Below are 56,788 nucleotides of genomic sequence, written 5' to 3' on the forward strand. Positions count from 1 at the left end.
AAAATTAGTTTAATTCTTTCGTAACGAATGATATGCTCTAACTGTTTATATGTTATCTTTATGTATATGTAGACCTATGAGATTAATAGTTTTCGTACGAAGTTTTGTTGTTGTTGATTACATTTGAGGTGAATATTCTTGAATACCAATAAAAAAATATTAATCTTGACCGCAAATTATGGAAATGGACATATGCAGGTAGCAAAAACACTGTATGATGAATGCAAATCCCAAGGGTTTGAACATGTTGTAGTTTCTAATTTGTATCAAGAATCGAATCCCATTGTGTCAGAAGTGACTCAATATTTATACTTGAAGAGCTTTTCCATTGGGAAACAATTTTATCGCTTGTTTTATTACGGTGTAGATAAAATTTACAATAAACGCAAATTTAACATTTATTTAAAGATGGGAAATAAGCGTCTCGATGAATTAATTCAGTTACACAATCCGGACATCATCATTATTACATTCCCGATGATTGTTGTACCAGAATACCGAAACAAAACAGGTAAAGTGATTCCGACTTTTAATGTCATGACAGATTTTTGTCTCCATAAGATTTGGGTACATGAAAACATCGACCGATACTATGTTGCAACCGATTATGTGAAACAAAAATTAGTGGAAATCGGCACACATCCAAGCGATGTCAAGGTGACAGGTATTCCTATTAGACCACAGTTTGAAGCAGACGTGCCACAATCGATGATCTATAAGAAATATGGATTATCATCAGATAAAAAAGTTCTTCTCATCATGGCCGGTGCTCACGGTGTACTAAAAAATGTGAAGGAATTATGTGAGGCGCTGCTTCTCGACAGTGAAGTACAAATTGTTGTTGTATGCGGAAAGAACGCCGCGCTGAAACAATCGCTTAGCGTTCTTGAACAAGCACACCCAGATCAATTGAAGGCGCTTGGATATGTGGAACAAATTGATGAATTGTTCAGAGTAACAGATTGTATGATTACAAAACCAGGCGGCATTACTTTAACAGAAGCAACTGCAATCGGTGTCCCGGTCATTCTTTATAAGCCTGTCCCTGGACAAGAAAAGGAAAATGCTCTTTTCTTTGAGGATTATGGCGCTGCCATTGTCATTAACCGACATGAAGACATTTTAGAATCTGTGACCAACTTGCTGCAGGACGAAGAAAAATTAGAAACAATGAAACAAAACATGAAAAAACTGCACTTAAAACAATCTTCTCAAACCATTTTGGAAGATATCGTTGAGCAGTCAGATCTCATCATGAATAAGAAAACATATGCTCGCGCATTATCATAAAAAGGTGTCCGTCATTGACGGACACCTTTTTCCTCACCCTTGATTTCCATTTGTTGTGTATACTTCTTCAAACGGCTGAACGACAACAAAGCCGCTTCCGGTAAACTTCATTTGAATGGACTCTCCGCTTCCCCTGCCAATAAACGTTTTAAAGGAAACATCTGTCACAAATTCAGTTTTTAAATCCCCTGACCACGCAACAGTCGCATTCGGATCTGTATAAACAGAATCACCCGGCTGAACAATGAGTGTCAGCGGCTCATAATGACTTGTGATTGCAACTAAGCCTGCCCCTTCTAATTTGACATTAAATAATCCGCCTGCAAGCATACCAGACACTTTTTTCATCAATTTGATATCCCAGCGGACAGATGGTTCAAACGCAAGCAGGTCGTTTCCATTCACAAAAATGGATTCTCCTTGAGCCAAACGAAGAATCGAGATTTTTTTACCTTGATCTGCCACATATAATTTCCCATCACCTGTCGCCTTCATTAGTGAGGTGCCTTCTCCTGAAAGCATTTTTTTGAACATCTTGGAGACGCCGTGCTCAAAAACACCTTCACGTTCAAATTTGATTTTCCCTCGATAGGAAACCATGGAACCCGTTTTTGCCCAAATCGTGTCAGTCAAATTAATTTCTAAAAGTCTTGGTGTTTCAAGTTCGAAGACCCCTTCTCCTTTATCTTCTTGCTGCGTATTCTGAACAAATTCTTCAAGTGTATAACGATTCATGATTGCACCTCTTTCTGTATTTTTTTTATATACGGACAAGCTATACGTGAGGTTCCGAAAACGTTTTATATTTCATTGTTATTCACCAAAAAAACAAAAAAATCAAACATTCTGCTCAAAATTTGGCTCGCCTGCTTGACGCTTTACTTTTGATGGTGTATAGTGGAACCATCATTTAACAACTGCAAAGTCGTTAGGTGATGAAAATTTTTTTTAGTATGCCAAAAGGTGTGCTACAGTACTAGGAGGAAAAAGCAATATGCAAAACGGTAAAGTAAAATGGTTCAATAATGAAAAAGGTTTCGGCTTCATTGAAGTTGAAGGCGGAGACGATGTATTCGTTCACTTCACAGCTATCGAAGGTGACGGCTACAAGTCTTTAGAAGAAGGACAAGAAGTTTCTTTTGAAATCGTTGAAGGTAATCGTGGACCTCAAGCTGCAAACGTAACAAAAATCTAATCAACTAAATCAATGATGAAACGACAAAATAAAGAGAGGCATATGCCTCTCTTATTTGATTTTCAGCTGAATTTCAATTGCTAAAATATTTTGCTTCAGTCGTTGTTCAATTTCAGAAATATCTTTTTCGAGAAAAGGTCTTCCCTTCTTTGCTACATCTACTAGCTGCTCTAGATCGCTGTATACCTCTTGAAATGTTCGATGTAATACCGTTTCGAAATCCTTATTATCCATGCCGGCCTTCCCCTTTTCCTCTATTATCCGTCACTTAGTCAAAAAGTAACTCAACCAAAACTTTCTATAGTTATATCGGCTCATTTTTCAGAATATGTTCTCTTTTTACACATTCTATCCGTTTTTTTTCATGAGCGGATGTTTGAGCAGGGAAAAACGGGGCGGCAGCCGCTTACTTTTTAAGCAGCGTCTGTCCGTATTCTTTTATTTTCTCTCCTACTGTGCATTGCTGAATACAAAAGGAGTGGGCGTATTTTTTTCCATATTCTTTTCGAAAGTGCTTCTTAATCAAACAATCTGAACAATACGTGTCTTGGAGATCCGTCAATTCTTGTACTGCTGTTTTTTTATCCACATTATTCAGCTCCGTCTGCTTCTAATTTCAATTTACTTTCAATTGGAACGTCTGCAAGCATCTGCCTTGCAAGCTGATCCGCTTCTGCATTTTGTTTACGATCGATGACTTCATATGTTGGCGTAAGCCTCAGCTCCTTTAAAGCCGCTTCAATCCGGTCGAGCCATTTGTTATGTATATCATCATAACAAGGCCATTCTCCTTTTAATTGATTCATGACAACAAGTGAATCGCCTCTAACCGTGACAGAATTTCTGCTTGCTCCAAGATCTTTTAAAGCTTTGACAGCCTCAAATAAAGCCGCATATTCTGCTTCATTATTGGTGATTCCTTGGAAGGGCTGATTTTTTCTCAAACGATAAGCATCTTCTCCGAGCTTATAGTAAACGACAACCCCAAGACCAGAGTCGCCTGTTTCTTTGTGAAAACTTGCATCAAAATAGACCTGAAGCTGATCAGGTTCAAGCTTTAGTTCTTCATTTAGTTTTTCAAGTTCTTTAATAGACCACATCGCCCCTTTTTCATCTTCAAATGATAGGAGTGACTGTGGTTCTTTTTTGTCGATATGTTTTGCTAAAATCAAGGCCTCTTTTAGCTCCATCCAATCTTCTTGGAAAAAAGCAATGGACCCAATCGATTTCACTTTCATTGTATAGTGTGCTCTTAATTTCATTGATCACATCGCCTTCCCGTACTTTTAAGGTAAACGTTCGTTATGCTATAATCAAAAAGTTACATTTCACAATGAGAAAGGAAGTTCATGTCACTTGTTTAATGAAGGTATTTGGATCTTATTTGCGATCATTAATTTTATCATTGTTCTTCTATTTTATAAAGGATTTGGCAAGATGGGCCTTTTCGTCTGGATTGGCTTTGCGACGGTTGCTGCAAATTTACAAGTGGTCAAAACCGTTGAATTGTTTGGCTTAACGGCAACACTTGGAAACATTTTATACGGCAGTGTATTCTTTGCAACGGACGTATTGAATGAAAAATACGGACAAAATGAAGCGAGAAAAGCTGTCTGGATTGGTTTTGCCACTCTTTTAACACTAACCGTTGTCATGCAGGAGGCTTTACTTTTCCATCCCGCTCCATCCGACATTTCTCAAACATCCCTGGAAACCATTTTTGGCTTTATGCCAAGGGTCGCACTTGGCAGTCTTGCTGCTTATATCATCAGTCAAATGTTAGATGTTTATGTATATTCGTTTATTCGCCGGATATTTCCTTCCGATGGTGCGCTCTGGGTGCGCAACGCTGGAAGTACGATGATCAGCCAGCTGCTTGATACACTGATCTTCACAACAATTGCCTTTCTTGGCACCTATCCATTTCATGTATGGATCGAAATCTTCATCACGACTTATGTGATTAAATTTATCGTCGCCGCGATTGCGACACCATACGCGTATGCAGCGAAAAAAATGGTTCCGCTTGATGAAAGGGTGAAATAAATTGCCAGCTGAAATATACATTGATGGTGCTAGCGCAGGCAATCCGGGTCCTTCTGGCATCGGCATTTTCATTAAATATGATGGAAAGGCAGAATCTTTCTCGATTCCTCTTGGATCAATGAGCAATCACGAAGCAGAATTTTCCGCTCTCATTGAAGGGATGAAAATCTGCGTAGAAAAAGGACTGCGATCCGTTTCGTTTCGAACAGATTCACAGGTAGTTGACCGTGCAGCCAATGCAGGATTTGCTAAAAATCCAGCCTTTCAGCATTTTATAAAAGAGATGATCGAGCTTCAAAGCCAGTTTGATTTATTTTTCATTAAGTGGATTCCAAGCAAGGAAAATCAAGTAGCTGATCAGCTCGCTAGAAAAGCGATTCACCTTTCTAAAGGATGAATCGCTTTTTTTCGGTTATGCTAATGTATGAGGTGATACTGATTGGATAAAGAAAATAAAGGTCGTGTCACAAATGGGACAACGCCTCAAGGTGATGCGCAAACAAAAGATAAGCAGCCACTATCTCAGCTCGAAAATAGAGCGAAGAAAAGCAATACAAAAAGATGAATTTAGGGATCAGCTTAGCTGATCTCTATTTTACTTAAACGATTCACCATCGGTTCAATTCCTTTGATTTGATGGTATCGCAGCATGGCAGCAGCCCGTTCTTGATTGATGTTCACCTTCGTCTCATCAATTGGACAGCTCAGCGGGACATCACATTTGATCTCTGCCAATAAACGGGAAAGCTTCAAATCTTCTAATCCTGCTTGCATTTTCTTTTGCTGGGCAGCCGTTAGTTCATGAACATTTTCTAATAATCCGTCAATGGTTTGATATGTTTGAATAAATTTTAATGCTGTTTTTTCTCCGATTCCTTTGACGCCTGGGTAATTATCACTTGAATCCCCCATAAGTGCTTTCATATCGATCAGCGCCTTTGGAGAGATGCCCATTTCCTCTTCAAATAAAGCTTTAGTATAATGTTTATAGTTCCCGATTCCTTTTTGCATTAGAGCAACCGTCACTTGTTCATTCAATATTTGCAGCAAATCTCTGTCCCCAGTTAGGACAGTCACACGTGCTTCATTCTGATAGACTGCCGCCAGCGTGCCGATACAATCATCTGCCTCAAAGCCCTTTATACCAACGTTTACAATTCCTAGTTCTTCTGTCGCTTCCTTTGCTAAATCGAATTGCGGAATGAGCTCGACAGGTGCCTCTCCTCGATTTGCTTTATAATCTTGAAACAATTCATTTCGGTATGTTTGGCTTCCCATATCCCAGCAGCAAACAATATGGGTTGGCTCAAATGTTTGAACAGCGGTTAATAAATGCTTCAAATAGCCATTTACTCCATTCGTCGGGACACCGTGATCATTTATCATAAAATTTCGATGGACAGCCGTTGCATAAAACGATCTGAATAGAAGCGCCATGCCATCAACAAGCAATACGTGTTTATTCATTCTTATAAACTCCCTTTTTCAAAACAATACTCCTATTCTATCATAGAACATAGAATTCGACATAAAAAAGGCGCCTTCTTCTTTTGGAAAAGAAGTGGCACCTGGGGATTACTTTTGACCGTATTGCATTTTTTTCGATTCTGCTTCTGCGTAGGACGGCATCTCTTTTTGTTTAGGGTGACGCTCATCCTGCTTTTTTGCATGCTGTTTTTTTTCCATCATCATTCCCCTTTCTCGGTTCACTTGTTAAGATGACCAAAAAAGAGAAAGTTACTCTTTACTTCTGTTTTCGTTCGACATACTCCCTGACCATATCAATCGTGACATGCTTACGCAGCGGAACAATTCCGCCTCGTGCAAGCTCATTCATCTTCGAAGTAATTTCATTGATCTCGTCAGTTGTAAATGGTTCGTTTTGCTCACACTTCAAAACAGCAGTCTCTATTGCCTGCTCTCTTTTCTGCTCAAGCGCAAGAAACGATTTGATATGAGCATTCTGTTTTTGTGAATGTGCGGAAATTTCTTCGTGTACACTTGTCATTTTTTATCAACTGCTTTCTTTTTTATTTAGTCTATCATGAATCAAATGGTTTTCAACTGGTTCTTCCATTCATTTGTTTGCTTGTATACTTGTTCTATCATCGCCTGCTCTTTCGCATCTGTCGTCAAGCTCATGATAAATGTTTGTTTTTGTTCACTCAGCTGCTTAAGCGCTTCTGTTTCATATCTTTCAGTAAAGGTCTTCACCATCATATCGTATCTGCTCTGTAGTTCTTCTTTTTCTTTATCTGCCCATTTCGTCGTTAATTGGAAAAGGACATCTCGAATCGCTTCAATAAACGCTGCCTTCCCGTTCTGTTCAAAGAAAGCTTTCGCTGATTTTTGCTTCTTTAAGAGCGGCTCAAACGGCGTCAGGTCCGCTTCCACTTCAATTTGTTTCAGCTCGGCATTTTTCTCATCTGGCGGCGACAGCCGGAGAGAAAAGTAAGGATCTTCTGCACACGCGGCCTGCAATCCTTTCTCCCACTCCTCTTTGAAATATTGAGTGATAAACGATTCCATTCGAATATCAAGTGCCTTTAGCTCTTGTACAAATTCAAATTCATAATCCTTTAGCGCCTGTTCAAGCGCTTTTTTCAACTCCTGTCTGAAGTCCCCTTGAGATATTCCAGGATAAAAGGCTGTCTTTAACAGATCATTTGCATAAAGTGACAAGCGCTGAACAATGTGGTAAAGCTGTTCCTGCAAGTCCTTTTTCACACTTTCTGTCACTAGCTTAGATCGTTTAATATGACTCATATGATCAACGATCGCTTCATAGGATGAGTCTATCCTTTTCTTTTCTGCTTGCTTTTCATCTTCCGACTGATGCAGCGTCTCATGCAGCTTGTCAACTGTTCTACATAATGTACTGGCTTCAAAATACAGAAGCTCAATCGCATCTTTCGTTAATTCTTCCTCAATAAAATAGTCGAGCTGTGTTCTAAGCTGTGCATACTGGTTATAAGGCGACTGTCCCTTTCCTTCGATCTCTTCCTTACTCGATACGTGATGAAGGTTTGGATGCCGGATGCCTTCTTTTGTGAGCTCATTTTTCACATAGTCAAAGACGGTTTCAAGCTCTGTTTGATCCTTTGCGAGGTCAGCTGCATTGATAATAAAAAACATTTTATCCATGCTAAATGAATCTTTTACAAGCCCGAGTTTACGTAAAAATGACCGGTCTGCTTTTGAGAAAGAATGCTGGTAGTAAGTTAAATAAAGAAGGGCATCAGCATCCTTCATATATTGAAAGGCAATCTCTGTGTGACGTTTATTCATACTGCTGGCGCCTGGTGTATCAACAATCGTCAGTCCTTTATCTGTTAAAGGTGTACTTAAATAGACCGTCACTTCCTTCACCACACAAGAAACAGCCTCTTCAGCCACATATGGCTTTAATTCTTGCAGGGTGACATTGAGCGGCGTTTGTTTTTGAATCGAATCACGGAACGTTTCATGAGCGTTTAAAAAATGGTCAACAATGATGCGGTGATCCTGTTCAAGCTCTCTTTTTTTCAGCGTCCGCTCGAGTTTCGCTTGAAACGTATCTCCCTTTTCTTCTGTTATAGAAAACCCGAGAATTTGATCGAGCTCCTCTAATATTTCCTGCTCGGTTTTGAACACCACTTTCACACTTTCATGAGGATGGTCTTCTGTCGGCCGCGTCAGCTTATTGATCGTGGCCGTCGTTGGTGTAGGAGATGATGGCAGCACCTTTCTCCCAACAAGGGCATTGGCAAACGAAGATTTCCCCGAACTAAAAGCACCGAATAAGGCGAGTGTAAATTCCTTCGCTTGCAGCCGCTTTGTTCGTTTTTCAAAGGACTTTCTTTGAGACCCAAGCGCGTTTAATGGCATTAAAATTTGAGAAAGCTGCTCAAACTGGTCAATCGACTGCGCTGTCGGGATATGCTGTGATTGTCGCATTTGATCAAGCTCTGTCTGCTGCTGATTTTCTTTTTCGCTTTCTTCGGTATGAGTTGATGTTTGATTCTGATTTAGCTCGTCATGCTGCATCCGGTGTTTTTTCACATAAAACCAATCTTCTTCGATCTGCTCATTTGTTCCGTTTTGCCATATATCCCATACATGCTCAATATCTTTTCTGATGTGATCATTTTTTTCCATGCATTGCTCCAGCGCTTGGAGCTCCTGTGCTGCCTGGACCCATTTTTCTTGGTGCTTTCCCTCTTCATTCATGAGCTGGGTTTTCAGCATCTCGGTCATTTGTTCAATCAATGGTATTGCTTTCTGTTTCGTCTGTCTTTTCAGTGCTTCACCCGCATCTTTTGCATATTGCAAAACGTATTCATTTGAAAATGTCGCACCGTGATGGATCACGTTTTCAAGCAGTGATTCTTCTACAGGTGTTTCAAATGCCATCACTTGATTTAATAGCTCTTCACCAAGCTGATGTTTCTTGACTTCTTTTTTGAGCAGCTCAGCAATATGCCAGTCTACTTCTGCTTTCATTCTTGCTTTGACATCTGCTAAGAACTCGTTCGCCCGCTTTTCTTTTTCCTGCTCGGTTTTATTTTTAGCGAACAGCAGACCTACCTTAAAGCCAGGTGCTTTCGATTCAATATAATCACTTGCGAGCTCCCTCATTTTAAATGGGGTTAGATTTGCATTTTTTAAAATGTTCTCGACTTCAGAAGACACTTCATCTTCTAACTGTTTTGCTCCATTTTCAATGAAGCTGCTTCTCGCTTCAAGTTCCTTCACTTCTTTTCTTTTTTCTTGAAGCTGTAAATCCAGATCCTCTTCCTGCAGCTCTTCTTTAAATGAGTCAATATGTTCTTTTAAAACATGCTCTATTTTCTGCTCGGTATAGGCGCGAAGCGATGCTTTCGGCAATGTTTGTAATTCTTGCAGTTTCTCGATTAAACGAATCATTTCGTTTCTTGGATGCGACTCATCGGTTACAGATGTAAAGTATAGATGTTCTTCTTCAATGCCTTCTTTTTGAAGCATATCAACTACTTGATTTTTGTAGTCTTCAAATGCTGTCTCATGCTCATCATGTCGATCGACTTGATTGACGATGAAATAAAGATTTGGCACTTTCTCTTTAATGGAGCGAATGAAACGAATGTTTTCCTCAGAATGAACATGGTTGTAATGAACGACATAAAAAAGAGCATCTGCTTGATGAAGAATAGACGCAGCAGATAAAAAGTGAGCATGATCCGTTGAATCAATTCCGGGCGTATCAATCACTGCTACCTTTTCTTCCAGTCCTCTATAGTCCCCGCTAATTTCCACCATTTCAATCTGTTCTCCATCCTTACAAAAACGCTGAACTGCTTCTTTATCATAAGAACCGCTCATTTTTGCAAAGCGGCCATCTGAGGTGTGAAGCTTTACTTCACTCTTCCCTTTCCTCACGACGACCAAGTTGGCACTTGTTGGAATTGGACTCGTTGGCAGGATGTGATCATGAAGCAGATGATTCACAAGAGATGACTTTCCAGCTGAATAGTGGCCGGTAAATGCGATATACACTTCTTCTTCTGCTTCCTTTTTGATAATCGATGCAAGTTTGGCTGCGCGTTCATGATCATCCCTTTTAAGAAGGCTTTGATATAAAGCACCTGTAGTTTGAACGAGCGAATCTCGAATAGACAAGTCTTCCATGACGATAAACCCCTTTGTTTTTAGAAAAGTCAGTTATGTATGTGATACCATTTTACACAAAATGAAGAGATTTTTCTTCTGATCTGAGGAAATAAAAAAAATCTGCTTCCCGATCAGTCGCAATTGACTGGGATCAGGAAGCAGATTTTTTAGAAACACCTTTTAATACGAAGCCAATTAATAGGCTGTATACACAGACCGTACCGAGTAAGAAAACCATTGTCATGTGATCACCGTCCATCCTTCGTGATTGAGAATGCTTATCATTAATGAAAGTGTATCACAATTGATAATGATTTTCAATATTAATTTAACAAATACTGATTGAGCGCTTTCTCTTCTGTTTGAATTCTCACAGCCATCATCCATGCATTTAAACATGTGAACAAAATGGCGGTAAAATAAGCATTAAACAAAAGCGGGATCAGCAAAAGCTCAATCGCCACCACGACATAGTTAGGATGCTTTAACCAGCGATAAGGTCCTTTTTTCACCATCATCGCATTTGGTACAACTAAAATCTTTGTATTCCAATACGTCCCAAGAGAACATAATGCCCAGTATCGAATCAACTGTGCGGCCAGCAGAAAAATGAGCACCACAAGAAAATAGGGCGACGGCGGCCTGTTTAACCCCCATACCTCAACCATAAGTGAGACAAAAAAGCCCGCATGCATAGCGACCATATAAGGATAATGACTTGCACCAAATTCAATGGCACCGATCGCTTTTACTTTCTTTTCATTTCTTTTAGCCACAAGCATTTCAATAAGCCGCTGACAAACGAAGAAACCAATGACGAGCCAAATGATCATGATAAGACCTCCTCCCATTTCATGAGCAGCAGCTCTGAGGAAAAGCCCGGACCAAGCGCTCCGCAAAGACCCATATCTCCCGCTTCAGCGGATTGATGTTCAAGATAATGTTTGATCACATACAAAACTGTGGCAGAGGACATATTCCCGTGTTGTTTAAGTACCTCTTTTGATGAAAAAAGTTGATCCTCTTGTAAGGATAGACTTTCAATATAGGCGTCAATCACTTTTTTTCCTCCAGGATGGGCAAGAAAAACTGATAGATCTTCTGCCGAATACCCTTGCTGCTCTAAAAATTGATCAACCTGCTCTTTTAACCAGCCGGAAATAATGGAAGGAATGTCACGGGAGAAAATAACCCGAAAGCCGTCACTTGTAAATTCCCATCCCATCACATCCTCAGACTCTTTCATTGTGACGGATTGTGTACCAATCACTCTAGGAACTGTTTTTAGATCGGCGTATTCAGATACACCTTTTTCTCCAGTTAAGAGTACCGCTGCTGTCCCGTCTCCGAACAAAGATGTCCCGATTAAATTGCTTTTTGATTGATCTTGCGGCTGGAAAGTTAAACTGCAAAGTTCACAGGCGACAACCAGCACCTTTGCTTCTGGAAATGCCCTTATGTATTCGTAAGCCCGGGACAACCCTGCCGCTCCGCCCCCGCACCCTAATCCCCAGATCGGCACTCGTTTCGTATAAGGCGAAAAAGGAAGAACATTCATCAGTTTTGCATCAAGACTTGGTGTCGAAAGTCCGGTGCTTGAAATAAAAAACAATGCATCGATCTCTTCAAACGGAATCGGTTTTTTCAGGAACGCCTTCTCATGAAGACAGTGTATGACCGCTTCTTTTGCATGAGCCAATGCTTTTTCCAAATAGAGATTGTTTTTCTCCTCAAAAGAGTGGTGCGTCTGATACCATTCAATTGGCTGCACAAACTGTCTGCTCTCGATTTCTCCGTTTTGAAAAGCTCTCAGCAGCCGGTCGATATCTTTAAACGATCGTTTAAATTGGGATCTAGCAAAATCAGCCGCCTTTTTCTGATCCACATGATGTTTTGGCAGACTCGTTCCAACAGAAAGAATGTACGCCATCGGCTTCACCTCTTTTTTCGATTAATATCCCCTATCGAAAAAAGGATATACATGCCAAAACGTCACAATTCAGTCAAAATATTTTCCTCCGGCTAACTTTTTGTCTTGACGACAATTGATAAATATTGGATAATATAGGTGAAAACATGATGTAGTTTTCCTCCTTCACAGGTTCGTTCTAAGCCAAGCGAACCTGCTTTTTTTATGCAAAAAAACACTTCTAAAAGAGAAGTGTTCAGAACGTAGACAACCCCCCTTTACTTATACAACACTTTCATACAAAATCTCCCTTTCGCTTCGAATTAATGGTCAAATCCGCTGCTATCTTAGCGTATAAATATTAACGTTTCGATCATTATTCAGAATGATTTCATTTAAACATGAATGGATCACTTTTTTTTGCTGATCAACACAAAGTAACAACCATAAATTTCTAATTCATTTGAATTTTCTATATAAAAAGGATTTTTTCCACTATATATTTAATCAATATGAGTACCAGGAAAAACAGTGAAAAAAGAAAGAATCTACAACATGGTTCGGCTCAAAATTTAATTGACTGGAGTGATTGTAATGAAAAAGGTTTCCAAAAAAAAGACACCCTACAACACGATACTTCTCTCAAAGGTAATTGGTTTAGTGCTTCTTACACTGTTTCTCTTTTTTATCTGGGATATGTCTAAACCCCATTTGCAGGCGACAAATGGGCAAGCAAAAAATGCTGCCAGCAGTGACTTCCGTGACACAAGCATCAGTCTGAAAGCAAAAGATCAGTCTACAAGAACATTGGATACACATTTTAAGACCAATCCAAACCAAGAGGCAACGAATAAAACGGTCTTTTTAACATTTGATGATGGTCCTTCTGCTACATCAAATCAGCTGTTAAATGTATTAAAAGCACATCACGTGAAGGCGACGTTCTTCATGCTTGGACCGCAAATCCAAGCACACCAATCAGCTGTGAAAAGACTTTATCAAGAAGGACATCAATTAGGTCTTCATGGCATGACGCATGATATAAACCTCTTTTATCAGAACAGCGAGTCTCCCGCATATGAAATGATAGAAGCTCAGCGTATTCTCGCCTCTGTTACAGGCGTCTACAGCCGTCTTGTAAGAACCCCCTTTGGCAGTGTTCCAAATTTAACATATCATCAAAAAGTACGTTTAAACCAAAATGGCTTTATTTACTGGGACTGGACGATTGATAGCCTTGACTGGAGATATAAAAACGCACAATATGTTCCAGAGGTATTGAATCAATTGCAAATGTTTGAGAAAAATAAACCATGGGAACCAAAAGTTATTTTAATGCATGATCAACCCTCTACCACAAACTATTTAGATAGCCTGATTATACAGCTAAAAGCAAGGGGCTATACATTTGCAGTCATTAACGAAACAATGCCGCCGGTACAACATTAATAGTGCTAATCACAAAAAGCCCGTATCCAAAAGATGCGGGCTTTCAGCTTGTAGACAAACCCTCACACGCTCCTTCCTAGGATCCTAGGACTTCAAAGGTTTTTTATCAAGCTAAAAAGAAGACAAAGAGCTAAAATAAAAGGTCATTTTAGCTCTTTGTCCATCATCTGAACCGCCTCTCCAAGAGAGGGGTTTACATAACAGATTGCTTAGGTTCTTCTACCAGGTCATGCCCGGCTTCTTTTTTAAAAGGAATCATGTGATAAATAATATGAAGCAAAATAGCGGTAAAGCTTCCGGCCACAATGCCGTTACTTGTTAATAATTTAATCGAATCTGGCAGATGCTCAAACATTTGCGGTACGACAGTAACTCCTAAGCCGATTCCCACGGAGCAAGCGACGATCAGCAAGTTCTCCTGCTTTGCAAAGTCCACGCGCGAGAGCATTTTAATACCGTATGCAATGACCATGCCAAACATGGCAACCATTGCACCGCCAAGGACTGACTTTGGAATAATCGTCGTAAAGGCAGCGATCTTAGGAAAAAGACCAAATAACATGAGCAATGCTCCTGTTACAAAAATGACTTGGTTTTTCTTGACTCCTGTTAACTGGATCAATCCAACGTTTTGCGAGTAGGCTGTGTATGGAAAAGCATTAAAGATTCCGCCTAATAACACAGCAATCCCCTCTGCCCGATAGCCTTTAGCCAAATCCTTCTCTTTTAATGGCCGGTTTGTTAAATCACCTAATGCGAAATAAACGCCTGTTGATTCAACTAATGACACAATCGCAACTAACGTCATGGTCATGATCGGTGCAAATTCAAAGGTCGGCATGCCAAAATAAAATGGCTCAATCATGCGGAAAACTTGGGCTTTTGCCACCTCAGCTGTCTCCACTTTCCCCATAAACGCAGCAACTGCTGTCCCAAGAAGAATACCGATTAAAATGGCGATCGCCTTCATAAACCCTTTCGTGAACCGATAGAGCAGTACAATGATAAACAGCACAAGGAAAGCGAGCCCTAGATTTTCAAAAGAACCATAGTCTGCACTTCCTTCTCCTCCTGCCATATTGTTCATCGCTACAGGAATGAGGGTGATACCAATAATGGTGACGACAGAACCTGTGACAACAGGCGGGAAAAATTTCACAAGCTTCCCAAAGAAAAAAGAAAGAAGAATGACAATACATCCAGAAGCGATAATACTTCCATAGATAGACGAAATGCCATACTTAGAGCCAATCGCAATCATCGGCGAAACTGCAGTAAATGTACAACCTAATACAACAGGCAGACCGATCCCAAAGAAGCGGTTTTTCCATACTTGAAGCAATGTGGCAGCCCCGCACATGAAAATATCCGCAGAGATTAAGTAAGTCAGCTGTGCAGGCGTGAGCCCGAGCGCATCTCCAACAATGAGCGGTACAAGAACAGCACCTGCATACATTGCCAGTACATGCTGAATACCCAGTGAGAGCGTTTTGACTTTTTTAACGGCACTCATGATTGTACCTCCCGTACAAACGTGACTTTCCCTTCCTCAAGTGATTCAATACGTGCGAGGGACTCAACGCGGTAGCCCATTTGCACAAGCGCATTTCTTCCAGGCTGGAATGATTTTTCGATGACAATGCCAAATCCGGCTACTTTTGCCTTCGCCTGCTTTGCAATTGCAGCAAGTCCTTTCGCAGCTTCACCATTCGCTAAAAAGTCATCGATGATTAACACACAATCATTTTCACTAAGATGCGTATTTGAGACAGCAATCGTGCTTTCTACTTTTTTCGTAAAAGAGTACACACTGGCCGTTAACAGGTTATCCGTTAATGTGAGTGATTGACGTTTTCTTGCAAACACAACAGGTACTTGAAGAGCAAGCCCAGCCATCACAGCAGGTGCGATGCCAGAAGATTCGATTGTGATGATTTTTGTAATGCCATCGTGCTTAAATAATCTAGCAAACTCTTGCCCGATCTCATGCATTAACACAGGATCAATTTGGTGATTTAAAAAAGCATCTACTTTTAACACTTGATTTGACAGAACGATTCCCTCGTTCTCAATTTTTTGACGTAACAATTCCATCATTCTTCCCCCTAGCATAATTGGCAAACATTCAATTTTTGGCATAAAAAAAGCATTGCTGTCCATGAGGAGCAAGCAATGCGAAAACGATCAACGGATCTTCAGCTCAAACAAGAGCTGTTTCATTTTGCTCACTCATAGTCGGACCTTATCGGTGTCCGGTAGAAACTTGCGTGCCATCATCACGCGATTATATGAGTGTTATAGTGTTCAAATTATAACAAGATTTCAGACGCTTGGAAAGCACTTTTCTAGAAAAATACCGAACTTAAATAATAGATCAGAACAAAATGTTCGTTTTTAGAATATTCAAGCATCAAAAAAGCACCCCTCTCATGAAAGGGTGCCCTTCTTTTATGATAAATACAGTTTTGTATATTTATCTGTTAAGTAGTCGATTAAATATTGAACATTTAATTCTTCGCCTGTTGCATCTTGAATGATTTCAGATGGCTTTTTCCGTTTTCCATGCTGGTGAACATGTTCCGTCAGCCATTCTTTTATCGGTGCAAAAGAACCATTTTGAATAAGCTCATCAAAATTTGGTAAATCTTTGATCATTTGCTGCTTTAATTGCGCTGCATACATATAACCAAGGGCATATGAAGGGAAATAGCCAAAGCTTCCATCAGACCAGTGAACATCCTGCAAGATACCGAGTGCATCATTAGGAGGCGTAATGCCAAGATACGCTTGATATTTTTCATTCCAAAGTGCAGGCAGATCTTCAACTGCTACTTCTTCATTGAAAATCGCTTTCTCAATTTCATAGCGGATGATAATGTGAAGCGGATACGTCAGTTCATCGGCTTCAATTCGAATGTAAGTCGGCTTCGATTCATTCACTGCATGCACAAAGTCTTCTAAAGAAACATCTTTAAATTGCTCAGGAGAAGCTTCTTGCAGCTTTTGATAATACGTTTTCCAGAAATCTTCGTGTCTGCCGATAAAGTTCTCAAAGAAAAGAGACTGTGATTCATGGATTCCCATCGAAGTCCCATCACATAAAAGTGTTCCGCTCAGTGCTTCATCAATGTTTTGCTCATAGATCGCATGACCACATTCATGAATCGTTCCAAAGATCGCCATTCGAAAATCATGCTCATCATAACGGGTCGTCACACGTACATCGCCTCTGCTTAACGTTACAGCAAATGGATGAACTGTTGTATCCAGGCGGCCTGCGTCAAAGTCATATCCTAATTCTTTTAAGAAAAAGAGACTCAATTCCTTTTGTTTATCGATTGGGAAGCTTTTCGATAAAAATGAAGTATCCGGCTTATTAGGTGAGGCTTCGATTTTTTTCACAAGAGGAACAATAGCGTCACGAAGTGCACCAAACTTTTGATCAAGCTGTTCAACCGTCATATCTGGCTCATAGTTATTGAGCAGCACATCATAAGGCGTTTTTTCCACGCCCCAATATTGGATGAAACGCTTGTTAAAGTCAATAAGCTGTTTTAAGTATGGTGCAAAGAGTGAAAAGTCTGATTTCTCCCTTGCTTCTACCCAAACATGCTCCGCTTTTGATTGTAAAATCGAGTATTCTTTAAATTCTTCTTTCGGAATTTTACTGTTTTCATCATACTCTTTTTGTGATAATTCGAGCGCCTTCTGTGTATCTTTTGACAGCTCATCTCGATGTTTGTTTAATGCGTGAAGAAGATCTCTCATTTCGTCAGAAGTCTTCATATTAAAAATATCACTTGATAATTGACCGATCGTTTCAGCTCTAAAATCCGCACTTTTTTTAGGTGCTTGTGTTCTAGAGTCCCAATAAAGTAAATGGAGCGCCTCTGTATAATGGGCGATTTTCCCTAGTAATTGATAAAACGCTTTCTCAGTTGCTTCAAGACTCATGCGTTTGTTCCCCCAATCAATAAAATATGTATGTACGTTTCAAGGCTACTTCAATGAATGTTCTTTTGTCAATGAAAAAGGAGGATACACCGTGGTATCCTCCTCATTTGCAAGTTTTCAGCTATTTAAGATGTGATGATGGGCTTCACTGGCAGGACGGATTCAATTTTACTTTGAAGCTTAGTATCTTCTTTACGATCAAAGTAAATATGAATGCTTCCTGCGTCTTGGCTTGTCCGGATCAGTCTTCCGATCCCTTGGCGTAAGCGAAGCAGCATATACGGAAGGTCAACTTCAGCATGTGCATCCTTTGCTTCATTCCGTTTCGCTTCAAATACCGGATCATGCGGCGGATAAGGAAGTCCCCAGATGATCACATTCGTTAATGATTGACCTGGAATATCAAGCCCTTCCCACAGATGAACAGAGCATAACACGGATGTTTCATCTGCTTGGAACTTTTGAACAATCGTGCTGATTTCCTCGTCTCCCTCAAAATATACGTCAAACGGCAGTGATTCATTTGATGCTTCAAGCTGTTTTCTAAAGAAATGAAGTTCATCAAATGAAGGGAAGAGAATCAGAGATCGTCCTCCATTTTCTTTCAGCTGAGTGATCACTTGCTGTGCTTTTGCCTCTTGCTCAGCGAGCTGCTGAATTCCATGGAAATAAATCTTCATTTGTTCATCGTAATCATACGGCGAAGCGACACTCATTGATAAGTAATCTTTAATCCCAAGACTTTCAGCTAAATAATCAAAGGATTGATTCTCAGACAATGTAGCGGAAGAGAAAATATATGGTCTTTTTTGCGAGAATACTTTTTCGCCAAGCACCTCTGCAACCGTCTTTGGCATCACAACAAATGTTGTATCTAATTCCTGTTTTTCCAGCCAGCTAATGGCATTTTTTTGATAAAGCGATAAAGAATACGCCATTTGTTCAATGTATTCTTCCACAACAGATAATTCGTATTGATCGATCGTATACATCTCAGATTCAAACACGAGCGCTTCTCCGATTTTTTCAAGCAAGTCACACAATTCACTTGCAGAACGCTTCACCTCATCGACACGCCCAATTTCAAGCCGGTGCGAGCCTTTGACTTCTTTGGCATGTGTTTTTAAGAGATAAAAGAACTCATCGTTTGTTGCAAGTGCATCTTCAACAAGCTCTGCAAATTCTTCGCGTATGTCGTTTTGCAAAAGACGTTCCAAAAATGTTTCGAGCGTTGATTGCTTCACTCGGTACGTTAACGCTTTTTGTGCGGCAAACTCGAGAAGATGTCCCTCATCAAATACGACGGAGCTATGCTCAGGAAGCAGCGGAAGCTGGCCCTCACGTTTCCGGGATTCCTTCGTCCACACATGCTCCATGTAAAAATCATGTGAACAGATGATGAGGTCTGTCGCTTTCCGGTAATGATCTCTTGATAAATTCAAACCACAGCGATGACGCATATCGCACGTCAGGCAGTCCTGAAACGAATCATAGCCAATTCGTGACCATTCATCATTTGATAACTCTGGATACTCTTTTCGATCGCCATACGGATAAAAGGTTTGCATGCCATGTGATTCATGGACAAATGAAGGCAGTGATTCATAAATATCGAGCCACTTTTCATCATCTTCACGCTGCATCGTTTTCTCCAGCTTCTTTAAGCATAAATATTGATCATGCGATTTACTTAATCTCGCATCTATTTGAATATCAAGGTGATTGGCAATTTTATAGATATCACCTTCTTGTTTAACGAGCTGTTCAATTAACGTTTCGTCTGCACATGCAATAATCGCAGGCTTCCCTGTATACCTTGCATATGTGACGGCAAATAATAGATAGACGATAGTTTTGCCTGTGCCTACCCCAGCTTCGGCAAACATCACACTTTTTTCTTTAAAGGCTCTTTCTAGTTGAAAAGCCATAAATATTTGTTCATCTCGAAGATCAAAGCCCTTTTCTGGCAAAATGTCATAAAACACATCACCAATCCAGTTGCCCAGTTCTTCGTAAAAATTGTGTTCTTTTGATAATGAAAAAGGCAAACGAGATGCTGTCACCTGCTTCAACCCCCAACTTTTGAATCATTCAGACATTCAATAGTACCATTTACGCTGGGGAAAAACAATCTTTTTTTATGAGCGCAGGCGATGTTGATAGCTTTCCTTCATTAAAAATGCATGCTCAGAACGTTCTATGTATGCCTGAGCCAGCGCCAAATCTTCGATGGCTGCCGTAAGCTGAGCAGATTGTCCACCTTCATGCCCTTCTATTTCTTGAGCAGTCGAATTGAGTGCTTTTTGGATTAACTGAATTTGATCATAATGAATCATGAAGACACCTCTTTTTTTAAAATCAAGTTCAGTTTATTCCGTCTTGCTGAGAGTTATACCTTTTCAGCATAAAAAAGCCGCACCTTTTTTCGGTGCGGCCATTTCTTACGATTCGGTTGGTTGCTTTCTAGGCGGGCGTTTTCCCCAATATTGATAATAGTCTGTTTTAATAAATCCATTAAACAGCTTTCTCTTTTTCGTCGCTTTTCTTCCGAAGCACTCTTCGAATTTTTCGTGTGACGTTAAGATGTAAATGGACCATGTATCTAGGTTCTTAAACGCTTCACCCATTCCTTGATACATTTTTTCAACAGCTGGTTTATCACTCAGTCGTTCACCATAAGGAGGATTTCCAACAATCACACCGTACTCTTCTTTTGTTTGAAAGTCTTTTACTTGCATTTGTTTGAACTCAATCAGTTCACTCAGTCCTGCTTCTTCTGCATTCATTTTTGCGATGTCTACCATACGATGGTCGATGTCACTTGCAATAATGCGGAGCGGCTGATCATAGTTTGCTTTTTCTTCGACTTCCACACGCGCTTTGTTCCATACGTCTTCACCGATCCATTCCCATGATTCAGACGCAAAATCTCGGTTAAATCCTGGAGCAATGTTTTGTCCTATCATCGCCGCTTCTATGGCGATTGTTCCTGATCCGCAGAAAGGATCAACAAACGGACGGTCAGGTGTCCAGTTCGTTAATAAGACGAGCGCAGCAGCAAGCGTTTCTTTAATAGGTGCTCCGCCTTGATCCATGCGGTATCCGCGTTTATGAAGACCTACACCAGATGTATCAAGCGTAAGAACCGCTTTATCTTTTAAAAGAGCGATCTCGATTTTATATTCAGGTCCCGTCTCTTCAAGCCATTCAGACTGAATGTTGTAGGAGGATTTAAGCTTTTGAGCGATGGCTTTTTTGACGATGCGCTGGCAGTCAGGCACACTGGCAAGCTGAGATTTCACAGATTTCCCGATGACAGGAAACGTACTGTTTTTTGGTAAAAAAGCGGCCCAGTCAATCGCTTTCGTTTGTTCAAAAAGCTCATCAAATGTTTTTGCCGAAAATTCAGCAACTTGTACCTTGATCCGGTCTGCTGTACGCAGCCAAAGGTTTGCACGGCAAATCGCAAGAGCATCCCCCTTGAAAATCACTTTTCCGTTGTCGACTGTGCACTCATAGCCAAGGTCTCTTACTTCTTTTGCAACAATTGCTTCAATTCCCATTGGAGCTGTTGCGATGAGTGTATAGGTTTTCATTGATTTATCACCTGTTTTCTCGTCCTTTTATGTATTCAAGATAAAAGCTCTCCATATGTTGAAATAGGAGAGCTTTGTTTCATCATGTTTATGATAACGGATTTAACGTTCTGTAAGCCATGTTTTGTTCCATCGTACTGCAAACGGCAAATGCCTCGTACTCAGGTGGTAATCATCTATCTACAGAATTCTCTGTCCTTCTCTCCGTTTGGTTCCTTTGAGAAAGTTCCCCTACCAAGTTTGGGTTTCTCGCTCGAGGGGTTTACCGCGTTCCACTCTCACCATTTCTAATGAGACTTCGTCACTGTGGCACTTTCAAGGATACTTTGCCATATCCTAAAAAGGACGTAGGCATTTTTCCTGCCGTCAGCCTTTCCCAGGCTGCCCTGGCTTATTTTTTCGCCAGGCACGAACACTACGGGCATCTCAGCACCGTGCGAGCATGGACTTTCCTCTGCAATGCCCTAAATAGCATTACAGCGATTACCCGAACGTTAATCAATAAGCGTTATTATAAACGACAATGACATCTGACACAAGCTTTTTCAGCAAGACTCAATCATAAAGTTTGCTGCCGAAAACGTGTTTCTCAAGGTTCGATAGTCTTTTTAAAATATCAAAGTTTGTTGTATTAGACTGTGCAGGCTGTCTTTTCCCTTGTTCAACAGCTTCTTCAAGCTGTTTTGACAAGTGGAGGTTTTCTTGTTGAAGTTTTTCGATTTCTTGGTTGAATGTCTCATAGTCTTTAATGACCATATCTAAAAATTTATCGACTTCTTCTTGTTTGTACCCTCTGACACCTGTTTTAAATTCTTTTTCTAAAATTTCTTTCGCAGAAAGCTTTACTTTATCAGCAAGCATCTTTTTCACCTCATATCGTGAATTCATAGTATATTTTTTCAGAAATACGTGACGTTGTCAAATTTTCTCTTGCTTTTAATCAAAAAACGGATCTTCCGCCTCAACCTGCGCTCTTAGATCATCCATCGTGATGTACATAATGGGGTAATCGGTATAGGCTTCCGCCTCCCTGATCATATACTTCGGCGATCCCTCATGCTCGGGATCATATAAGACGAGAAGACCATCTGTTTTTTCAATAAAAAAGCGATTCTTTTGTTTAAATTGTGCCGGACTTTCGTACGGTCTATGCGTGACACTTTCTACAAAATCGGCCTGTGCAAGAATTCCTTCATACAACTCTTTGTTTTGTTCATTCCAGCGCTCTTCCTGTTCATAAAATGGCGTAATGACTGCAAGTTTTAACGCTGGATATTCCTCCTGAAGCTCAAACACCACTTCGGCTGTCCAAATTTCTGCCCCAAGCTGTCCCGATATGAGCACCCATTCCAGACCTTCTTCGATAAGGGCTGTCAGCCTTTTTTGAAGCTCCGCTTTTATGTATTGAAGTGCAGGCTCGTCTTGTTTGAATATCCCAAGCTCAAACGGCTTGTACCCTGTGACAGCAATAATTTTCATTTTTTCACCTGCTTTTAAAAAATGGGACTTATAAAAGTCCCATTCACTTTATCTGTTACAGCAAGGTCCACCGCAGTTAAAGTGTTGATGTGTTGTCGGGTCCACCTGAGAAAACGTATGCGGGAAGTAGTGAACATGTTTGAAATTATGGTGGTGAACATTTGTCACATGCTGCGGGTGGATATGCGGCACAATTGTTGTTGACTCGCTGTGTGTACAGCAATGATTCGTCGGATGAACAATTGGCTGTGTAACATTCGGATGGCAATGATGATGATGGTACATGTAGCATTCCCCTCTCCTTTATTTTCTTACATTAACAATGTATGAATTAAGAGGTGTACATGTACTAATGCATTAACCTATTTTAAAAGTTGGCAAGAAAAATATCTTTATAGTTTGAAAACACAAAAGCGACCAAAATGACCACAAGAAAAAACAAGTAGAAAAGACCCTTATACATGCTATACGCTCCTCATTCAATATCTAACGTTATTTTACAGGATTCGCGGACTTTCTACAATAAAAGTGCTAAACAATTTTTATTTTCGGCCGAGAGCCGAACGTTGTCATTTTTTGCGCTTTCCCGGGTAATAATATTTCATTGCCCAGCTTTTCTCAATAGCCGTTTTTTTCGCTTCTCAAGCTCTTTTGTGTCTCGCTCGCTTAACGATGAGAAAGATAATAAAGATTCTGTGATGGAAAGAGCTGACTTTGCATCTTTTTGGCGATGCTCTTTACACTTCGCAAGCTCTATACCTGCTTTTAATGCCAAATGGACATCACTTGATTCAAATAATGTTTCCCAAATTCGAACTGCTTCATCCCACTCGTTTAGCCGTTTATATTGTAATGAGAGATCAAATGCCGCCTGATTGGCATGTTCAAAATCAGCACCTGTTAATTCCCGCAAATGCTTCGTAGCTTCCTGTACATCACGATGCGCAAGATGCCACCTAGCCAGCGCGTATTTCTCATCATGCTCCTTTACCGCATCCATAGATAGAATTTTTTTGGATAGATGGATGTAAAGGCTGATTAACGAAAGGACGTCTAATTCATTATGAGTCAAAATTCCTTCGATGAGCTTCGGTTTTTGTTCCTTTAAAAAGTGAAAATAGATCATCGGTGCTAAAAAACCCGGTGTGTCGCCTTCCCGGTGGACGTGCAGCTCTTCTTTTTCAACCACAGACAGCGCCATTCGTTCATATTTATGCTTCCACAATCGTCTTGATCCATGCAGAAGATCAAAGTGGCCAAACTCTGGAAGCGCAGGGATTTGATCTCGCAACAAAGTATGTCTCGTTTTCACTTGCGGCCAATCGAATGATTTTCCATTATATGTAACGAGTGATTCTACGTTCACTTCATCGAGAAAGCTTTTATAAAGAGCCGCTTCATTTCCCGGATTTGTGAGCAGGTGCTGTTTCACCACTACTTTGTCAGCAAAAACCCGCGCATGTCCTAGCAAGAAAATCATATTTCCCGTTCCGCCAGATAATCCAGTTGTTTCTGTATCAAAGAAAAACAGTTCATGCGGCTTGTAACCTTTAGCCGATAGAGAATGCTGGATGCTGCTTTTGTTCCATGCCTCGATAATCTTTGGCAGTTCCGCAAACGAGTAGAGTCCATGCTTATCATCTAATGAATAGGTGACTTCTCGAATGAGACAAAAGGAATTCTCAAAGTGATAAGGAGCTGCACCCAATTGCTCCCATTCCTTTAAAAATGGAATGTTTTCGGCCGTCACAGGCTGAGGCTGCCCTTCCACTGTTTTTTGACGTTTTTCGTTTGGCTGGTTGTGCGATAGGTGCTTCTTCATTCGATTTAATTTCCCTTTTAAAGACATGAGTAGGTATCTTCCTCCTTCCTCTTAAAATGCAGACATCAATTCAACAATGCTGCTTTTTCCGCTCACCTCTTTCATTTCCATGCCAATGCAGGATGGACAGCCGTTCTCACAGCGGCACCGCTCTATCAGCTGAATGGCTGCACCTGCTATTTCATCGAAACGAGCTTGGACTTCTTTGCTTAAGCCGATTCCGCCAGGGTAGTGGTCATATAAAAAGACTGTCGGTTTACCGGTATGTGCCGCTTTAATTTGTGAAACAACATGAATATCTGATCGGTCACACATCACAAAAGCAGGTACAATGTGCTGAAGAACATTTGCGATGCCAAGCAGGAGCTGTTCAAGTGTCTTCTCTTCAAATCTCCGCTCTGCCTCGTGTAATTCAAACCAAGCCGCACTCGTATGAATTTCTTCTTCCGGTAAGTGAATTGGACCAGAGCCGATATTTTCACCGGTACTGAGCCGGATTTTTTTGAAAATTGTTGGCATTGCGTTGACAGTCACATCACCGTAGTGAACAGATACCGCTTCTTTCTCTGTTGTTTGATCGATTTCCAGCACCTTGAGCTGAACAGCTAAATTAGCATCTGTATAGTATTCTACATCCACTTGTTTCACATAAGCCTTCAAATGCTCGTAATCTAGCTTTTCTACTTGATATTGAACCCCTTCATGTAAATAAATTGCTTCATCATGCAGCAGTGTCATTGCACTGAATCGATCCATCTCTCCAATAATCCGGACATTCGCTACGTCGGATTGATCCACAATCACCACATTTTCCTGACTTGCAGATCTCAGGCTGATCCCATGCGCTGGGAACGATTGATCTGACCAATAATACCGGTTCCCGCTAAAATGAAGAACCCCTTCCTCATGTAAGTATTGCAAAATGTCTTCTACTTCCATGCCGCCAAACTGTTCATCCGTCCGAAATGGCAGCTCGTAGGAAGCACATTTTAGATGATCCACTAAAATAATGAGATTTTCAGGATTGATTCTGGCTGCTTCAGGCGGTCTATTAAAGAAATATTCAGGGTGTCTGACAATATATTGATCAAGGGGTGAGGAACTTGCTACCATGATAATGAGCGCCTCCTCATGACGCCTTCCAGCACGTCCTGCCTGCTGCCATGTACTCGCTACACTGCCAGGATACCCCGTCATAATGCATACCTTTAGCTGACCTATATCTACCCCTAATTCTAGTGCGTTCGTGCTGACGACACCTAGAATGTCTCCTTCTCTTAACCCCTTTTCAATCACGCGGCGCTCTTTTGGCAAATAGCCTCCGCGATACCCGCGAATCGATTTTGGACCGATTTCTTTTTTCACAAGCTCTTGAATATGACTTAAAATCACTTCTACTCGTACCCTGCTTCTAGCAAAAACGATCGTTTGAATTTTTTCTTTTAAAAATGTTTTAGCCAATTGGTTGACGACAGTGGCAGCGCTTTGTCTAATATTTAATGGTTTATTCACCACTGGCGGGTTATAAAACACAAAATTCTTTTTACCGCTGGGCGCTCCGTTTCGTTCAATAAGATGCACTTTGCTCCCTGTTAGCTGCTGCGCCAGCTCTTTTGGATTCGCAATCGTTGCGGAAGTACAAATGAAAATCGGATCACTTCCATAAAATGCACAAATTCGCTTTAATCTTCGAATCACATTGGCCACATGACTGCCAAACACACCTCGATATGTATGAAGTTCATCAATGACAATATACTTCAAATTCTCAAACAAGCTGACCCATTTCGTATGATGAGGCAAAATAGCTGAATGCAGCATATCTGGGTTTGTGATGACAATATGCCCTGCTTGTCTGACTCGCTGCCGAATGGCCGGGGAGGTGTCCCCGTCATATGTTTCACTATGAATCGGAACATCCATCTCGCGGATGATCTCGTTAAGTTCACTCTTTTGATCCTGTGCGAGCGCTTTTGTTGGGAATAAATAAAGAGAGCGGTTTGTCTGGTCTTCTGCGATCGACTGAAGAACAGGCAGATTGTAGCAAAGCGTTTTACCTGAAGCTGTTGGTGTAACCGTTACTACATGCTCACCATCCATTACTCGTTCAAAGGCTTCCTTTTGATGAATATACAGCTCTTTCACGCCTCGTTTTTCAAGCGCCTTTTTTAGCCTATCGTCCACTCTTTCAGGAACGGGAGAGGTCTGTGCAGGCTTTGCTTCAATTTCATGCCAATGCTCTACCTGTTCGTCTTTCTTTAATTCTTCTATCAGTTCGTTCATTGTTTTCTTTTTCATATTGCGTCCACCTCTCATTCTAGTGTACCGAATATTCGTTTGCATGACTAGGCGGCAATTTTTTGATGCAGAATTATGAGCAAATACTTTGAACTGTTGTAACAATATCTATTACACTTCTAAAGTGAAATGATTTTATCAAGGAAGAAGATGATCAGATTGAAAAACGAATTTAAGCCTTTATTTGAACCATTTACGTTTCCAGGAGGCGCCTCTATTGATGGCCGGTTAGTGGTTGCTCCAATGACACACTTCGGTTCTCATGACGACGGCACCATTTCAAAAGACGAAATTGACTTCATTACAGCTAGATCAAGTGAAATGGGCATGGTGATTACTGCATGTGCGAATGTGACTCCAGATGGGAAGGCATTTGAAGGACAGCCTTCTATCGCAAGAGATGAAGATATCCCTGGCCTGAAAAAACTGGCTTCAGCTATCCAGGCAAAAGGAACAAAAGCCATCATTCAAATTCATCACGGCGGCTCTCAGGCTCTCCCTCATTTAGTTCCAAACGGTGATGTGGTTGCGCCAAGTGATGTGTTTAAAGATGGAAAACAAATTGCACGCGCTTTAAAAGAAGAGGAAATTACGCATATTATCGACTCCTTTAAAGAAGCGGCAAGACGAGCGGTTCAAGCAGGGTTTGACGGCGTGGAAATTCACGGAGCAAACGGTTATTTATTACAACAATTTTACTCACCGCATAGCAATCAGCGTACAGATCAATGGGGAGGAAATGAAGAAAAACGTCTAGCTTTCCCTATTGCTGTTGTAGATGCAGTTAAAGAGGCCATCAAAGAACATGCGGCTAAACCGTTTATCTTTGGATACCGGTTATCTCCTGAAGAACCAGAAACACCTGGTTTAACAATGACAGAGACGTTTACATTAGTGGATGTTCTCAAAACAAAAAGCCTCGATTATTTGCATATCTCTCTAATGGAGATTGGCTCTAAAGCAAGACGAGGCGCAGATTCTAATAAAACTCGTATGGAACTGCTAAAAGAACGCTGCGGCGATGCTCTTCCGCTTATTGGAGTAGGCAGTGTCATTACAGCTGAAGATGCACTCCATGCTTACAATCAAGGGATTCCTCTCATCGCTGTCGCACGAGAGCTGATCGTCGACCCAGATTGGGCTAAGAAGATTAAAGAAGGCAGAGAACAAGAGATTGAAACCGTCATTAAACGCAGCCAAAAAGACAAGTATCTCATTCCAGAAGGATTGTGGTCTGTCATGGAAGCAAGTCAAGGCTGGGTTCCGATGGAGGATTAATGTCCTCAGCACAATAAAAAACTACCCTATCAGTGGGTAGTTTTTTCTATTCATGGATTATTTCATTTTCACTGTAAAGAGCTTGGACATCTGCTTTTCTACAGAGCCTTTTGGTTCTTTATCAAGTCGTTCGATAAGGTCACCATTCATAATCACAATCGGTGTCACTGTACTTGATGCTTTCTCTTCAATCAGTTCTAAATCACATGTAATAAGAGGATCACCGATTTTCACTTTATCCCCTTCTTTCATGTGGGCTTCAAATCCTTCACCATTTAACCCAACTGTTTCAAGTCCGATATGAATCAGAAGCTCAAGCCCCGAGAGTGTTCGAATGCCAATTGCATGTTTTGTATGGAAGAGCTGAATGATTTCACCCTCTACTGGTGACACAATCGTCCCACTTTTTGGTTTTACTGCTACGCCGTCTCCCATCATCTTTTGAGAAAAGACGGGATCTGGTACATCAGTCATATCCATTAACTCTCCATCAACTGGAGAATAAATGACTTCTTCCTTTACATCATCTTGGTTTTTTCCGAAACCGAATAATTTTTTCAGCAATGTCAATTTGCTCCCTTCAAGCTTTGCTTCCTAAATCTATTTCGTGTATGAAACTTTACGCCCATACACCTTGCTTCATTCAACACTATTTAATCATAATTTTTTCCTCTCATCAATTGATAACCGCCTGAGCCCCTCTGCATAGGCTGTAGATGAGAGGTGATTCAGATGAAACATGAAGGCGAAAAAAAACATGAAATGCTGGCAAATGAAGATATGCTATATGAAGCGATTGAACAATTTTTTGCATCCTCCCCGTTTCACGAAATATTAAATAGTGCAGAGGCACTCATGACCACATCGCATTCACTTGCATCCATTACGACCGGTGTGACAGAGGATGAACAGAATGTGTATATCGAGATTCAATTTCCAGACCATTTTGTCGAAGGAGACATTGCGCTAGAAGTAAAAGCCCAATATTTACACTTATCAGTACAGGAAAAAATCAAAACAGATACGACTTCTTCGTATTCAAGCTTTACCAAAACCATTTTAATGCCGGCAAAAATAGATGAAACGAAAATGAAGAGTGTGTGGAAAGATCAATCGCTTCATGTGTCTGCGCCAAAGCAAACAACCCAATAGATCAATCTATTGGGTTTTAGCTATGCTTTAAAAATGCTTGTAAATCCTTTCGCCAATGAGCCTACTTGATTCATTGTACTCATCATTTGGCCAGCTGTATCAAACATTTTGTTAAAATCGTATTGCCCATTCGTCTTTTTGAATTGTGACAGCACACTTTTAAATTGAGATGGCTGCTGTTTTTGCGGCCTTGGCAATGGATAAGGGTTCATAGGCGGCTGCATGGGCATCATGCCTGGAGGCTGCTGCATTTGGGGTGGATTCATCGCTTCAGGCGGCTGTAAAGGCGGCACGTTTTCTTGGTATCCATAAGGCGGCTGATAAACAGTAGATGGTGCCTGATTCATTCCCCCTCCACCTTGATACGGCGGCATGAAATAGTCTGGAGGCTGCGGAGGCTGCTGCTGCATCTCTGGATACGGAAAAGGCCTTTGCTTGAATTGATTGAATTCATAAGGCGGCTGGTTTGAATAAGGGAACATCTATCTCGCTCCTCTCGCTCTCAACACATATTGATGACACTCATATATTATGACCAAGAGCAGAAGATGTGCCTAAAGAAGCCATAAGAAAAACGCAGCATCATGTCTTTAGCTGCGCTTTTTGATTTCTTCTATTAAAAGGTTCAGAGTGTAAACCACTGACTCAACTAAATTTTTTACACGGGGTGCGTGCTGTTTACCAAAATAAGATTGCAGGACAACCTCTTTTCCATTTTCTTTTACGGCTTCAAGCTGTTCTTGGTGTAAATATCTAGGTTTGGCCTGCTCAATAAACGAGATCGCAGCAGTGAGCCACTCCTCCATTTTCTGATCAAATGTAACAACGGCCGGCTGAATATCCGTATAAAAATCATACGATGGGTACTCCTCTTCAGCCTTTCCCTTTTGGTACTGCTCATACGCTTCTTCGATCCATATTCTCAAGTTTTGTGTATGTTCAAGTAATGTTTGATTATCCAAAGTGTTCACCTCTATGAACCATCCTATCAAACGTTTACCTATTGCTCAAATAGAAAAGCTATCCGGCGTGATATGCCGGTCTTGCTGCCAGTTTATACTCGGCTGCATGAAGCTTCACTTCACAGTCCTTTACTTCTGATTCAAGCCGGTCAATCATTTGTTCTTGCTCTTCTATCGCTGCACGTTTCGTCTGCTTCACAGCAAGAGACAGCTCTTCCTCCACCGCATCAATTTTTCGTTCGATTTCCTCTAACAACTGCATAATGGATTCTTTTGATACAAATTCGCTCATCATCAGATTCCTCCTTTATCGTCTTTCGTTACATTCTCTTTTCTTTCTCACCCTCCTTCACACATGACAAAACTAGAAGCAAATCGCCAATCTAAGTGTAGATAAGCGTTATTTCTTCCTTTTCGACAGATGCTTGTCCTTCTTTGTATGATTGCGTCCGATTGTGTAAATTCTAAAGACAAAAGGAGGTAGATTTCATGAAAAAGCAGCCAGCACCAAAAGAGCAAAAGCCAAAAGGGAAAGAAAACAGTCCAGATCAGCTGGATAAAAAGCTCGGCGGTCCTAATCGTCCATCTACGTAAAAAAAGCAGGCACCCCCTGCTTTTTATTTATGCAAAAAATAGTGCTCTAATGAGAAAAGAAAACGAAGCTGTCTTTTTTTATGAAAATACCAGTCGGTCAGCTCAATCTGCTTTGGCAGCGGCTCTGCCTCAAATAAAGATGGACTCAATTTCTTTTGAAACCAATCTTCCCTTTGATCGTCTAATGAATGTGTCATCACCGGATAAACCGTCCTAAGAAAAGGTGTTGACCTTCTAGCGATCCCTAAAAACGGTTCAAAATCAAACCGAGACCCCGTATGCGGAACGGTATGCAAAAAATGATAAAAATCCGAAAACAAATCGGCTCGAAATAATAGTTTCGCTAGTTTTTTACCTAATGTAATGCGATCCTTTACATTGGAAAACTTCCGTATGGTTAAGCCGTACAAATGCCCGTCCACCGTTGGAAAAACAACGGTTTGGAAATGTCCCCACTCGCTGAAAAGATATTGAATCGAGTGAAAAACATTCTTTTTCAGAAGAGGATTTTGTATAATAGGAGATTGTATAGTATATTGTTCATTTATGATGAGTGCATAAAGCAGACGCTCTGTGTCACGCTTTAGCCAGAAGCGTTCCCACTCAGCGCTCATAAAACGAGACACGGAGAAATAAGGAAGCAGATGAAACAAAGGTTTACTGCATCGCTTAGACCATTCGTACAAAAGAAGCTGAGGGTAAGCATCCGAAAAGATCAGCCAATTCGCTCTTTCATATGCTGTGAAAAAAAGGTGCCCCTGCTGATCCGTTAAACCTGGATGGAAGAGCTCGCCTTTTAAATCCGTCATGGACCACCCAGCATTTCTCGAGACAAAGGAAGCGAGCAGCGACCATTTCATCTCTGGATGCCGGTCATAAAAGCGCTTGTAGGCATTTGTCCTCGTCAGGTTGTCTTTATTTTTTGCTTTCGTATCACGCAAAATTTGCTGAGTGATGATATGCTCTTCTTGGGACAACATGGTGATCTCTCCAATACAAAATGCATTAAAAGGAGGCTGAAACTTGATGATTCGGTATCCAAACGGAAAATCGTATCAGCCCATACAACAAATTGGGACAAAAAAAAGAATCAGCGGCGAATCCTCTTATAGTAACCGCGGGATGACGCTTGAGGCTGATTTAAATGAAACAAACCAATACTATTTGGTCAACGGGATCGCAGTCATTCATAAAAAGCCTACCCCAGTTCAAATTGTGAATGTGGATTATCCAAAAAGAAGTGCTGCTGTCATTAAAGAAGCCTATTTTAAACAATCATCCACAACAGACTATAACGGGGTTTACAAAGGCCGCTATATCGATTTTGAAGCAAAGGAAACCAAAAGCACTACCTCGTTTCCGCTCAAAAATTTCCACGACCATCAAATTGAGCATATGAAACAGGTTGAAAAGCAAGGCGGTATTTGTTTCGTTATTATATCCGCTTTTGGCTCCGTTTATTATTTGCCCGCTTCAGATCTCTTTTTCTTCTGGGAGCGGCAGAAAAAAAACGGCCGTAAATCCATTAGCAAAGACGAATTAATGGAAGCTGGCCACATAATGACACTTGGATATTCGCCAAGAATTGATTATATTAAAGTAGTGGAGACACTTCATTTTTCGGATGAAAGCAAGCAGCAATTACGTTCGAAAAAGGTTTAACACGAAAGGTTGAGATGTGATGTCTGATCAATTTACAAGTCGTGAACAGCGACGTAAAGCAAGTCAAGAAAACAATAAGAAGCAAAAGAACAAAAAAGGCAAAAAGAAAGCAGGTCTATTTAAAAAAATATTTTTATCTTTACTCGTGATCGGTCTACTTTGTTTAGTTGCCGGAATCACAACTTTTGCCGTTTTTGCATCAAGCGCTCCTTCTATTGATGATAGTAAGCTTAAAACACCATACTCTTCAAAGCTTTATGATAAAGACAAGAAAGTGTTTGCAGAAGTTGGTGCAGAAAAAAGAACGTATGTCTCGATAAAAGATATACCCGATGTAGTAAAAGACGCGTTTATTGCGACTGAAGATGCACGTTTTTATAAGCACCACGGGATTGATCCAATCCGTATCGGCGGTGCACTTGTCGCAAACGTTGAGGACGGCTTTGGTGCTGAAGGCGGAAGTACAATTACACAACAGGTCGTGAAAAACACCCTTTTAAGCAAGCAAAAGACGCTAAAACGGAAAGTACAGGAAATATGGCTCTCGATTCAGCTTGAGCAAAAATACTCTAAAGATGAAATTTTAGAAATGTATTTAAACCGTATTTTCTTCTCTCCTTATGCTTATGGTGTGGGGAAAGCAGCTGAACAATTTTTTGGAGTGACAGATTTAAATAAACTAACCGTTGCACAGGCAGCCACACTTGCAGGGATGCCGCAGAGTCCTACTGTCTATAATCCAGTTAAAAATCCCGAGGCAGCGGAAAAACGCCGTAATATTGTTTTAAGCCTTATGAAAAAACAAGGCTACATTTCAGAAAAAGACTATGACGTTGCGAAAGCAACCCCTATCAGTAAGACCGTCGTTCCTGCTGATAAATATAAGAGCCAAAACTCTAGTAAGTATTCTGCCTACATTGAAGAAGTGATGGAAGAAGTTCAGAAAAAAGCCAAAGTTGATCCGTCAACTGATGGATTAAAAATCTATACATCACTTGATCGAAAAGCACAGGATCACTTAGATGATATCATCAATGGAGATTCAGTTGGATTTACGAAAGGGATGCAGGCGGGTGTGACTCTGCTTGATACGAAAAATGGTGAAATTCGCGCCATTGGCGGTGGACGTGATGTACCAGCAGGCGGCTTTAACTATGCGACGGATGCAAAACGACAGCCAGGGTCCACAATTAAACCGATCTTAGATTACGGCCCAGTCATTGAAAACAAAAAATGGTCAACATATCAGCAAATTGATGATGCACCGTATACGTACTCAGATGGTACACCGATTAATAACTTTGACAGAAGACATTTAGGTAAAATGTCGATGAGAAGTGCTTTGGCACAATCGCGTAACATCCCTGCACTTAAAGCATTCCAAGAAGCTGGTTCAGCCAATGCCGCTCAATTTGCTAATAATTTAGGCATGGACTTACCTTCTGATATTCCAGAATCTTATTCCATTGGTGGATTTGAAGATGGTGTGTCTTCATTAAAAATGGCAGGTGCATTTAGTGCATTCGGTAATAACGGATACTATAATGAACCGCACGCTGTTACATCTGTTGAATTTAATGACGGGACAAAGCTTGACCTTACGCCGGACTCAAAAGCAGCAATGAGTGATTACACAGCATTTATGATTACAGATATGCTGAAAACTGCTGTCCAATCTGGTACTGGTACACTTGCACAAGTACCGAACGTTCAAGTAGCTGGTAAAACAGGTACAACGAACTTCACACAAGATGTTATTAATAAACACAATATCCCTTCTGGCGGTGCAAAAGATTCATGGTTTGTCGGTTATACGCCGCAATATACAGCGGCCGTTTGGACTGGAATCGGTAATTCAAAAGATGCAGACGGAAAGATATGGCTGAATGATTACGAGCAGCGTGTTGCCAAAATCGTCTTCCAGCGATTGATTTCTCAAATTGATGATGGAAGCGGCTCATTTGAAAAACCAGACAGTGTCGTTGAAGCTACGGTTGAAAAAGGATCCGATCCAGCAAAATTAGCCGGACCAAATACACCAAGTGACAAGAAGACAACAGAATACTTTGTTAAAGGAACGGTACCAACAAAAGTCTCTGACACATACGAGAAAAAAGAAGCCGATAAGCCTTCTGATTTAAAAGCGGTGTATGATGAAGAGAAAAAATCCATCACACTAACTTGGGGCTATTCTGACGACGCTGATGCTACATTTAATGTCAAGCAAGCAGTTGATAATGGCGGCTATAAAGAGATTCAAAACAGCTCTGCTAAAGAAGCGGTCATCTCTGATGTGAAGCCTGGCTCCACATATAAATTCCAAGTGACAGCCACTGTAGATGATGTCACGAGTAAAGCGGCATCTACCTTCCTCACCATTAAGGATGACGCAGATGAGGAAGAAAAAGCGGATGATGAGAATAAAGAAGAAGAAGAACCGCAGCAGCCTGACGACGAGCAGACAGACCAAACAGACGATAACAAAAATCAGCCCCCTGGCACTGATGAGCAAAAGCCTGATGACAGAAAAGATCAAGATAAGGATAAGGATCAGGACCAAGGTGGAAATACAGAAAACGGAAATAATGGTTCTTCAGATAATGGCTCAGACAGTACAAATGGGAACAGCAACTCGCAAACTGATAATAAAGATAAAAAGAAAGATGATGAGAAAGCCAACTCTCAAAGTTCCAATTCGCAATCAAATGCTACTTCTCGAAAAGAAGATGAATAATGAAAAAGCACTTGCCTCCTATGGCAAGTGCTTTTTTTAACGCTGCTGTTTGATTTTTTTAAGTGCTTCATATTTTCCATACTGCTTTTTTAATTCCGTGTATAGCTCGTCCAATTGAATAAAGCAGTGATATTGAGTTGGTTTTAGCAAGATGAACTCTAAACGTTCCGTCCAATTAATCGGAGCAACAGGAAATGTCTCTTGCTTGATATGTTCCCATTCAAACGTTTGGACACTCTCCCCTTTGATCCAGTAAAACATCGCAATCATACTGACGATTCCTTGCAGCATATCATCTTCTTCACAGCGGGATTTTCTTGTTTGGAAACGAGGAAGCATTTTTTCTTTTAATTCGCCCCACAGCTCAAACATCACAGGAACAAATTCTTCAGTTTCCTGCCATGGAAGCTCGTCTGTTAAAGGTTCTGAAGATAGATCATATGCGAGCGGATTGGCCCTCAGTATATCTACTCGATCACCTTTAATCTCTACCTTTTTTTCTTTTAGCTTTTCGACATATGAGGTGAAAACAGCTGCCCCGCTCATGCCAGCTTCACCAATCCTTTTTTCAGCCTCTTCTGCCCTTCTCTGCACATATCAAGAAGCGGACACGATTCGCACTGCGGCCGCTGCGCCTTACAATGATATCTCCCAAAAAAGATCAGGCGGTGATGCGTCACAGACCAATCTTCTTTTGGCACCTTTTTCATCAAGGTTTGCTCTACTTCAAGCACAGAATCTTTCCAGCGGCAGATGCCTAGACGTTTACTGACTCGTTCTACGTGTGTATCTACTGCTATTGCCGGTACACCAAAAGCGACCGAAACGACGACATTTGCTGTTTTCCGGCCAACCCCAGGAAGCTTAACAAGCTCATCCCGGTCCTTTGGTACTTCACCGCCATATTCTTCAATCAGCATTTTGCTCAACTTTTGAATGTTTTTAGCCTTATTTCGATAAAGACCAATCGAGCGAATATCTTGCTGCAGTTCTTCAAGCGGTACACTTAAATAGTCTTCTGGTGTTTTATATTTTTGAAAAAGCGTTTTGGTGACCTTGTTTACAAGCACGTCTGTACATTGAGCAGAGAGTGCAACAGCAATCACAAGCTCAAATGGGTTGTCATGAACAAGCTCACACTCAGCCTCTGGAAACATATCTCCTATAATATCTAAACACTCATTGATTTGTTTTTTTGTTAACATGCCTTCTCCTTTATTGGTTATTGTTCCAGCCAATTATAAAAAGGAACTTGTCGTTTATAGGTGGACGTCTCTTCTTTTGAAGGCGGCGTTTTCTGCTGAGACCGGAAATGCTGGCTATGCTCTTTTGCTTCTTCCGCTGTTTTCAGCCCTTTCTTTTTCCACTCAAATAAAATTCGATCAATATAACGGAAATTTAATTTCCCTGATAAAACGGCTTCTCTTAGCGCTAGCCGAATCATCTCAGTATCATGATGGTCTTGATCCATCCAGATCGAAAGTGTTTCTCCTTCAAGAGGAGACAGCGGTCTGCCGAATTCATCTTCAAATAAAGCATATAAAGATTTTTCAGCCTGCACATGATGTTTTTGCGCTTCTTTCGCCTGTTTTGCTTCTAAAAAGTCATATAGCACGCCCCATAAAGGTTCTACTGAATAGCGGTCATGCTGAATACCAGACCTGTCTTCAAATGGCTGAATCGAGATAAATCCTTTTTGAATGAGATGCTGAACCATATACGCACACTCTTCCGCTGAAATGGTCATGCCTTGAGAAAGCTCTTCAAACGTTTGGAAGAAAATGCCTTGTTCTTCATTCATTTTAATTTTAAGCATCACCATCATCTGTGATTCATTCAGTCCTAACTGCTCATAATGAGCAATCAGCAAATTAGGCAAACTTGTCGACCCCATTTGCTGCATATTAATAAATTGCTGTCTATTCATCGGATACACCTCTTCATTTTAAGTATATCACGTTTTATTTCACGTGCCCCTCTAAAAAGACGTTTGAAAAAGCCTCCATTTGTTGGAGGCTTTCACGTCTTAAGGGTATAAACGGTTTAATAATCTTGGGAAAGGAATGGTTTCACGCACATGCGGCGCTCCGCTAATCCAAGCAACTGTACGTTCAAGTCCAAGACCAAAACCTGAATGCGGTACAGAACCGTATTGTCTTAATTCTGTATACCATTTGTAAGTTTCCTGATCAAGCCCATGTTCTTTCAATCTTGCTTCAAGAAGCTCTAAATCATGAACACGCTCAGAACCGCCAATAATCTCTCCGTAGCCTTCTGGTGCAATCAAGTCTGCACAAAGGACAACATCTTCACGATCCAGTGCTGGCTGCATATAAAACGGTTTTAATGATGTTGGGTAATGAGTGATAAACACTGGTTTATCATAGCTTTCGGCGATCGCTGTTTCGTGAGGCGCTCCGAAGTCATCTCCCCATTCGATATCATCAAATCCTTTTTCCTGCAAGAATTTAATCGCTTCATCGTAAGTGATGCGCGGGAATGGTGCTTTGATGTTTTCTAATTTCGCTGTATCACGGCCTAGTGTATGCAGCTCCACTTTACAGTTTTCAAGTACACTTTGAACAACATGAGACACATAATTTTCTTGATACTCAAGGTTTTCATTGAATTCGACAAAAGCCATCTCCGGCTCGATCATCCAAAACTCAATTAAATGACGTTTCGTTTTAGATTTTTCAGCTCTAAATGTTGGGCCAAATGAGAATACTTTTCCGAGTGCCATTGCTGCAGCTTCCATGTAAAGCTGGCCGCTTTGAGAAAGGTATGCATCTTCATCAAAATATTTCGTAGCAAACAGTTCCGTTGTGCCTTCAGGTGCACTTCCAGTTAAAATTGGCGGATCTACTTTCACGAAACCTTCTTGATGGAAGTATTCATATGTAGCACGAATAATTTCGTTACGGATTTTCATAATGGCATGCTGTTTTTTAGAACGAAGCCATAAATGACGGTGATCCATTAAGAATTCTGTTCCGTGCTCTTTTGGTGTAATTGGATAATCTGTCGCTTCATGAATCACTTCAATGGATTTCACTTGCAATTCAAAACCTAGCGGTGAACGCTCATCTTTTGTCACTTGACCTGTCACATAGACAGATGTTTCTTGAGTGACTGATTTCGCAAGCTTAAAGACTTCCTCTTCCACTTCTGCTTTTACTATGACTCCTTGAATAAAGCCTGTCCCGTCACGCAGCTGCAAAAATGCAATTTTTCCGCTTGAACGTTTATTGGCAATCCATGCGCCGATGGTTACTTCTTGATCGACGTGTTTGAACACTTGATTAATCGTTGTTTTCAACATAATTCCCTCCAAAGCCAGAAAGAAACTCACCTTTAGACAGGTGTGAATCTTTTTTCATACATTTTATTATAACCGTTCTAAATCAGCATGGTCAACGCAAGACAGGAGAAACTACGGTGTTAAATTTTTTTCGACGTGTCCTGTCGAGAAGTCGACATAGCTGAAGCTATATTGATTGTTTTCATTTAAGTATGTCACTTCCCAAAGAAGTACGTCACCTTCTCTTGCTAATTTGACTTCTTTTAGCTTAGAGACCGTGTTCTCCTTTTGAACGGCTTGTACTGCTTGATTCGAGGTAATGCCTTCTTTTGCTTTTTTTGCGATCACTTTTTCTTTTTTGCTGGCAGGAACCCAAACGTAGGTCGTTTCATTCTGTTTGTTTTTCCCTTCAACAATAAATTGTTTTTCTTTCCCGACAAAGGTTTCCACTTGCTCCACTTGTACGATGTTTGCTTGTTCTTTTGCTCGTTCGATCGCTGCTTCATGCCCTTGTTCTCTTTGTCCCATGGCAATTTGATAAATCCACGTAAAGCTGATGATGCCAATAAGCAGAACGAGAGCCACTACAGATGAAATAATCCAGACTATTTTTTTCATGTCAAGCTTCCCCTATGTGCGATATATCGTAAATACCGCTTGATTTTGGTCTTCTTGATCTAATGCTAATCCAAACATGAGATCTTCTCTTTTAAGCGTTCTGTTCAATAAGTCAACGATTTTGTATAGGTCTTCTGAATGCTTAATTTGAACAGTTGAAAGTACCTCTATTTTACTTTCCACTTCTAATTCCTCCTCGGTACGTAAATATTGTTAGACATACTTTTCTGCACAGGAACCGATACTATTTTTACAACGGAACACAAAAAGCCGTTACGATAAATTAACTCCAAACCCACACCAGCTAAAGGCCGCTTATGACAGCGGCTTTTCGTTGTTAAGGTTTTCTATATACGCCTCAAGTGACTCTTTTGACATCTCGTGAACCGGCGCATGAGGGAGTGATTCTAAAAATAGTTTTCCATATGAAGCGGTTTTCACTCGGCGGTCTAAAATTAGCAATGTGCCTATGTCTTTTTCAGAGCGCAGCAAGCGTCCAGCTCCTTGCTTAAAGGTTAACACAGCTTCTGGTAAAGCGACGGCTTTAAACGGATTTTTTCCTTGTTTTTTAGCTGCATCACATTTGGCTTCAATGAGCGGAGAATCAGGCGGCCTGAACGGAAGACGTGCCATGATGACTGTTGTCAGCTCTGAGCCCGGAAAATCAACACCTTCCCAAAAACTACCCGTACCAAGTAAAATGGCCTGTTTTGCTAATTTGAACATTTTCGTTAATTTTACGGGGCTTCCGCCTGTCAGACCTTGAGCAAAAAGGGCTGACTGCATCCCTTCTGTTTTTAGCTCTTCATAGACTGCTTTTAACATCTCATGTGAATTAAACAAAACCAATATTTTTGCATGCTGCTGTTTTTCCATAACCTTAATATATTGCGCAGCCTGCTTTACATAATCTCGTTCATCACGGTTCGTAATCGGCGGCATGTCTGCTGGAACAATGACCTTAAGCTGTTTTTCAAGTTCGAAAGGTGAATCAATTTGCACAAGATGAGGGTAAAAATCTTGCAGGCCAAACCGTTCCAAGCAATAATCAAAGCGGTGATTGATGGTGAGTGTCCCTGATGTGAGGACAACACTCTTTTTGTTCATAAAGAAACGATCAGCCAAAAGCTCCCCAGTATCTAACGGCTGTGCATGCATAAAGACTGCGTTTTTGGCACCTTTTGCATCAATTTCAATCCAAACCGTTTCATCGTTTTTCGGTTCAAAGATAAATCGGTACAGTGTACTGCAAAAAGTATGCATAAACGACATGACTTGGTCGTATTCCTCTGCTTCAAAGGCAAAGTGTCCTGTCAGCTGATCACTTTTTTGAAGAAGCTCACTTTTTTGCTGTTCATACAGCTTCTCACAAGCAATTAACAAGGAACAAAGCTTACTTGCCGTTTCTTTAATTCGTTTCCACTGAGCATGCTTTGAATGATGACGTACTCTATGAATGAGACGATTGATGTCGGCTTTTGGTTTTGTCCTTTTCACAAATGAATGGACGGTGCTAAAGAAAGCGTCACTTTCCATTTGAAGCTGATTGAGATACTCATCCATTTCAATAAAGGTGTCTGTCTGTAACCCTGCATGATGAAATCTCTTTTTCAGTTTCTTTAACAGTCCGCCTTGCAAGGAGCCAAGCTGCGTTAATTTCGCGTGAAGCTGGATATAAGACGCACTATCCCCTAGTGTTTCATTGGCTGTTTTCTCAAATTGATGGGCTTCGTCTATCACATATACGTCAGCATGCTGAAAGATAGACGATGCCTCCGTTTGTGATAAGAGCAGACGATGATTCGTTAAAATTAAATCAGCTGTTTTTGCCCTTTTTTTGGCGCGCTCATAAAAGCAATACTCTTTAAAACGGCGCTTTTTCGATGTAAACGGCATATGCACACAGGAAATGCGGTCTTTTATATTGGCAGCTCCTGACGGTAAATTCAGTTCAGATAAATCACCTGTTTCTGTTACAAGGAGCCACATTAAAATTTGCGCCTTCGTTAAGACGACATCATAGTTATCATCTTCCTCATGAAGCACATGCTCAAACTTATCTAAACAAATATAATGCGCTCGACCTTTAAATACACAGGCAGCAGGCTCAAACGGGAGCAATTGATTCAACATCGGCACATCGCGCTGAAGCATTTGCTGCTGCAAAAGTATGGAATATGTACTAATAATGACAGGTTTTCCTGATTTCCTTGCTTCTAGAGCAGCTGGGATGAGGTAAGCGAGCGTTTTCCCAATACCCGGTGCCGCTTCAATTAATGCATAGGCTCTTTCATGAAACACGTCTCTCACTTTATTCATCATCGTAAGCTGGCCTTCTCTTACCTCATAGCCTTCTACCGTTTGCGGAAGCTTCTTTTTGATCTCCTCAAACAGCTGTTCATCATCTTCACCTACTGAATGTGTCGCCCTACTGATAGGATTGGTGACATCTTTTACAGCAAAAGAGCCGACTTCCACCAAAGAATCTTCCCGGCTAGCATGGCTCGTTTCAAGCTGCTTAATTAAAAGTCCTATATCACTTAGGAGATAAGAGGATAATCTGCGCAGCTGCTTCAGCACATTTTTCGGTGTATGTTTTAATTGATGTAATAAAGTTAAAAATAACATGGCAGTAACTTCCGCATCACTATCCGCCCTATGCGGGTGGTCATGTGGAAGCATGAGCTCTTCACTTAATTCAGTGAGCTTATAACCTTCAAGCTCAGGATAAAGAATTCTAGAGATCTCAACTGTATCAATTGCTAGCACATCCAGCTCATGTTTCCCGCATGCTTTTAGTTCATCATTTAAAAAATTCAAGTCAAAATGAACATTGTGCGCAACAAAATAAGCACCCTGTATGAGATCATACACCTCTTGGGCAATGTCCTCAAAAAACACCGCATCGTCAACCATGTGCTGCTGAATGCCTGTCAGCTGTTCAATAAATCCAGGGATTGCTTTTCCCGGGTTCACATATTTTGAATACCGTTCGACAATTTGTCCATTTTCAATGACCACCGCAGCTATTTGAATGATTTTATCACCCTTTTTAGGTGAATTCCCGGTGGTTTCAATATCAACGACAACAAACCTTTGATCGGTCATAAAATGGACACCTCAATTCCTCGTTTCACCCTGAAGTGAAACACGCTCTGGACAAAATAGATGAAACAGAACAGCCTCTCTTCCTGAAACTGTTCTGTTTCCACGGAGTCTGCGTTATAAAATTGTTCTCGCAGGCTCTTGCCCAATCATTTGTTCAATTTGATTTTGTTTATTTAACACGACCACTTTTGGTGTATGTGTCTTAGCTTCTTCTTCTGACAGCATCCCATAAGCGATAATAATGACTTCATCCCCTGGCTGAACGAGTCTCGCCGCCGCACCATTTAGACAAATGACACCGCTCTTTCTTTCGCCAGGAATAATATATGTTTCAAGTCTCGCACCGTTATGATTATTGACAATTTGTACTTTCTCATTTGCCATCATACCTGCCGCATCAAGTAAATCTTCGTCAATCGTAATACTTCCTACATAATGTAAGTTTGCTTCTGTTACCGTTGCTTTATGAAGCTTAGATGTCATAAAGGTTCTATACATGTTTTTCACCGCTTTCAGGAACATGGAAAATCACATTATCAATCAGTCTTGCCCGTGAAAATTTCACCGCAATCGCCATAATGACTTGACCTGCTAACTGCTCAAGCGGCTCAAGTTCTGGATATGAGTAAATCTCAATATAATCAATTTCTCCGCACGTCTGAACAAGTTCCTCTTCAATCAGCTGATACACACGACTGACATCACGTTCACCCTTTTCAACAGCTGACCGGCCTTTTTTTAATGCGCGGTATAAAGCGGGTGCTTCTTGTCTTTCTTTTTCTGACAAGTACACATTTCTTGAGCTTTTCGCTAAGCCGTCTTCTTCTCTGACTGTTGGTACAGATACAAGGTGAAGATCAAAAAAGAAATCCTTGATCATCGCATCGATCACAGCGACTTGCTGTGCATCCTTTAGACCAAAGTAGACATTTGTTGGTGACACAAGATGAAACAGCTTTGTGAGCACAGTGACAACGCCGTCAAAATGTCCTGGACGTTTTTTTCCGCATAAGACATCCGTCCGCTTTTGAACCGTCATCGTAATAGATGGTTCATTTTGGTACATTTCCTTCACATCAGGTGTAAATAAAATATCCACCCCTGCTGCTTCTGCAAGACGCTGGTCTCTTTCCATATCCCTTGGATAGGATTCAAAGTCTTCATTTGGTCCGAATTGCAACGGATTGACAAAAATACTCATCACGACAATGTCATTTTGTCCTCTTGCCTCTTTCGCAAGCGTCAGATGTCCTTCATGAAGAAAGCCCATCGTTGGGACAAAGCCGATGGAATGCTGGTTTTCTTGATGCTGCTTGATTAATTCTTTTAGCTCGTGAATATGGGAGACAACGTTCATTTTTTGATTCCCCCATATAAGCCATCAAGGACTTCTTCTTTGATATGAAACGTGTGCATGTCCTCTGGAAATGTGCGTGCTTTTACTTCTTTCGTATATTGAATGAGCGCTTCTTCTAAAACAGTATCAATTTGCGCGTATTGTTTCACAAACTTAGGTGTTCTAGACACCCCGTATCCTACCACATCATGGTAAACGAGAACTTGTCCGTCTGCCTCAGCTCCTGCACCAATTCCGATCACAGGAATCTTCAGCATGTCGGTAATTCGTTTTGTCAGTTCGCCAGGTACGCATTCCAGCACAAGAGCGATTGCACCGGCTTCTTCACATTTCAAGCTGTCTTCAATCAACTTTTGAGCACTTTCGTGGTCTTTTCCTTGCACTTTATACCCGCCAAGTACACCAACTGATTGAGGTGTGAGGCCTAAATGACTGACGACAGGAATTCCGCCTCTTGTTAGAGCTTGAATGGATTCAAATACTCCATCTCCGCCTTCTAGCTTTAAGGCATCGGCACCACTTTCTTGCATGATGCGTGCTGCATTTTTCATTGTTTCTTCTAACGAATAATGGTAAGACATAAATGGCATATCAGTCACAACAAATGTGTCCTTTGCGCCTCTTTTCACTGCTTTTGTGTGATGGATCATGTCATCCATCGTGACTTGAACTGTGGAATCTAGTCCAAGTACAACCATCCCAAGTGAATCACCAACTAAGATCATGTCGACTTCCGCTTTTTCCGCTTGTTTTGCAGCTGGATAGTCGTATGCGGTCAGCATCACAATAGGTTCGTTTTGTTCTTTCATTTTGAAAAAATCTAGCTTTGTCTTCATTTGTTCCTCCTCATTCTGGAGAGGAGATGGCTTGCCTCACATCACATGCTTTGATTTCTCATGTGCGGCGAATCATCCCTCTGTCCAAGTCCCTTAGGATCAAGGCAGAAATTTATCGAATTTTTCTTCCTAACAGGTACAGTTCTTTGCAGATACTGCCCACACGAAGTATATCAAAAATGTGCCGGGTGTTCCACTCAAGTTGACTTGATCTCAATGTCTGCGGAGTAGATTTTTTGGATACCGTCCTCCGTTTCAAGCAATAACACACCTTCTTCATTGATGCCAAGCGCCTTCCCCGTATATTGCCCATTGACAGTGCGGGCAACAATATGTTGACCAATCGTCATCGCAAACGATTCCCATAATTGTTTAATCGGCGCAAATCCTTGCTTCATGTAATCGTCATACCTTTTCTCAAAAGTGGACATCATCTGTTGTATGAGTGCAGCCCGATCCACTTTTTCATTCAGTTCCATTCGCAGACTTGTGGCGACATCCTTTAGTTCATCTGGGAAGTCATCAGCTGTTTGGTTCACATTAATGCCCGGCCCAATGATGACCGCATGAACCTGGTCAGCTTCTGCTTTTAATTCCGTCAGAATGCCAACGACCTTTTTTCCATTCAACAAAATATCGTTTGGCCATTTAATAGATGGATTGAGTCCCGTTTGCTGCGCAATCGCTTCTGCGATGGCTACAGATGCCAAAAGCGTCATTTGCGGCGCTTTATGCAGCGGGATCTCAGGCCGGAGAATAAGACTCATCCAAATGCCTGTCCCGTATGGTGAATGCCACGTTCTTTGAAGACGCCCTTTTCCGTTTGTCTGATGATCGCTGACAACGATTGTGCCGTGGGGCGCACCTTCATTGACAAGATCATGGGCAATCAGCTGAGTTGAAGCGACTTCTTTCTGAAAGTAAATATGCCTGCCGAAACTCTCTGTTTCCAGACCAAACAGAATTTCGTCCTCACTAATTTTGTCCGGTTTACGAAGCAGACGGTATCCTTTTCTTCTAACTGCTTCTACCTCATACCCCTCTTTTCGCAAGTCCTCCATATGCTTCCACACAGCTGTTCGGGAGCAGCCAAGTTCATCACAAATCTGCTGACTTGAGACAAAATCCTGACTGGATGCTGTAAATAGTTCAATTAATCGTTTTCTAATTGCGGATCGCATGCTTTAAGCCACTCCTCTATGGCTTCTTTTCGGTTTTCTAAACGGTTTTGCAAAACGGCTTTTTTCACAAAATTGAGCTCCTCTGCAATCCATTTCCCAGACGACTTTTGCCGAAATGCCATTAAATCTTTTCCTGAAACAGCGAGGTCTTGGAGCTTTTTAATCGGCAGTGCATCATAAGAACGCTTCGCTGCCTCCAGCTCATCAAAGAAAATGCGGCGCTCATGTTTTAGCTGTGTGATCTTCAAACTAGATAAGAGCACGTGTTCACCAGCTTCAAACATGTTTTCCGCATCCCAGTCACAATCAACGTATTTACTAATGGCTACTGCTTCTTTCAAAAGCTTGGTTGACAGCTTCCATTCTTTTAAGAAGGCCGCAGCCTCCGCTTCATCTAGGCCGAGCAAATGGATGCAAGCCCCCCATACCTCTTCTAGTCCATCCAGTAAGTAATATGGAAAGGCTTGAAAGGATTCATGAAGACGCTCCTCTTTGAGACCTGGCAATTCTTCATATAATTTGGTTGAAATGAGTACTTGAATGGCCTGCTCACAATGACGGCCTTTTAAAAGCTTCTCCATTTCAATCTTTTTGCGCTCAACTGATATGTTGGCAAGCAGATGCTTATCCTTTTTCATAGCTTCAGCCGTTTCATCAGCGAGTTCAAAGCCAAGCTGGCTTAAAAAACGGACAGCTCTCATCATGCGAAGCGCATCTTCTTGAAAGCGGCACGCAGGATCTCCAACAGTTTGAATTCGTTTCCGCTTAATATCCTGTTTACCACCTACATGATCAATAATTTCCCCATTTATATCCATGGCCATCGCATTAATCGTTAAATCTCTTCTTAAAAGATCTTCCTTAAGCGACGTGATAAACGCCACTTCTTTCGGTCTGCGAAAATCTTCATATTCTGATTCCGTTCGAAACGTCGTGACCTCATAGCTGACACCATCATGCAACACAATGACAGTGCCATGCTCCTTACCGACATCTACAGTTTTTTCAAATAAAGACTCAACCTTGTCAGGTGTTGCATCTGTCGCAATATCGATATCACCGATTTCCCGTCCTAATAGAACATCTCTCACCGCTCCGCCGACAAAGTAAGCCTGATGCCCATGTTCGTGCAGTGTATGTAATATAGGGATCGCATGTGTGAATGGTTCATTCATCTTCGTCATCACCTTCGATCAATTCTAGGTAAAGCTTCTCATATTCACTCACAATCTTATCAGAGGAGAAATGAGCCTGAACACTAGACTGAGCTGCCGCTGACACTTTTTCATGAAGCGCTTCGTCTTTCAGCAGAGACACTGCGTGCTTTGCTGCTCCGTCTATATCGCCGAGCGGGACAAGAAACCCTGTTTCTCCATGTGTAATCACCTCTGGAATACCGCCGACATCCGTACCGATACAAGGGACACCGCACGCCATTGCTTCAAGAAGCACAAGCCCAAAGCTCTCCTTCTCTGAAAGAAGCAGTTTCAAATCACTTATTGAATATAGCTCCTCAACCTTCTCTTGCTTGCCTAAAAACAATACGCGGTCTGTCAGTCCTAATTTTTTCACGAGTTCGCATACAACCGATTTCTCAGGACCATCACCAATGAGCAGCAGCTTTGCCTGCACCTGTTCAGAAATCTTTTGAAACACATGAATCACATCATGCACCCGTTTCACCTTTCGAAAGTTTGATACATGGATGATGACCTTTTCGTTCGGTAAAAGACCATAATGTGTCTTTAGCAAATCGTGATCTTCACGCAAATACACCCGTTCATCAACAAAATTATGAATCGTATCAATTTTTTTATCTGGTTTGATGAGATCGTATGTCTGCGCAGCTAATGAATGCGACACCGCTGTTACGCGGTCCGATGATTCGATGGCGAACCGAATCACTTCCTTTAATGATGGATCATAGCCTAAAACCGTAATATCCGTTCCATGAAGCGTCGTAACGACTTTCACAGAGTGTCCAGTCATTTGTTTGGCTAAGAACGCACAGACAGCGTGCGGGACTGCATAATGCGCGTGAATAATATCAAGCTTTTCTCGTTTTGCGACTTCTGCCAATTTACTTGCCAGCGCAAGGTCATAAGGCGGATATTGAAAAACTGCATATTGATTCACATCCACCTCATGAAAATAAATATTCGGATATACTTTATTAAGCCTAAACGGAATGCTAGAGGTAATGAAATGAACATCGTGCCCTTTTTCAGCTAGACGTTTTCCAAGCTCCGTGGCGATAATGCCTGAGCCGCCGACACTTGGATAACAAGTAATTCCGACCTTCAGTTTTTTCATAATTACCCCCCAAGTAAGTCATCGTCCAACAAAAGTGGTTTCTTTGTGATAAACCCTTCTGCATAAGCTTTGTTGACTTCTCTTCCATACATAGACTCTCTCATTTTGACAAAATCAATATAACCGTTCACAAGAGGCGTCTCTACTGAGTTTGCCGATTTAACAAATTGGCTTTTATACGCATGCAAGCTATCAATTTTTTGGTGCATTTCCTCAGAAATATCGATCACAAAATCTGGACGATGGTGCCCATTAATCATGTAATAATACATTTGGCTTATTTTATGCGCTGGCTGCTTGTATGAATCTTCAAATTTATGTATACCTGCAGAAAAAGCGGCCTCTTCTACAAGTGAGCCCGCATGGCCATGATCTGGATGCCGATCTTGGTGGTACGGAGCGAAAATCAGTTTCGGTTTGTAAGTTCGAATCACGCCCGCAATTTCCTTCATCGCTTCGTCGTTTAGATAAAGCCCTCTATCTGGCAGTGTAAGCTGGATTCTCGCTCTGACACCTAAAATAGCGGCGGCGGCTTTTGCTTCTTCTTTGCGGCTCTCTACTGTTCCATTTGAAGATAATTCGGCCTGGGTCAAGTCGCAAATCCCGACGCGCGCCCCTTTTTTTACGTATTTTGCAATCGTTCCGCCCATTCCGATCTCTACATCATCGCTATGGGCACCGAATGCAAGGATATCAAGTCGTTTCATTTGTTCCTCCGTTTTTTGCTACATCTCGAAAATCAAACGTACCTTTATTTAAATTCCTGACTAAAATTTCAGCAGTTCCCATATTGGTGGCTAATGGAATGGTATACACATCGCAAAGCCGGATGAGTGCAGATACATCCGGTTCATGCGGCTGCGCAGTTAGCGGGTCTCTAAAAAAGAGCACAAGATCCATTGCATTATCAGCAATTAAAGCACCGATCTGCTGATCTCCCCCAAGTGGTCCTGATTGGAAACGATGAATGGGAAGCCCCGTCGCTTCTTTCACTCTCAAGCCTGTTGTACCTGTTGCGTAAAGTGTATGATCTGCCAAAATATCACGGTACGCGGTGGCAAACTGAATCATGTCACTTTTTTTCTTATCATGAGCGATTAAAGCAATGTTCATCAGGAATCCACTCCTTATTAGTCGATGATATTTTCTAAACCATAAACGAGCTGATCAATGTGCATGACCTGCTCTACTGAAAGCTTCACGCCTGACATAAAGGATGCACGGTTATAAGAATCATGACGAATGGTGAGCGTCTGTCCGTCCATTCCAAACAGTACTTCTTGATGTGCAATCATGCCAGGAAGTCTCACGCTGTGCAGACGGATACCATCATAATCAGCTCCTCGTGCCCCTTCGATCAATTCTTTCTCTTCTGGATGTCCCTGCTTTTTGCTTTCTCTTACTTCTGCAATCATTTCAGCCGTTTTTAAGCCCGTACCGCTTGGGGCATCTAGTTTTTTATCATGGTGAAGCTCAATGATTTCAACGTCAGGGAAATAATTCGCGGCCATTTTGGCAAATTTCATCATTAAGACCGCACCGACAGCAAAGTTTGGTGCAATAATACAGCCTATGCCCTTTTCTTCTGTTAATTGCTGAAGCTCTTTTAGGTCATCTTCTGAAAATCCAGTTGTTCCTACGACTGGACGCACGCCATGTTCAAGTGCTTTTTTTGTATGTACTTTCCCGATTTCTGGTGTTGTCAGATCAATTAATACATCTGGTGCTGTTTCTGAAAGACATACATCAATATCCGTATAAATCGGTGCATTAGATGTCGTATGAATCACATCAGATAATTTTTTTCCTTCATGCGTGTGATCAAGTGCTGCCACCAGCTCAAAATGGCCTGTTTCTTCCGCCAGCTTCACAGCCTCTATCCCCATTCTTCCTCTTGCTCCAGCGATTACTACTTTGATGGTTTCGTTCGTCATCGTCTCTACTTCCCTTCTTTTCTCGTCCAGCGGTCTTTATCTCTTGTATTGAATTTATGCATCACACGATCATGTGCTTCTTCTAGTGAAATATCAAGTGAATTAGCGAGGCATGTTAACACAAACAAAACATCACCAATTTCTTCTTCCATGCTTTTTTCTGTTTCCGTTGTTTTTTTCGGCTTTTCTCCATAGTAATGGTTAACCTCTCTTGCCAGCTCCCCTAATTCTTCTGTCAGGCGGGCCATCATGGCAAGCGGGCTGAAATAGCCTTCTTTAAATTGTCCTATGTAATCATCTACTTCTTGCTGCACGTGACGCAGCGTTTTTTCTTTCGTCATGAAGCTCATCCTCCTATCCATCTCTTACATGTTAGCGAAATCATAAATATTTGACAAATGTTTAAGACTCAGTTTGCTTGTTTCTCTCCCATACCATATAATATTATCGCTGTCTAAGCAAAAAAAGGAGTGGTCTCTTGCTAAAAGAAATTCGTCTTAAAAATATCGTATTTATTTTAATAGGATCTGCGATTTTTTCTTTCGGTCTTGTTCATTTTAATATGCAGAACAATTTGGCGGAAGGCGGATTTACAGGTATTACACTGCTTTTATATTTTCTATTTCACATTGACCCATCTATTTCAAACCTTGTCTTAAACATTCCGATCTTTTTTATAGGCTGGAAAATGCTCGGCAGAACGATGTTTACTTATACAATTGTAGGAACAGTGAGTCTTTCTGTCTTTCTTGCCATCTTCCAGCGCTTTCAAATACATATGCCTCTCCAGCACGATTTAGCCTTAGCCGCCCTCTTTGCAGGTGTATTTATCGGAACAGGCCTCGGAATCATCTTTAAATTCGGCGGTACAACAGGCGGTGTGGACATCATTGCACGACTGATCAACAAGCATTATCAGGTGGCAATGGGACGAACGATGTTCATCTTCGACGCATGCGTCATTACCATCTCTCTGACCTACTTAAATTATAAAGAAGCGATGTATACACTTGTCGCAGTGTTTGTTGCTGCGAAGGTCATTGACTTCATGCAAGAAGGCGCTTACGCTGCCAAAGGCGCCATGATTATCTCTGAAAAAGATGACATCATTCAAAAGAAAATCACGGATGAGATGGAGCGCGGTGTCACCATCTTAAAAGGGGTCGGTTCCTATACGAAACAGGAGCGCAACGTTCTTTATTGCGTCGTTCCGAAAAACGAGCTTGTCCACCTTAAAAGCGTCGTGACCTCAGTCGATCCTCATGCGTTTGTATCTGTCAGTGACGTGCATGATGTACTCGGTGAAGGCTTTACATTAGATGAACACAAAAAGCCGCTCAATCCACATTAAAAAAGAAGCACCAGTTTTGGGCTTCTTTTTTTATGATTTAGGATAATCAGCCTGCCGTTTTTGCTTCTTTTCTTTTTCAGCACGATATTTCCGAAATCCAACATACGTTAACGTTAATAAAATGATACTCCCGGTTGTTAAGATGACCCATAAAAGCGATGGATCAGCTTCATCTTCATCGACGTGAGCAAACACACTCGATAAATCCTCTTCCAGCTTCGTGAGACGTTCAAGCTTTGTCCCACTTGATGCTTTTAAAAACTCACCTTGCTCAATCACTTCCATGTGCTGCTTAATCGTCTGGAGCTTTTCAGGCGAAATATCAATGGTTAAACTTGGATAGATCATATCATATAAAGAAACCAGCTCATTCCAAGTTTCATAAAATGTCGTCGATTCTGGATCTTTTACTTCTTTTTTCAATGTAGGAAAAGACCCCATAATAGGCTTCTCCAGCGAACCCCAAAGAGGCTCAGAATCCGACTGGATCGCATCAAGCAGCATTCTAAATTGAGAGGCATAACGAAGCTTTTCGCGCTCATTCAATTCTTCCTGCGGCAGCCCTTTTATCATATCTTGATAGCCAAGTGTAATTTGCCGAATCTGCGTATTCGTCAAAGTACCACGCCAATTCTCAGCTTTAAATGTCTTTTCAACATACAATGCGACTTGTAACGCCTCATCATATTTAGCTTGTCTCGTTAATTGAAAGATGGAATCTGATAGTTCCGTTAATTCTTGGAGCGTGTTAGCAGCTGTTTCCTCACCTTTGGCAACTGCTGGCTGTAATACGAGAAAAAATAATAGAATCATCGCGATTGGCTTTCGTTTCATGCAAGTCCCTCCTAGCCCTTCTCCTTACAGCGTATGAAGAAAAGGACAAGGTTAGACCAACATTGTTAAGGGAGTTCCAGCTTGACCGATTTTTTCGATAGAACGAGATAATACGAAACAAGAAGAACCGCAATACTTAGCCAAAACGTCACGTAGCCGATCTCATTTGAATAAGCAGACAGCATAGAATAACGCGGCATCATACCAAATACATAATCAATCACATCATTATGTAAGATCCAAATGCCGGCTACTACGAGATGACGCATTTGAAAACGATAATAGGGCGCAAACAATACAGCCTGAACCGCCATCGCAAAGTGAGACCCAATCAGCATGTATCCTTCCCACGGAAAATCATCAACAGATAAAAGCACAAAGATATTCATTCCTACCGCCCATAGCCCATATTTAATCAAGGTCACAAGAGCAAGTGCTTCAAAATAAGGAGCATTTCGTTTCATCAAAAACGCAAGTAATACAAATAAAAAGAAAAAGCTGGCCGTTGGACTGTCTGGTACAAAAGCTAAAAAGACAGCCGGTGTCTCTACGAGCTGCGGAATATACCAATAGTAGCCGTACACAGTGCCAAGGAAATTGATCATAAGCACCAGCACAAGCATGTAGCGCGTCGCTAGCAAATATTGAATCCATCTCATATGTCTCTTCACTCACGATCTGTTAAAATCAGAAAAAAGCTGACAGCGCCAGCTTTTTCTCTTTTGAGTATATCCTTGTACTTGCATTTAAACAACTGAATTATTTTGATTTGACCTCAGATAAATATTTAGAGAGCTTCTCAAGTTCTTCATCACTGCCTTTAAAGACACCCTTCGGCATGTTGCCTTTTCCTTCTACAGCGATTTTAGCGATCTCCTCAGGCGAAAGACCGTTGTCAACGAGTGACGGTCCGGCTGCTCCGCCCTGCATGTTATCCCCGTGGCAGGAGATACATGTCTGCTCTTGATAAATTTTATACTCTTCAGCTGAAGTATCAATCTCTGCTTCTTTCTTAATCTCACCTTGTTTTGCCGCTGCTTCCCAATCATGAGTTGCAACAGACTCCCACGTTAAATATGTTGCTGCGCCGACTGCAAGAATCATCATCCCGACTGCAATTGGTCTTCTATACGGTCTGCGTTCTGGACCTGAATCAAGAAATGGTGCGAGCAAAAGTGCACCAAACGCAATTCCAGGCATAATCATCGCGCCGACGACAGTGAAGTTTCCTGCAGCAAATTCATATTTTAATAATTGGTACAAAAATAGGAAATACCAGTCTGGCAGCGGAATATAGCCAGTATCTGTTGGATCAGCCATCCGCTCAAGCGGAGGCGCATGAACAACAGTTAGGACAAGAAATCCAATTAAAAAAACGGCACCTACAAGCCATTCCTTTAAAAGAAAGTTCGGCCAAAAGGCTTCTGTTTTTCCCGGATATTCGGAATAGTCTTTAGGTATGTTAGGTTTTCTTTCTGCCGGTATTCTGGAATCTCCGACAAACTTCATCCCTTTTCCCCTATGCAAAGTCATCCCCTCCTCATTGAACATTCATCAAACGCAGCATTTTATAGCGGTCCAGAAATTCCTTGCTTACGAATCATAATAAAGTGGGCAGCCATCAGCCCAAATAATGCCGCTGGCAAGAAAAAGACATGGATAGCGAAAAATCTCGTCAGCGTTTGTGCCCCTACAATGTCAGGATGACCTGCAAGCAGCGTTTTGATCTCTTTACCAATGAAAGGTGTTGCTTCTGCTATTTGAAGACCAACCTTCGTCGCAAACAGCGCCTTCATATCCCATGGTAAAAGATAACCTGTAAAACCAAGTCCAAGCATCACAAAGAAAATGAGCACACCAACAATCCAGTTCAGCTCTCTAGGCTTTTTATACGCCCCTTGGAAAAAGACCCTTAGCGTATGTAAAAACATCATCACAATAACTAAACTCGCACCCCAGTGGTGCATCCCTCTGACAATCTGGCCAAATGCCACTTCATTTTGCAAATAATAGACAGATTCCCAGGCATTTTTAATATCCGGCACGTAATACATCGTTAAAAACATGCCCGAAAGGACTTGAATGACTGTCACAAAAAACGTTAAACCGCCAAAACAATACACAAAAGCGGAGAAATGATGTGCTGGATTGACGTGCTCTGGCACCTCGTGATCTGCAATATCTCTCCATATTGGTGTAATGTCCAGCCGCTCATCTACCCAATCGTAAATCTTGTTAAGCATCGTTACCCTTCCCCTTTCGGCACAGCTTTTCCAAGATAGAGGTATCCGTCCTTCACTTGCTGCTTATAATGGTCAAGCGGTGCAAGCGGTGGAGTTCCGGGTACGTTTGTACCATCCTTGTCGTACAGCCCATAATGGCACGGGCAGAAAAATTTGTTTGGATTTTTCGGATCACTGTTCCAGTTCACTGTACATCCTAAATGTTTACAGATTGGCGATAAAGCGACAATTTCATCCCCTTCTTTGTACACCCATGCTGACCTAGATTCCTTTGACTCGTACCATGCATCTACTTGATCAATTTTAAAGTCAAAGCGCTTCGGTTCCTTTGTCAGTTCATCTACACTGACAACTTGAACCATATCCTGATCCTCTGTTCCTTTTAGCACAGGGTCAAGCGCAAAGCGAACCATAGGCATGAGCATTCCAGCGGCCATAAATCCCCCCACGCCGGTCAACGTGTAATTCAAAAATTGACGCCTGGACACTCCATGTCTCTTCTCGCTCATTTTTTTCTCCCCCCCTCAGGTCGTCAGCTACTTTATAACTGAATTAGAAAAAATTTCATAAAACTAGGACACCCTCATAATATATCAATCTATTCACAAGGTCAACATCCTAAAAAGCTATGTACAATGCAAATGTAAGGGTTTTTATGAAGGGTTCCATTTTTGTAACAAAAAGTTCAAAATTTGTTCTACACAGTCTTGAATCACTTTTTGCTTTAATTCAACCTTCAAATGCTCCAGCGGAACCGGCTTGAGCAAAAATAGCGATTCACTGATCTCAGTATGCTCTTTCCACTGGTGATCAGATGTGATCAATACGACATGCTGAAAATGATCGTTGAGCGACTGCTTCATTGTGAGTATGTCTTCTTGTTTCCGGTCACTTACTTCCAAATATGTATGTGGCGGAAAAAGAAAAACCCGCCCTTTTAACTGTCTTTCAAGTTCATCTGCTACAAGAATAGTAAACTCTCCTAAAGACACGGTTTGTTTCATTTGATCCGCATTCATCCCAACTAATGGAATGACAGCGGTATCAATGTAAGCTTTAGATTGCAAAAAGCGATCCGCGTCCTCTGATTGAAATCTCATCAAATTCCCCTCTTTCATGACATAAGCCCTGCCTGTATAGGGCAAGGCTTATTCGTTCAGTTTATGACAATAGGCTTAATTCTTTTGCCAGCTTATTAAATGTTTCTTGATCATGACGGTCAAGTGCTTCATCTATCTCTTTCATGAGCCGTTCTTTTTGGAAAGTTGCGATTGAGTGCTCAAGCACTTTCTCAGCAAGATCCTTATCTTTTTCGTTCTCATAAAGATCCTTTGGAATATGAGGATTTGTTTCAAGAACAGCTGCATATTCCGGCGAACGATAAGCAGAACGGAAATTCAATTGAATAAACAAATCCTGCTGTTTATTCAAACGAATATCATGAAATGACTTTTCAGCATCTGTCGTCATAATGTTTTCTTTATAAAATCTAAAGGGAACTTCATCCACACAGTGTGTTGACATGATGATTCCCCTTGGGCAAAATTCTGCTTGCTCTACAAAATGAACCTTTTCCATCAAAGAGTCGTGACTCATTAAATAATTTAATATCCAAACACACTCTCTTCGCTTTAGCTGATAATGGTTTAAGAACCACCGGATAAATTCCTTTTTTTCATTGACAGAAACAGGGGTCTGCATGTTATTCCCTCCTCTATCGTAAATTAAATTGCTATACATGAATTATTCAACAAACCAGTTCTTCATTCCTGCAAACTATAAGGAAATTTCGTCTTCAATTCTTAAAATCGTTTCTTCAATTTCTTCATTCGTGCCATCTTTCTCTAGAACTTTGCGTAATAACGGCAATGCTTCTTTTTGTCTGCCCTCTTCTAAAAGGAACGAAGCGTATTCATATAAAAAGTCACGTTCCTCATCAAAATCAGGCAGGGCAAGCTTGAAATACTCGGCAGCTTCTTTGTATTCTTCTCGCCCGACAGAAGCAGAAGCAGCATACCAATTCCATTTTGGATCATCTTCCCCAAAGCTTTTAACCTCTTTAATAACATCCAAAATTTCATCAAACAGCTCTTCATTTAAATAGATCGCCAGCAATGTTTGAACTGCTTCAATATAACCCGGATCGAGAGCAAGTGCTTCTTGAAGCAGTTTTTTCGCATCTTCTGAATCCCCATTTTTCAAATCAATCTTGGCACCATATAAATATAATTCTTTGTTATACTCATCAACTTTAATACCCTCTTTTACTACCTCTAAAGCCTCGTGATATAGTCCTTCTTCCTCATAACTTTTCGCTAAAGGCATATAAAGTGACGAATAGGAGGGATCAATATCTTTCAGTTCTGTAAGCTGCTGAATGGCTGTTTTCGTTCTGCCAGCCCTCATTGCTGTAAATCCGTAGCCAAAAAGAGTATTCGGGTCTGCTTGATCTTTTACTGCCTTTTCATACCATTCAAGTGCATCCTCAAATTCTCCAGCTGTGCTGAGCGATTCAGCGAGCCGCTGATACACATTGACACCGCCAACCTCATGCTGTTGATCTGCCACTTTGTAGAAATAATCGGCCGCTTTTTTTGAAAGGCCTTGAGAAAAATACAACTCACCTAATGCAAAATCGATGATGGCTTCATTCGGAAGTAGTTC

At 41.2% G+C, this 56,788-nt stretch carries 63 protein-coding genes, 1 other RNA gene and 1 riboswitch (1 of these 65 cut by a window edge); of the genes, 12 read left to right on the forward strand and 52 right to left on the reverse strand.

Annotated elements, in window-relative coordinates:
- Positions 1–138: 138 nt before the first annotated feature.
- Complete coding sequence (locus MHB69_RS09925) at positions 139–1,290, forward strand: diglucosyl diacylglycerol synthase (protein WP_342495527.1); 1,152 nt, start codon at positions 139–141, stop codon at positions 1,288–1,290.
- A gap of 33 nt (positions 1,291–1,323) precedes the next feature.
- On the opposite strand, the gene MHB69_RS09930 is transcribed toward MHB69_RS09925, so the two are convergent.
- Positions 1,324–2,025, reverse strand: a complete 702-nt coding sequence (locus tag MHB69_RS09930; RefSeq protein WP_024428131.1) for an AIM24 family protein — start codon at positions 2,023–2,025, stop codon at positions 1,324–1,326.
- Positions 2,026–2,284: 259 nt separating this feature from the next.
- Here MHB69_RS09930 and cspD point away from each other — a divergent pair, with 259 nt between their 5' ends.
- A complete protein-coding gene (cspD, locus tag MHB69_RS09935; RefSeq protein WP_003215784.1) occupies positions 2,285–2,485 on the forward strand; it encodes a cold-shock protein CspD in 201 nt (66 codons plus the stop codon).
- A 51-nt stretch (positions 2,486–2,536) separates the two neighbouring features.
- On the opposite strand, the gene MHB69_RS09940 is transcribed toward cspD, so the two are convergent.
- From MHB69_RS09940 to MHB69_RS09950, 3 genes are all read right to left on the reverse strand, one after another.
- Positions 2,537–2,719 carry a hypothetical protein gene (locus tag MHB69_RS09940; RefSeq protein WP_008346368.1) on the reverse strand — a complete coding sequence of 61 codons (183 nt, stop codon included), beginning with the start codon at positions 2,717–2,719 and terminating at the stop codon, positions 2,537–2,539.
- A gap of 172 nt (positions 2,720–2,891) precedes the next feature.
- Positions 2,892–3,074 (reverse strand): zinc-finger domain-containing protein, encoded by a 183-nt coding sequence (locus MHB69_RS09945; protein WP_024422748.1) that lies wholly within the window; start codon positions 3,072–3,074, stop codon positions 2,892–2,894.
- 1 nt (position 3,075) lies between these two features.
- Positions 3,076–3,747 carry a ribonuclease H family protein gene (locus tag MHB69_RS09950; protein ID WP_328699743.1) on the reverse strand — a complete coding sequence of 224 codons (672 nt, stop codon included), beginning with the start codon at positions 3,745–3,747 and terminating at the stop codon, positions 3,076–3,078.
- A gap of 94 nt (positions 3,748–3,841) precedes the next feature.
- Between MHB69_RS09950 and MHB69_RS09955 the strand changes: the two genes are divergently transcribed.
- The 3 genes from MHB69_RS09955 to MHB69_RS09965 are packed head-to-tail and all read left to right on the forward strand — an operon-like array spanning position 3,842 to position 5,096.
- Positions 3,842–4,531, forward strand: coding sequence for a queuosine precursor transporter (locus MHB69_RS09955; RefSeq protein WP_024422750.1), 690 nt, complete (start codon positions 3,842–3,844; stop codon positions 4,529–4,531).
- Between the two features lies 1 nt (position 4,532).
- On the forward strand, positions 4,533–4,928 hold the full coding sequence (locus tag MHB69_RS09960) for a reverse transcriptase-like protein (protein WP_041109559.1): 396 nt from the start codon (positions 4,533–4,535) through the stop codon (positions 4,926–4,928).
- Positions 4,929–4,970: 42 nt separating this feature from the next.
- Positions 4,971–5,096, forward strand: coding sequence for a hypothetical protein (locus tag MHB69_RS09965; RefSeq protein WP_003215584.1), 126 nt, complete (start codon positions 4,971–4,973; stop codon positions 5,094–5,096).
- A gap of 14 nt (positions 5,097–5,110) precedes the next feature.
- On the opposite strand, the gene MHB69_RS09970 is transcribed toward MHB69_RS09965, so the two are convergent.
- The 6 genes from MHB69_RS09970 to MHB69_RS09995 all read right to left on the reverse strand — a co-directional run bounded on the left by MHB69_RS09970 (position 5,111) and on the right by MHB69_RS09995 (position 12,089).
- A complete protein-coding gene (locus MHB69_RS09970; protein ID WP_024428128.1) occupies positions 5,111–5,998 on the reverse strand; it encodes a 5'-3' exonuclease in 888 nt (295 codons plus the stop codon).
- Positions 5,999–6,275: 277 nt separating this feature from the next.
- Positions 6,276–6,539: a YpbS family protein gene (locus MHB69_RS09975; protein ID WP_024422753.1), complete on the reverse strand. Its 264-nt coding sequence runs from the start codon at positions 6,537–6,539 to the stop codon at positions 6,276–6,278.
- 41 nt (positions 6,540–6,580) lie between these two features.
- On the reverse strand, positions 6,581–10,177 hold the full coding sequence (locus tag MHB69_RS09980; RefSeq protein ID WP_342495528.1) for a dynamin family protein: 3,597 nt from the start codon (positions 10,175–10,177) through the stop codon (positions 6,581–6,583).
- A gap of 133 nt (positions 10,178–10,310) precedes the next feature.
- Positions 10,311–10,418, reverse strand: a complete 108-nt coding sequence (gene fbpC / locus MHB69_RS09985) for a Fur-regulated basic protein FbpC (protein WP_306299200.1) — start codon at positions 10,416–10,418, stop codon at positions 10,311–10,313.
- A 64-nt stretch (positions 10,419–10,482) separates the two neighbouring features.
- Positions 10,483–10,992 carry an isoprenylcysteine carboxylmethyltransferase family protein gene (locus MHB69_RS09990; protein ID WP_029708080.1) on the reverse strand — a complete coding sequence of 170 codons (510 nt, stop codon included), beginning with the start codon at positions 10,990–10,992 and terminating at the stop codon, positions 10,483–10,485.
- Entirely contained in the window at positions 10,989–12,089 is a 1,101-nt protein-coding gene (locus MHB69_RS09995) for a 3-oxoacyl-[acyl-carrier-protein] synthase III C-terminal domain-containing protein (RefSeq protein ID WP_034280500.1), read from the reverse strand. The genes MHB69_RS09990 and MHB69_RS09995 overlap by 4 nt, the downstream gene beginning before the upstream one ends.
- A 573-nt stretch (positions 12,090–12,662) precedes the next feature.
- On the opposite strand from MHB69_RS09995, the gene MHB69_RS10000 reads away from it, so the two are divergent.
- Positions 12,663–13,517 (forward strand): polysaccharide deacetylase family protein, encoded by an 855-nt coding sequence (locus MHB69_RS10000; RefSeq protein WP_342495529.1) that lies wholly within the window; start codon positions 12,663–12,665, stop codon positions 13,515–13,517.
- 193 nt (positions 13,518–13,710) lie between these two features.
- Here MHB69_RS10000 and pbuX read toward each other — a convergent pair whose 3' ends face one another.
- The 12 genes from pbuX to MHB69_RS10060 all read right to left on the reverse strand — a co-directional run bounded on the left by pbuX (position 13,711) and on the right by MHB69_RS10060 (position 26,666).
- Positions 13,711–15,030 carry a xanthine permease PbuX gene (gene pbuX, locus MHB69_RS10005; RefSeq protein WP_342495530.1) on the reverse strand — a complete coding sequence of 440 codons (1,320 nt, stop codon included), beginning with the start codon at positions 15,028–15,030 and terminating at the stop codon, positions 13,711–13,713.
- Complete coding sequence (xpt, locus tag MHB69_RS10010; protein WP_024422759.1) at positions 15,027–15,611, reverse strand: xanthine phosphoribosyltransferase; 585 nt, start codon at positions 15,609–15,611, stop codon at positions 15,027–15,029. Before xpt ends, pbuX begins: the two co-directional genes overlap by 4 nt.
- A gap of 118 nt (positions 15,612–15,729) precedes the next feature.
- A riboswitch (purine riboswitch) is annotated at positions 15,730–15,829 on the reverse strand.
- Between the two features lie 136 nt (positions 15,830–15,965).
- The gene (locus MHB69_RS10015) at positions 15,966–17,471 is read right to left on the reverse strand and encodes a carboxypeptidase M32 (RefSeq protein ID WP_342495531.1); all 1,506 of its coding nucleotides are present in this window, start codon (positions 17,469–17,471) and stop codon (positions 15,966–15,968) included.
- Positions 17,472–17,596: 125 nt separating this feature from the next.
- The gene (locus MHB69_RS10020) at positions 17,597–19,534 is read right to left on the reverse strand and encodes an ATP-dependent DNA helicase (RefSeq protein ID WP_342495532.1); all 1,938 of its coding nucleotides are present in this window, start codon (positions 19,532–19,534) and stop codon (positions 17,597–17,599) included.
- A 75-nt stretch (positions 19,535–19,609) separates the two neighbouring features.
- A complete protein-coding gene (locus MHB69_RS10025; protein ID WP_024428119.1) occupies positions 19,610–19,807 on the reverse strand; it encodes a hypothetical protein in 198 nt (65 codons plus the stop codon).
- A 105-nt stretch (positions 19,808–19,912) separates the two neighbouring features.
- The gene (locus tag MHB69_RS10030; protein WP_024428118.1) at positions 19,913–21,067 is read right to left on the reverse strand and encodes a class I SAM-dependent RNA methyltransferase; all 1,155 of its coding nucleotides are present in this window, start codon (positions 21,065–21,067) and stop codon (positions 19,913–19,915) included.
- 108 nt (positions 21,068–21,175) lie between these two features.
- Positions 21,176–21,562: RNase P RNA component class B (gene rnpB, locus MHB69_RS10035), an RNA gene on the reverse strand.
- A gap of 60 nt (positions 21,563–21,622) precedes the next feature.
- Positions 21,623–21,928 carry a cell division regulator GpsB gene (gpsB, locus tag MHB69_RS10040; protein ID WP_012010336.1) on the reverse strand — a complete coding sequence of 102 codons (306 nt, stop codon included), beginning with the start codon at positions 21,926–21,928 and terminating at the stop codon, positions 21,623–21,625.
- A 75-nt stretch (positions 21,929–22,003) separates the two neighbouring features.
- Positions 22,004–22,546, reverse strand: coding sequence for a DUF1273 domain-containing protein (locus MHB69_RS10045; protein WP_029706022.1), 543 nt, complete (start codon positions 22,544–22,546; stop codon positions 22,004–22,006).
- A gap of 48 nt (positions 22,547–22,594) precedes the next feature.
- Positions 22,595–22,831: a CotD family spore coat protein gene (locus MHB69_RS10050; RefSeq protein ID WP_080652975.1), complete on the reverse strand. Its 237-nt coding sequence runs from the start codon at positions 22,829–22,831 to the stop codon at positions 22,595–22,597.
- Positions 22,832–23,147: 316 nt separating this feature from the next.
- A complete protein-coding gene (locus MHB69_RS10055) occupies positions 23,148–24,395 on the reverse strand; it encodes a ribonuclease H-like domain-containing protein (RefSeq protein WP_342495533.1) in 1,248 nt (415 codons plus the stop codon).
- Positions 24,396–24,419: 24 nt separating this feature from the next.
- Entirely contained in the window at positions 24,420–26,666 is a 2,247-nt protein-coding gene (locus MHB69_RS10060) for a DEAD/DEAH box helicase (RefSeq protein WP_061109275.1), read from the reverse strand.
- Positions 26,667–26,825: 159 nt separating this feature from the next.
- Between MHB69_RS10060 and MHB69_RS10065 the strand changes: the two genes are divergently transcribed.
- A complete protein-coding gene (locus MHB69_RS10065; RefSeq protein ID WP_024428115.1) occupies positions 26,826–27,944 on the forward strand; it encodes an NADH-dependent flavin oxidoreductase in 1,119 nt (372 codons plus the stop codon).
- A gap of 57 nt (positions 27,945–28,001) precedes the next feature.
- Here the strand turns inward: MHB69_RS10065 and MHB69_RS10070 are convergent, their stop codons facing one another.
- Complete coding sequence (locus MHB69_RS10070; protein WP_034280784.1) at positions 28,002–28,508, reverse strand: PTS glucose transporter subunit IIA; 507 nt, start codon at positions 28,506–28,508, stop codon at positions 28,002–28,004.
- Between the two features lie 168 nt (positions 28,509–28,676).
- On the opposite strand from MHB69_RS10070, the gene MHB69_RS10075 reads away from it, so the two are divergent.
- On the forward strand, positions 28,677–29,096 hold the full coding sequence (locus MHB69_RS10075) for an Hsp20/alpha crystallin family protein (protein WP_034280483.1): 420 nt from the start codon (positions 28,677–28,679) through the stop codon (positions 29,094–29,096).
- A gap of 20 nt (positions 29,097–29,116) precedes the next feature.
- On the opposite strand, the gene MHB69_RS10080 is transcribed toward MHB69_RS10075, so the two are convergent.
- The 3 genes from MHB69_RS10080 to MHB69_RS10090 form a co-directional block, all read right to left on the reverse strand.
- Positions 29,117–29,578: a YppG family protein gene (locus MHB69_RS10080; protein ID WP_342495534.1), complete on the reverse strand. Its 462-nt coding sequence runs from the start codon at positions 29,576–29,578 to the stop codon at positions 29,117–29,119.
- A 108-nt stretch (positions 29,579–29,686) separates the two neighbouring features.
- Positions 29,687–30,067 carry a YppE family protein gene (locus tag MHB69_RS10085; RefSeq protein WP_224426683.1) on the reverse strand — a complete coding sequence of 127 codons (381 nt, stop codon included), beginning with the start codon at positions 30,065–30,067 and terminating at the stop codon, positions 29,687–29,689.
- A 49-nt stretch (positions 30,068–30,116) separates the two neighbouring features.
- A complete protein-coding gene (locus MHB69_RS10090) occupies positions 30,117–30,350 on the reverse strand; it encodes a DUF5446 family protein (RefSeq protein ID WP_224426684.1) in 234 nt (77 codons plus the stop codon).
- Positions 30,351–30,547: 197 nt separating this feature from the next.
- Between MHB69_RS10090 and sspM the strand changes: the two genes are divergently transcribed.
- On the forward strand, positions 30,548–30,652 hold the full coding sequence (gene sspM, locus MHB69_RS10095; protein WP_024422772.1) for an acid-soluble spore protein SspM: 105 nt from the start codon (positions 30,548–30,550) through the stop codon (positions 30,650–30,652).
- A 23-nt stretch (positions 30,653–30,675) separates the two neighbouring features.
- Here sspM and MHB69_RS10100 read toward each other — a convergent pair whose 3' ends face one another.
- Positions 30,676–31,632, reverse strand: coding sequence for a DUF2515 domain-containing protein (locus MHB69_RS10100; RefSeq protein ID WP_342495535.1), 957 nt, complete (start codon positions 31,630–31,632; stop codon positions 30,676–30,678).
- Between the two features lie 46 nt (positions 31,633–31,678).
- On the opposite strand from MHB69_RS10100, the gene recU reads away from it, so the two are divergent.
- Complete coding sequence (gene recU, locus MHB69_RS10105) at positions 31,679–32,314, forward strand: Holliday junction resolvase RecU (protein WP_034280474.1); 636 nt, start codon at positions 31,679–31,681, stop codon at positions 32,312–32,314.
- A gap of 19 nt (positions 32,315–32,333) precedes the next feature.
- Positions 32,334–35,048 (forward strand): PBP1A family penicillin-binding protein, encoded by a 2,715-nt coding sequence (locus MHB69_RS10110; protein ID WP_342495536.1) that lies wholly within the window; start codon positions 32,334–32,336, stop codon positions 35,046–35,048.
- A 36-nt stretch (positions 35,049–35,084) separates the two neighbouring features.
- On the opposite strand, the gene MHB69_RS10115 is transcribed toward MHB69_RS10110, so the two are convergent.
- The 17 genes from MHB69_RS10115 to MHB69_RS10195 all read right to left on the reverse strand — a co-directional run bounded on the left by MHB69_RS10115 (position 35,085) and on the right by MHB69_RS10195 (position 50,037).
- Entirely contained in the window at positions 35,085–35,594 is a 510-nt protein-coding gene (locus tag MHB69_RS10115) for a YpoC family protein (protein ID WP_342495537.1), read from the reverse strand.
- Complete coding sequence (gene nth, locus MHB69_RS10120) at positions 35,591–36,253, reverse strand: endonuclease III (RefSeq protein ID WP_034280464.1); 663 nt, start codon at positions 36,251–36,253, stop codon at positions 35,591–35,593. Before nth ends, MHB69_RS10115 begins: the two co-directional genes overlap by 4 nt.
- A gap of 17 nt (positions 36,254–36,270) precedes the next feature.
- Complete coding sequence (locus tag MHB69_RS10125) at positions 36,271–36,975, reverse strand: DnaD domain-containing protein (protein ID WP_342495538.1); 705 nt, start codon at positions 36,973–36,975, stop codon at positions 36,271–36,273.
- 99 nt (positions 36,976–37,074) lie between these two features.
- On the reverse strand, positions 37,075–38,367 hold the full coding sequence (gene asnS / locus MHB69_RS10130) for an asparagine--tRNA ligase (protein ID WP_342495539.1): 1,293 nt from the start codon (positions 38,365–38,367) through the stop codon (positions 37,075–37,077).
- 114 nt (positions 38,368–38,481) lie between these two features.
- On the reverse strand, positions 38,482–38,967 hold the full coding sequence (gene tseB / locus MHB69_RS10135; protein WP_024422779.1) for a cell wall elongation/penicillin-binding protein regulator TseB: 486 nt from the start codon (positions 38,965–38,967) through the stop codon (positions 38,482–38,484).
- 12 nt (positions 38,968–38,979) lie between these two features.
- Complete coding sequence (locus MHB69_RS10140; RefSeq protein ID WP_065214698.1) at positions 38,980–39,150, reverse strand: YpmA family protein; 171 nt, start codon at positions 39,148–39,150, stop codon at positions 38,980–38,982.
- Positions 39,151–39,282: 132 nt separating this feature from the next.
- Positions 39,283–42,075, reverse strand: a complete 2,793-nt coding sequence (gene dinG / locus MHB69_RS10145; RefSeq protein ID WP_342495540.1) for an ATP-dependent DNA helicase DinG — start codon at positions 42,073–42,075, stop codon at positions 39,283–39,285.
- 114 nt (positions 42,076–42,189) lie between these two features.
- Positions 42,190–42,573 (reverse strand): aspartate 1-decarboxylase, encoded by a 384-nt coding sequence (gene panD, locus MHB69_RS10150; protein WP_024422780.1) that lies wholly within the window; start codon positions 42,571–42,573, stop codon positions 42,190–42,192.
- A complete protein-coding gene (panC, locus tag MHB69_RS10155) occupies positions 42,566–43,432 on the reverse strand; it encodes a pantoate--beta-alanine ligase (RefSeq protein WP_342495541.1) in 867 nt (288 codons plus the stop codon). Before panC ends, panD begins: the two co-directional genes overlap by 8 nt.
- The gene (panB, locus tag MHB69_RS10160; RefSeq protein ID WP_024422781.1) at positions 43,429–44,268 is read right to left on the reverse strand and encodes a 3-methyl-2-oxobutanoate hydroxymethyltransferase; all 840 of its coding nucleotides are present in this window, start codon (positions 44,266–44,268) and stop codon (positions 43,429–43,431) included. The genes panC and panB overlap by 4 nt, the downstream gene beginning before the upstream one ends.
- A gap of 197 nt (positions 44,269–44,465) precedes the next feature.
- Positions 44,466–45,449, reverse strand: a complete 984-nt coding sequence (locus MHB69_RS10165) for a biotin--[acetyl-CoA-carboxylase] ligase (RefSeq protein WP_076841023.1) — start codon at positions 45,447–45,449, stop codon at positions 44,466–44,468.
- Positions 45,422–46,624 carry a CCA tRNA nucleotidyltransferase gene (locus MHB69_RS10170; protein ID WP_087975868.1) on the reverse strand — a complete coding sequence of 401 codons (1,203 nt, stop codon included), beginning with the start codon at positions 46,622–46,624 and terminating at the stop codon, positions 45,422–45,424. Before MHB69_RS10170 ends, MHB69_RS10165 begins: the two co-directional genes overlap by 28 nt.
- A complete protein-coding gene (bshA, locus tag MHB69_RS10175; protein WP_041109605.1) occupies positions 46,617–47,762 on the reverse strand; it encodes an N-acetyl-alpha-D-glucosaminyl L-malate synthase BshA in 1,146 nt (381 codons plus the stop codon). The genes MHB69_RS10170 and bshA overlap by 8 nt, the downstream gene beginning before the upstream one ends.
- A gap of 2 nt (positions 47,763–47,764) precedes the next feature.
- The gene (bshB1, locus tag MHB69_RS10180; RefSeq protein WP_024422785.1) at positions 47,765–48,469 is read right to left on the reverse strand and encodes a bacillithiol biosynthesis deacetylase BshB1; all 705 of its coding nucleotides are present in this window, start codon (positions 48,467–48,469) and stop codon (positions 47,765–47,767) included.
- Positions 48,456–48,875 carry a methylglyoxal synthase gene (mgsA, locus tag MHB69_RS10185; protein ID WP_034280445.1) on the reverse strand — a complete coding sequence of 140 codons (420 nt, stop codon included), beginning with the start codon at positions 48,873–48,875 and terminating at the stop codon, positions 48,456–48,458. Before mgsA ends, bshB1 begins: the two co-directional genes overlap by 14 nt.
- Before the next feature lie 17 nt (positions 48,876–48,892).
- Positions 48,893–49,696: a 4-hydroxy-tetrahydrodipicolinate reductase gene (dapB, locus tag MHB69_RS10190; protein WP_034280443.1), complete on the reverse strand. Its 804-nt coding sequence runs from the start codon at positions 49,694–49,696 to the stop codon at positions 48,893–48,895.
- A 5-nt stretch (positions 49,697–49,701) separates the two neighbouring features.
- Positions 49,702–50,037, reverse strand: a complete 336-nt coding sequence (locus MHB69_RS10195) for a nucleotide pyrophosphohydrolase (RefSeq protein ID WP_326149521.1) — start codon at positions 50,035–50,037, stop codon at positions 49,702–49,704.
- A 137-nt stretch (positions 50,038–50,174) separates the two neighbouring features.
- Here MHB69_RS10195 and MHB69_RS10200 point away from each other — a divergent pair, with 137 nt between their 5' ends.
- Entirely contained in the window at positions 50,175–51,047 is an 873-nt protein-coding gene (locus MHB69_RS10200) for a YitT family protein (protein ID WP_024422789.1), read from the forward strand.
- A 30-nt stretch (positions 51,048–51,077) separates the two neighbouring features.
- Here the strand turns inward: MHB69_RS10200 and ypjB are convergent, their stop codons facing one another.
- The 8 genes from ypjB to MHB69_RS10240 form a co-directional block, all read right to left on the reverse strand.
- Complete coding sequence (ypjB, locus tag MHB69_RS10205; RefSeq protein ID WP_041109608.1) at positions 51,078–51,881, reverse strand: sporulation protein YpjB; 804 nt, start codon at positions 51,879–51,881, stop codon at positions 51,078–51,080.
- Positions 51,882–51,946: 65 nt separating this feature from the next.
- Positions 51,947–52,540 (reverse strand): DUF1405 domain-containing protein, encoded by a 594-nt coding sequence (locus tag MHB69_RS10210; protein WP_024428102.1) that lies wholly within the window; start codon positions 52,538–52,540, stop codon positions 51,947–51,949.
- 100 nt (positions 52,541–52,640) lie between these two features.
- Complete coding sequence (locus MHB69_RS10215; protein WP_024422792.1) at positions 52,641–53,408, reverse strand: menaquinol-cytochrome c reductase cytochrome b/c subunit; 768 nt, start codon at positions 53,406–53,408, stop codon at positions 52,641–52,643.
- 41 nt (positions 53,409–53,449) lie between these two features.
- Positions 53,450–54,124 carry a menaquinol-cytochrome c reductase cytochrome b subunit gene (gene qcrB / locus MHB69_RS10220; protein WP_003215804.1) on the reverse strand — a complete coding sequence of 225 codons (675 nt, stop codon included), beginning with the start codon at positions 54,122–54,124 and terminating at the stop codon, positions 53,450–53,452.
- 2 nt (positions 54,125–54,126) lie between these two features.
- Complete coding sequence (locus tag MHB69_RS10225; RefSeq protein WP_007500911.1) at positions 54,127–54,633, reverse strand: ubiquinol-cytochrome c reductase iron-sulfur subunit; 507 nt, start codon at positions 54,631–54,633, stop codon at positions 54,127–54,129.
- Between the two features lie 144 nt (positions 54,634–54,777).
- On the reverse strand, positions 54,778–55,224 hold the full coding sequence (locus MHB69_RS10230; RefSeq protein WP_328699558.1) for a YpiF family protein: 447 nt from the start codon (positions 55,222–55,224) through the stop codon (positions 54,778–54,780).
- A gap of 61 nt (positions 55,225–55,285) precedes the next feature.
- The gene (locus MHB69_RS10235) at positions 55,286–55,825 is read right to left on the reverse strand and encodes a ReoY family proteolytic degradation factor (protein ID WP_008344562.1); all 540 of its coding nucleotides are present in this window, start codon (positions 55,823–55,825) and stop codon (positions 55,286–55,288) included.
- A 75-nt stretch (positions 55,826–55,900) separates the two neighbouring features.
- Positions 55,901–56,788 carry the 3' portion of a tetratricopeptide repeat protein gene (locus MHB69_RS10240; protein ID WP_024428100.1) on the reverse strand. It continues 384 nt past the right edge of the window, so 888 of the gene's 1,272 nt are visible here — the last part of the coding sequence; its start codon lies off the right edge, out of view; its stop codon occupies positions 55,901–55,903.

Origin of the sequence: Bacillus sp. FSL K6-0994 (assembly GCF_038630815.1) — a bacterium.
Taxonomy (GTDB): Bacteria; Bacillota; Bacilli; order Bacillales; family Bacillaceae; genus Bacillus; species Bacillus safensis.

Excerpts from the sequence above, each read along its gene's own strand:
- MHB69_RS09940 (WP_008346368.1), bottom strand. The coding sequence starts at position 2,719 with ATGGATAATAAGGATTTCGAAACGGTATTACATCGAACATTTCAAGAG.
- MHB69_RS09990 (WP_029708080.1), bottom strand. The coding sequence starts at position 10,992 with ATGATCATTTGGCTCGTCATTGGTTTCTTCGTTTGTCAGCGGCTTATT.
- MHB69_RS10000 (WP_342495529.1), top strand. The coding sequence starts at position 12,663 with ATGAAAAAGGTTTCCAAAAAAAAGACACCCTACAACACGATACTTCTC.
- panB (WP_024422781.1), bottom strand. The coding sequence starts at position 44,268 with ATGAAGACAAAGCTAGATTTTTTCAAAATGAAAGAACAAAACGAACCT.
- gpsB (WP_012010336.1), bottom strand. The coding sequence starts at position 21,928 with ATGCTTGCTGATAAAGTAAAGCTTTCTGCGAAAGAAATTTTAGAAAAA.
- MHB69_RS10060 (WP_061109275.1), bottom strand. The coding sequence starts at position 26,666 with ATGAAAAAGAAAACAATGAACGAACTGATAGAAGAATTAAAGAAAGAC.
- sspM (WP_024422772.1), top strand. The coding sequence starts at position 30,548 with ATGAAAAAGCAGCCAGCACCAAAAGAGCAAAAGCCAAAAGGGAAAGAA.
- MHB69_RS09930 (WP_024428131.1), bottom strand. The coding sequence starts at position 2,025 with ATGAATCGTTATACACTTGAAGAATTTGTTCAGAATACGCAGCAAGAA.
- MHB69_RS10110 (WP_342495536.1), top strand. The coding sequence starts at position 32,334 with ATGTCTGATCAATTTACAAGTCGTGAACAGCGACGTAAAGCAAGTCAA.
- MHB69_RS09995 (WP_034280500.1), bottom strand. The coding sequence starts at position 12,089 with ATGGCGTACATTCTTTCTGTTGGAACGAGTCTGCCAAAACATCATGTG.
- ypjB (WP_041109608.1), bottom strand. The coding sequence starts at position 51,881 with ATGAAACGAAAGCCAATCGCGATGATTCTATTATTTTTTCTCGTATTA.
- mgsA (WP_034280445.1), bottom strand. The coding sequence starts at position 48,875 with ATGAACATTGCTTTAATCGCTCATGATAAGAAAAAAAGTGACATGATT.
- MHB69_RS10125 (WP_342495538.1), bottom strand. The coding sequence starts at position 36,975 with ATGAATAGACAGCAATTTATTAATATGCAGCAAATGGGGTCGACAAGT.
- fbpC (WP_306299200.1), bottom strand. The coding sequence starts at position 10,418 with ATGGACGGTGATCACATGACAATGGTTTTCTTACTCGGTACGGTCTGT.
- MHB69_RS09950 (WP_328699743.1), bottom strand. The coding sequence starts at position 3,747 with ATGAAATTAAGAGCACACTATACAATGAAAGTGAAATCGATTGGGTCC.
- MHB69_RS10165 (WP_076841023.1), bottom strand. The coding sequence starts at position 45,449 with ATGCGATCCGCAATTAGAAAACGATTAATTGAACTATTTACAGCATCC.
- MHB69_RS10080 (WP_342495534.1), bottom strand. The coding sequence starts at position 29,578 with ATGTTCCCTTATTCAAACCAGCCGCCTTATGAATTCAATCAATTCAAG.
- qcrB (WP_003215804.1), bottom strand. The coding sequence starts at position 54,124 with ATGCTTAACAAGATTTACGATTGGGTAGATGAGCGGCTGGACATTACA.
- tseB (WP_024422779.1), bottom strand. The coding sequence starts at position 38,967 with ATGAAAAAAATAGTCTGGATTATTTCATCTGTAGTGGCTCTCGTTCTG.
- bshB1 (WP_024422785.1), bottom strand. The coding sequence starts at position 48,469 with ATGAAACGACTTGATATCCTTGCATTCGGTGCCCATAGCGATGATGTA.
- MHB69_RS10090 (WP_224426684.1), bottom strand. The coding sequence starts at position 30,350 with ATGAGCGAATTTGTATCAAAAGAATCCATTATGCAGTTGTTAGAGGAA.
- dinG (WP_342495540.1), bottom strand. The coding sequence starts at position 42,075 with ATGACCGATCAAAGGTTTGTTGTCGTTGATATTGAAACCACCGGGAAT.
- panC (WP_342495541.1), bottom strand. The coding sequence starts at position 43,432 with ATGAACGTTGTCTCCCATATTCACGAGCTAAAAGAATTAATCAAGCAG.
- MHB69_RS10025 (WP_024428119.1), bottom strand. The coding sequence starts at position 19,807 with ATGATTCATTATGATCAAATTCAGTTAATCCAAAAAGCACTCAATTCG.
- MHB69_RS10235 (WP_008344562.1), bottom strand. The coding sequence starts at position 55,825 with ATGCAGACCCCTGTTTCTGTCAATGAAAAAAAGGAATTTATCCGGTGG.
- MHB69_RS09970 (WP_024428128.1), bottom strand. The coding sequence starts at position 5,998 with ATGAATAAACACGTATTGCTTGTTGATGGCATGGCGCTTCTATTCAGA.
- dapB (WP_034280443.1), bottom strand. The coding sequence starts at position 49,696 with ATGACGAACGAAACCATCAAAGTAGTAATCGCTGGAGCAAGAGGAAGA.
- panD (WP_024422780.1), bottom strand. The coding sequence starts at position 42,573 with ATGTATAGAACCTTTATGACATCTAAGCTTCATAAAGCAACGGTAACA.
- MHB69_RS09975 (WP_024422753.1), bottom strand. The coding sequence starts at position 6,539 with ATGACAAGTGTACACGAAGAAATTTCCGCACATTCACAAAAACAGAAT.
- MHB69_RS10230 (WP_328699558.1), bottom strand. The coding sequence starts at position 55,224 with ATGAGATTTCAATCAGAGGACGCGGATCGCTTTTTGCAATCTAAAGCT.
- bshA (WP_041109605.1), bottom strand. The coding sequence starts at position 47,762 with ATGAAAAAACTGAAGGTCGGAATTACTTGTTATCCAAGTGTCGGCGGC.
- MHB69_RS10050 (WP_080652975.1), bottom strand. The coding sequence starts at position 22,831 with ATGTACCATCATCATCATTGCCATCCGAATGTTACACAGCCAATTGTT.
- MHB69_RS10195 (WP_326149521.1), bottom strand. The coding sequence starts at position 50,037 with ATGACGAAAGAAAAAACGCTGCGTCACGTGCAGCAAGAAGTAGATGAT.
- MHB69_RS10030 (WP_024428118.1), bottom strand. The coding sequence starts at position 21,067 with ATGAAAACCTATACACTCATCGCAACAGCTCCAATGGGAATTGAAGCA.
- MHB69_RS09980 (WP_342495528.1), bottom strand. The coding sequence starts at position 10,177 with ATGGAAGACTTGTCTATTCGAGATTCGCTCGTTCAAACTACAGGTGCT.
- recU (WP_034280474.1), top strand. The coding sequence starts at position 31,679 with ATGATTCGGTATCCAAACGGAAAATCGTATCAGCCCATACAACAAATT.
- MHB69_RS10075 (WP_034280483.1), top strand. The coding sequence starts at position 28,677 with ATGAAACATGAAGGCGAAAAAAAACATGAAATGCTGGCAAATGAAGAT.
- MHB69_RS10115 (WP_342495537.1), bottom strand. The coding sequence starts at position 35,594 with ATGAGCGGGGCAGCTGTTTTCACCTCATATGTCGAAAAGCTAAAAGAA.
- nth (WP_034280464.1), bottom strand. The coding sequence starts at position 36,253 with ATGTTAACAAAAAAACAAATCAATGAGTGTTTAGATATTATAGGAGAT.
- cspD (WP_003215784.1), top strand. The coding sequence starts at position 2,285 with ATGCAAAACGGTAAAGTAAAATGGTTCAATAATGAAAAAGGTTTCGGC.
- MHB69_RS10015 (WP_342495531.1), bottom strand. The coding sequence starts at position 17,471 with ATGAGTCTTGAAGCAACTGAGAAAGCGTTTTATCAATTACTAGGGAAA.
- xpt (WP_024422759.1), bottom strand. The coding sequence starts at position 15,611 with ATGGAATTGTTACGTCAAAAAATTGAGAACGAGGGAATCGTTCTGTCA.
- MHB69_RS10045 (WP_029706022.1), bottom strand. The coding sequence starts at position 22,546 with ATGAAAATTATTGCTGTCACAGGGTACAAGCCGTTTGAGCTTGGGATA.
- MHB69_RS10055 (WP_342495533.1), bottom strand. The coding sequence starts at position 24,395 with ATGTCTTTAAAAGGGAAATTAAATCGAATGAAGAAGCACCTATCGCAC.
- pbuX (WP_342495530.1), bottom strand. The coding sequence starts at position 15,030 with ATGAGTGCCGTTAAAAAAGTCAAAACGCTCTCACTGGGTATTCAGCAT.
- MHB69_RS10210 (WP_024428102.1), bottom strand. The coding sequence starts at position 52,540 with ATGAGATGGATTCAATATTTGCTAGCGACGCGCTACATGCTTGTGCTG.
- MHB69_RS10100 (WP_342495535.1), bottom strand. The coding sequence starts at position 31,632 with ATGTTGTCCCAAGAAGAGCATATCATCACTCAGCAAATTTTGCGTGAT.
- MHB69_RS10225 (WP_007500911.1), bottom strand. The coding sequence starts at position 54,633 with ATGAGCGAGAAGAGACATGGAGTGTCCAGGCGTCAATTTTTGAATTAC.
- MHB69_RS10170 (WP_087975868.1), bottom strand. The coding sequence starts at position 46,624 with ATGAATGAACCATTCACACATGCGATCCCTATATTACATACACTGCAC.